This is a genomic window from Corynebacterium sp. zg254, assembly GCF_024701495.1.
Classification (GTDB): domain Bacteria; phylum Actinomycetota; class Actinomycetes; order Mycobacteriales; family Mycobacteriaceae; genus Corynebacterium; species Corynebacterium zhongnanshanii.
Window position 1 is genome coordinate 346,030 of sequence record NZ_WIAR01000001.1, and the last position, 57,671, is coordinate 403,700.

The following is a 57,671-nucleotide window of genomic DNA, read 5'->3' on the forward strand; positions in this document are numbered from 1 at the left end:
CAACAGGCCCGTGAGGTTCAGCACCGCGTGGAACGTCTGATCGTGCTCAGGCCCCTCCACGGTGATGGTGAAGGTGGGCTCGACCTGAATCCGGCGACCGGCCAGCTCTTCAGTCAAGGTGGTCTTCCAGTCCATGGTGCGGCCCTTCACCTCCGCCGCGTCGATGCGGCTGGCGAAAATCCGCAAGATTGTTGCGCGGGCGACCTCGAAGCCTTGCTCCAGGTAGATCGCTCCGAGGATGGCCTCCACGGTGTCCGCAAGGATGGAATCCTTATCGGCGCCGTCGGTGCGCTGCTCGCCGCGGCCGAGCAGGATGTACTGGCCCAGGCCCAGCTCGCGGGCCACGGAAGCCAGGGCGTACATGTTCACCACGGAGGCACGCATCTTGGAGATGTCGGACTCAGTGTTGTGTGGGTATTGCTTATACAGTTGCTCGGCCACGGACACGCCCAGCACCGCATCGCCCAAAAACTCCAGGCGCTCATTGTTGGGGAGGTTGTCATTCTCGTTGGCAAAGGAGCGGTGTGTAAGCGCCAGGCGCAAGATATCATCGCTCAAGCTCACGCCCCACGCCTCGAGCAATGGGGCGTGATCGGTCTTGTTATACGCTGCGTGCAGCGCGGGCTCCCCTGTTAAGCGCCGTTTGCGGGCCACAGATTGTATCCTTCCCTACTTGGATTCTTGGTCATCCACGGTGAACTTCTTCAGCGCGGCCCAGCGTGGATCAATGGGTTCCTCGTCGGCGTCCTCGCCGTCGAGGCCTTCCGGTCGGGCCGATTCGCCGCCCACGGCCAAGGCGCCGTCCACGGTGCCGGCCGGCGTGGGGGTTTCCTCAACGCAGTGCTGTCCGAAGTCTTCACACACGGGGCTAAACGGCGCGTTCAGACCGGCCTCGTCCAGGACGAGCTGCGTGATGTCGATCGTGCCGTCTTTGACCAGTAGCGGCTCGTCGTCTTCGTCCTCGGCATCGTCGCCACTGATGAAGTCTTCGGTGAAGCCAAAGACATCATTGATGGTGTAGTCGAAGGTGGTCTGGATGTCCTGAAGGCACAGGCTGCACGTTCCGGTGGCGGCCGCCTGGACCTGCGCGTTAATGAGCACGGCCTCACCCAGGTTGCTTACAGTTCCGTGAACCTCCACCGGGGTATTCTCCTCAACCGCCAACATGTTTCCGCCCCAGCGAACCGGCGAGAGACCGGTCGCCTCAACAGGTTCGCTCAGGCCGGTAGGAACGTCGGATACTTCGATCACGAATGGGTTGCTCATAGCTACATTTGTACCCTGAGTGGGCACTGGCGTGCGAATCTCCGCTGGGTTCACAGCGGGAGCAACCGGCAGGCCTAGTCGGCGTGCTCCTCGTAGCGGTGATCCCGTGGTTCCCGGGAGGTGCGCGATGGCGCGTGTCCGGACACTCCGGCTCCCTTGCGCAGCGCCGCGCGATCCCTAGTGACCGTGCGCAACGTGGCGTTGAGGGTGTTTTCAAACTCCGCCAGCGTGGAGTCCACGTAGCGGTCGCATTCGGTCCGCAGGCGATCGGAATCGGCGTGCGCGGACTCCACGATGCGCTGGGACTCCGCCTGGGCGATGCGTACAACCTCGGACTCGGATACCAGGCGAGCCTGCTCCGCCAAACCTTCATCCACCGAACGCTGGTAGGACTCGTTACCACTGGTGATCAGGCGGTTGGCTTCAGCCTCGGCGCGGGACGTAACGGTCTCGTATTCACGACGGGCGTTTTCCACCAGCGTTTCGGCGCGGTCTTCCGCTTGAGCGACGGTCTGGGTGGCGCGCGCTTCGGCGTCGTCAATAATTTTGGCAGCACGTGCCTCAGCTTCGGCGAGGATGTCGTCGCGTTCCCTCTCCGCGTCGGAGATCAAGGTGTCCGCGTGGTTTTGCGCATCGTCGATGATGCCGTCCCGGTGATCCAGAACGTCCTGCGCGTCATCCATCTCGACGGGGATGGCGTTGCGCATCTCGTCGAGGATGTCGAGGACGTCGCGTCGCGGAACCATGCAATTGGACGTCATCGGCACGCTGTAGGCTTGCTCCACCATGTGCTGGAGGTCATCCATACCCTGGAAAGTCTTGTACATGCATCCCATCATGCAACATCAGTCACACAAGTCACGATAGGACACACGGGTTCCTGAAAAATTGTGAGGAACGCTTCCCTAGGACGAAAACTTAGCGCGCATAGCCTCCACCACGGGCTCCGGCATCAGACCGGACACATCCCCGCCGTACTTCGCCACTTCCTTGCACAGCGTGGAAGACACATAGCCATAGTCTGGGTTCGTCAGCAGGAAGTACGTCTCCGCCCCGGACAGGCGCTGGTTCATCTGGGCCATGGGCAGCTCGTATTCATAATCCAGGGAGCTACGCAGCCCCTTCACCATCGCCTGAATATCGTGCTTCTTCAGGTAATCCACCAGCAGGGAATCCCACTTATCCACCGTGATGTTTGTCGGGCCATTGGGAAGCGCGTCAATGGAACGACGGATCAGGTCCATCCGCTCCTCGGCATCGAACAACCCGGACTTGTTGGGGTTGTAGGTCACCAGCACAGTCACCTCATCGAAGGTGGCCGCCGCGCGGGTAAAGATGTCCAGATGGCCATTGGTCACAGGATCGAAAGATCCGGGGCATACAACTCGCATTGAAATCCTCGCCAGTCTCTATTCGCTACTCGTTGCTCGTTACTCGTTCATCTCTGCATGGGCTACACGGCGCCACAGAGCCATATCAAAGCGGGCAATTCCAAAGGTACGCTTTTTCAGCTTCTGGCTGGTGGGTTCAAACCCGTCCGGCCACTGGGTCTGCGCCGAATCCCGGTGCCGCTCCACCACCACCATCGCACCGTCTGCCAGCAGTGGTTGCAGGGCGCACAGCATCTCGTGCACGGCATCGTCGCCCAGGTCGTACGGCGGGTCGGCCAGCACCATGGTGAAGTACCCCTGCTGCGCGCCCGCCACGAACGTAGAAGCCTTCGCTTCCACCACCCGCGCGGAGTCCTTCGGCAGTTCCTTGGCCACCACCTGAATGTTGTGCTTGATGGTCGCAACAGCCTGCGGACTGGAATCCACCAGGGTCACGCTCCGCGCGCCCCGGGACAGCGCCTCCAGCCCCAACGCGCCGGACCCAGCAAAGAGATCAAGCACCACCTGATCCTGGAAACCCACTCGCGCCTGCAGCGACGAAAACAGCCCCTCGCGCGCCCGGTCTGACGTGGGCCGGGTCCCTTCGCTAGGCACTTTAATCCTGCGGCTGCGTGCCGTTCCCGCGATAATGCGTGTCATCTACACAATCTCCACAATCTCGTCGCCACCCTGAACGTTCACGAAGTCCTCCCGCTGGGTGCGTTTCACGGTCCCTGGCGCCGGTGCCAACACGGGTGCCTCCAGCTTGATCGCCTCCACCGTGGCAAGCTCGGTCCCTGTGGTCACTTCTTCGCCATCGGCCACGCAATATCGGACCACTCCGGCGAAGGGCGCGTAAATCTTCATGGGGCTTAGTGTACCGCCTCTCCCTCACACACCCGGCCGTCCCGTGGGCTAAGCCCGTTCGATATATTCCTGATCCTCGATCTCGATATCGGCCACCAGCTCCCGCGCGCGCTCGGCGTCCCAGGCCACCAATTCTTGTGCGTAGTCGCGCGCCGCCTCGATAATCTCCCCGTCCTCGGAGAGGTCCAGCAGGTCCACGCGCCGCGCTGTGCTGCCCGATTGCCGTTGCCCGAGAACGTCCCCCTCCGTGCGCTGCTTGAGGTCCAACTCGGCCAAGTCAAAACCGTCGTGTGTGTCTGCCACCGCGATTAATCGTTGATACGACGCCGAAGTCTCCTCCATACCGGTCACCAACAAACACACGGCATCTGCGGCTCCACGGCCCACGCGCCCTCTCAACTGGTGCAGCTGGGATACGCCAAAGTTTTCGGCGTCGACCACCACCATCATGGTGGCGTTCGGGATGTCCACGCCCACTTCGATCACGGTGGTGGCGACGAGCACGTCATACTCCCCCGCTGCGAAGGCTTGCATGATCTCGTCTTTGTCCTCGGCGGGCATGCGGCCGTGCACCATCCCCACCTGAAGCTGCGGTGCGAAAGTGGTGCGGATGCGTTCTGCCCAGGCTTCCACCCCGTCCTCGCCTTCGATCTTCGGCACCACCACAAAGGCCTGGTGGCCCACTGCCGCCTCCTCCGCCATGCGGGTCCAGATGCGTCGGAACCAGGCAGGATTGCCCAGGGGAACCACCACCGTGGACACCTCTCCTCGGCCCTGCGGCAGGCCTTCGAGGCGTACGGGTTCCAGGTCACCGAACATGGTCATGGCCACGGTGCGTGGAATTGGGGTGGCGGTCATGACCAGCATGTGCGGCGTGGCATCCGCGGGGCTGCGTTCCCGCAGGAAGTCGCGCTGACGCACGCCGAAGCGGTGCTGCTCGTCCACTACCACCAGGCCTAGGTTAAAGAACTCCACGGTATCCTGAATCAGCGCATGGGTGCCGACCACAATATCGGCCTGGCCACTGACGATGTCCAGCAGCGCAGCCTTTCGTTCGGAGGTCTTCTGTGATCCCGTCAGCAATGTCACGCCCACGCGGGAACCTTCGGGGCTTAAGCCCAGAAGTTCTACGAGCGTGCGGGCGTGTTGAGCGGCCAGCACTTCTGTGGGAGCGATGAAGGCGCATTGATAGCCGGCGTCGACAGCTTGGAGCATCGCCAGGAGTGCGACGATGGTCTTGCCAGCACCCACATCGCCCTGCAGCATCAGGTTTGCCGGCGTCTCGGAATGCAGTGCCGCAGAGATGGTCTCCACGGCGTGTTCCTGGCCGGGGCTCAAGGTGTACGGCAGGTGGGCGAGCATGCTGGCGCGGGCGCTGTCCGAGTCCTCGGACACAGCCATGGCGAAGCCGGAGCGCACGGTAGCGTCGGCGCGCCGTAGGGCCATCACCAGCTGCAAGGACAGCGCCTCGTTGAATTTCAGGCGGAACAGCGCGGCGTGCGGCCCCTCCGCCGGGGGTTGGTGGATCTGGCGCAGAGCTGTATCCAGGGGGATCATCTGCTCTCCCTCTGGGTCCGCGGGCCATGCTGGTGCGTCCTCCCCTGTAGGGAGTACTTCGGGGATCGGGTCCAGCTGGCCCAGCACCTGGTTCACCACACCGGTGAGCTCAGCGGTGGTGGTGCCGCTGCGTCGACCGTAGAAGGGCAACCACGGACGGTTCAGGATCTTCTGCGCCTCGGCCTCGCTCCCGGTGATGTCCACGATGGTTTTTAAAGGACCATAGGCGCCAAAGCGCGCCCCGTCCGCGGGGAACATGGACACGTAGGAGGGGTTTTTGAGCTGCCACCGGTCGTTGAAAATATCCAATTTCCCGTAGAGCAGCACGATGGAGCCGGGAACCAACACGCTGCGGTGCATCGCGGGGTTGCCGAACAGTGCCGAGTCCAGCCGCACCACGCCATCGCTGAAGGAGAAGGTGATGTATCGTCGCGGTCCGCGGCCAGAGTAGTTCTCCCTCTCCTGGGCGTGGAGGATCTCCGCCACGCAGGTGTACATCTCCCCTGGTTCCATGGGCTCCATCGCTGTGGGGTCGCCCATCCGCGCATAATTACGCGGATAGTTGGTCAGGAGGTCGTAGACCGTTTTCAGGCCGGGCTTACCAGAGAGTGTGCGCGCCCGGTCGGGGCTCACCAACAATCCCAGTGGTCGACGATCTATCCAGCCCAGCATGTGTCCTCCCCCTTATTCCACGCCAATTTCCACAGGTAGGCCCAGCCCCGGGGTGTGGATGACTTGTAGTTCCAACCCCTCGTGGTGAGTCTTGATGTGGTCGATTGCTCGGGATACTCCGGCCTCCACGGCCTCGTCCCCATCCCACAGGAGGGTCATCAATTCGCCACCATCGCCCAGCAGCTCGTCCATGAACGCCGGCAGGGACGCGCAGACCACCTGGTATTCGGGGTGCACGGTGCGCTGCGTGGACACGGCAGTGATGATGTCATCTACGGTGTCTTCCCAGTCTGCCGTAGCGTCGAACACAGCCACGGCGGCCAATCCGCCCACGATGGAGAAGGTCTCGATGAACTCCAAGTGCCGGTCGCTGGCCCTCTCCCGCACCAGGGACGCATCCTGACCGTTCAGCAGGACCAGCGTGGGCTCGTGCGCAGAGGCCAGCACGCGGTCGATATCCGCCTCGCTGCTGACGGTCTGTGCGCCCAGCTGCTCGAAGAGTTCACGCACGCCGCCACGTGCGTCATCGCCGTCTGAGCCGCCAGGCCCCGGGCACAGAGCGATGATGGGCAGCGTGGCAGCAGGCGATGCGGTGGCGTCCTCCACCAGGGGAAGCACCTCGATGCGCAGACCCGAGACGCGCCCCAGCGCAAAGGCCTTTTCGATGATGGGCCCGGCGTGCCGCGTGTGCACGTGCATCATCACTTGGGTAGCACTGATCGGCCCCACCACCACGGAGTTACCCTGGTCCTCCAGGATCCCCCGCATCTCCTCCAAAACACCCGGGTCGTCCGATTCGAAGGCAAACATCACCTCCACTTCCTGCTGCACGACTGCGTGCGCTTGCACCTCACGTTCCAGCTCCGGCGCCCCCTCCACCAGGTCAGCAAGCGCCTGCATCATCACCACGAACCCTTTGCCTCCGGCGTCCACCACGCCGGCCTGTGCCAGCACGTCCAGGTGCTGTGGCGTCTGTTCCAGCGCCACCTCGGCGCTGTCCAAGCACTGCCGCACGATCTCGGAGAAGCTCAGAGATTCCTCCACCGCAGCCCGCGCCCCTTCGGCCGCCGCCGCCAGCACCGAGATCACGGTCCCCTCCACCGGCGTGGAAATAGCCTCGCGCGCGAAGTCGGACGCGTGAGCCAGCATGGTGGCCAGCGCATCACCGTCGATCGGCCCCCGGGTGGCGCTCTCCGCCAGAGCGCGCAGCACCTGACTCAGCACCAACCCGGAGTTGCCGCGCGCCCCCAGCACAGCACCTTTGGCCAGGGCGTTCGTCACCTCCACCAGGCTCGCGCTGCGATCCTCCCCCGCGGCCTCCAGCACCTCGTCCATCGCGCGCACGGCGCTGCCCATCGTCAGGGCCATGTTCGTGCCGGTATCGGAATCCGGGATCGGGAACACATTGAGGCTGTTGATGTCAGCCTGCTGATTCTGTAACCCGGTTGTTGCCCGGCGCGCCCACTGCTCGATCAGTGGGCCATCGAGGTGCTCGTCCATGTGTGTCAGCTTATCGTGTTCGTGTTACACGGTTGTGGTTACTGCCGTGCCTGTGAGGACTGCCACACGCCTCAGGCCGGTAGCCGCCAGTCGATCGCTTCTCCGCCTTGCTCTTGGAGCAGGGCGTTGGCGCGGCTGAAGGGCTTCGATCCGAAGAATCCGCGGTATGCGCTAAGCGGTGAGGGGTGGGGGCTGCAGATGCAGCGCTCCTCGCCGATGATGGGCGCCAGCGATTGTGCCGCCTTCCCCCAGAGGATCGCCACGAGGTGCGGGTTGCGGGCCACCTGCCGTACGGCGGCTTCGGTGATGGCTTCCCATCCGAGGTTGCGGTGGGCACCAGCCTGCCCCGCCTCCACCGTCAGCACGCGGTTCAGCAGCAACACGCCCCGGTCCGCCCATGCGGAGATGTCGCCGTGCTGGGGTGCGGGCAGGCCGAGGTCGTCCTCGTATTCCTTATAAATATTGCGCAGCGATTTCGGGATACTCGTGGCGTTGCTGGAAAAGGCCAGGCCCATGGCGTCGCCGGGGGTGGGATAGGGATCTTGTCCCACGATCACCACGCGGACGTCGCGTGGGTCGTTGCGGAATGCTCTCATTATTTTCTCCGACGCCGGAAGCGTGCGTTCCTCCGGCGTGCGTCGCCGAACGGCCTGCAGGACTGGGGTGGTGTCGGGCAGTTCCCATGCGGGGTGGATGGCGCTCATAACGACTCCCAACCGCCGTCGTTGGTGACGGGTGCGCCGTCCAGCAGGACGGGGGTGTCCGTCACGTCGTGTGCGCTGCGCACCCATCCTAAGTGGCGGTAGCCGCTGGGCATGCGGGTATCGGTGGTTCCCACGAGGCAGTGGTCTTCTCCCCCGTTCAAGACCCAGTCCCAGGGGTCTATGTCTATACCTTTGTCCGCCAGGAACTGCTGGGCGTGGCGCAGCTCGCGAGAGGGCACGAGGGCTTCCCTGTCCAGGTCGAATACCACGCCCGAACGCTCAGCCATGGCGGTGACATCGCGGATCAGCCCATCGGAGATGTCCGTGAGGCTGGCGGCTCCCGTGGCGCGTGCCACGAAGCCGCGTCCCACGGGAAACTCCGGGGCGCAGTGCCAGTCCACCAACGTGCGCAGGATGGGGTCGTCCGGAACGCCGTCTCGTCCTCCGCAGGCCTGGAGGATGTCCAGCCCGGCGGCCGACCATCCCAGGTTCCCGTGGGCGATGATTCTGTGTCCCACGCAGGCGGCGTCGAGGGTTAAGGGGGCATCGGGGCCCGTGAGTTCGCCGACGGCGGTGATGGTGATGACCAGGGTGTCGCTGCGCACTACGTCGCCACCAACCAGCTCGGCGGCCCAGGGGATGGCGGCGTCGTACATGCCGCGGGCAATGTCTTCGACATCCCGCAGCAGCATGTCCTGTGGTGCGGCCAGTGCGAACAGCAAGGAGGTGGGGCGTGCACCCATCGCCTGAATGTCGGCGAAGTTCTGGGCCACGGCCTTGCGGCCCACCTGGTGCGGGGTGGAATAGTCGAAACGGAAGTGGCGGCCCTCCACCAGCATGTCCGTGGAGCACACAATGCGGGAATTGGTGCCGGTGGTGGGGATCACGGCGGCGTCGTCCCCGTTAAGGTCGCTGGGGGCGGCCTGGCGGATCGCGCGAATCGTGCGTGCCTCACCCGCCTCGGACAGAGTGAGGGCAGAAGGATCTAACGCATCAATCGCATGGGGCATGGTGGCAACCTACAACTCGGCACAAAACACAATAATTTCCTATCTCACGGAGCCCGTTCCTACAATGTCCACTGTGGATACTGCAGCGGAGACACCCCAAGACCCTCACAACACTACCCCTCCGAAGCTTGCCGTCGTGTTATCGATCATCCTGGCGGTGGCTTTCATCGTGGCAGTGATCGCCGGGGCGCGGATCATGACGGACCGCACCACATACACTCCCGCTGCGGTGAGCCCCATTGACGCGCCGGAAGCAGGTTCGCGCGCCTGCGACGACGTCATCGCTAACCTGCCGGACTCCCTGGGGGCGTTTAAAAACGTCGATATTGTGGAGCCGGCGCCGGAGGGCACCAAGGCGTATAAGAATGCGAAGGGGGAACAGCTCACGCTGCGCTGTGGCGTGTACGCCCCTGACCAGTACACGGTACTGTCCAAGACGAACACCATCAAGGACGTGCACTGGCTGACCGTCACGGATGCCACACCGGGCTCCCACATGAGAACCTACTACCAGCTGGGTGGTGCTCCCACGGTCGCGATCACCACGGAGGCGCCCATCGGCACCGCGCTGGAGGACGCAAGCTCCGCGCTGGCTGTCCACATTGATACCTCCAAGGCACCGAAGCCGAAGCCCTTCCCCCTGTCCTCCACGCGGCTGGAAGGCGACGGCCACCCTCAGCAGTGCACACGCTTTTTAGACGCGCTGCCGAAGACCATCGGTGACTACACACTCCGGGACACGTCCGCCATCAAGGGCGCAACCAGCCAGTCCCGCACGTGGTTGGCCGACGGCCAGGAGCCCATCGTGGTGCGGTGTGGCGTGGAACTGCCCGACAGCTACACGCCAGGCGCGGTGCTCAGCCAGGTGGGCGAGGTTCCCTGGTTCGACGAACCGGGCCTGGCGCGCGGATCCACCTCTGGCCGGTGGTTCGCGCTAGGACGCGAGGCCATTGTGGCCCTGTCCATGCCCGGCTCCGAGGGCAACGAGGTGATCTCCACGATCACGGACACTGTAGCTGACACGCTCGCGCCGGAAAAGCCGGAAAAGCCGGAGAACAGCACCAACTAGCGCGCCACGCGAGCGCGCTGGATCAGCGTGTCCAGCAGCTGCTCGTACTCCATGCCTTGCGCCAGGAACATCTGCGGGTACATGGAGATTGGGGTGAATCCAGGCAGGGTGTTGATCTCATTGAGCACGGGGCCGTTTTTTGTCACGAAGAAGTCCACGCGGGCCAAGCCCTCACAGCCGAGTGCCCGGAAGGTTTCGATCGCCCACTGTTGAACCTGCCGCGTATCCTCCTCGGTCAACGGGGCCGGGATGGAGGCGGAGACTGTCGAGTCGACATACTTGGCGTCGAATCCATAAAATCCCTCCGCGCCATCTTCCGTACCTTCCAGCATCGCCGGAACGGACGCGACCAGGGAGCCATCCGGGTGCTGCAGCACGCCGCACTCCACCTCCCGGCCATGAATCATGGACTCGATCAGCACCTTCGAGTCGTGGGCGAAGGCCAGGTCAATGGCCGCATCGACGTCCTCCCAGCGATCGACCTTGCTGATGCCGATGGATGAGCCACCGCGGGCAGGCTTGACGAACACGGGCAGACCTAGCTGCTCCTGTTCCTCGGCGGTCAGCGGCCGCTGCTGCTCCAGCACGATCTCCTGGCCGACGGGAATCCCCGCCACGCGGGCCAGGCGTTTGGTGAACACCTTGTCCATGCCCGCGGCGGAGGCGAGAACCCCGTTGCCCACATAGGGAATGCCCGCCAGGTCCAGCAGTCCCTGCACGGTACCGTCCTCACCATTGACGCCGTGCAGCACGGGAAAGACCAGGTCAAAGGAAGCGAACGTCTCGCCGGCCTGCTGCCCGGTCACCACGCGCAGCTCTGCTGGCTCGCCGGCAGTCTGCCCCAGCACTGGCATCAGGTGCGTGCCCTGATCCTCCACCGTGGGCATTGTCCGACCCTCGGCGCGAAGCTGTGCGGTATCCGACTGCCCCGGCACCCACGCGCCATCCTGGGTGATGCCCACGGGGATGACGGTGTACCGCTCGGGATCCAGGTGGTCCATGATCGCGCCGGCGGAAATGCAGGACACGGAGTGCTCCGTGGATTGGCCGCCGTAGAGCACCACCACGCGCAAGGGGGTGCGGTCGTGCTGTGTAGCGGCGGTGGCGCCGGCAGTTGCGCTGGGCGTTGCGGTGGTTGTTGCGGTCGGGTTGGTCACAGAATCACTGGAGGTAGTAGTCACGCTCAACGATTCTACAGGCCTACAGTTCGGACTTCCGGGAGCGACCAAGCAGGGACATGACCATGTCCTCCACATCCATGCCGTGATGGCACACCGCGGCTACTGCCTCGGCGATCGGCACTTCCACGTCGTGCTGGGCCGCCAGCGCAACGATGGATTCCGACGCAATCACGCCCTCCGCAACCTGACCTTTCGTGGCTTCCGCTGCCTGCTGTGGGGTGTCCCCCTTGCCCATCCGGACGCCGAAACTGCGGTTGCGCGACAGCGGGGAGGTGCACGTTGCCACCAGGTCCCCCATCCCGGCGAGACCCGCCAACGTCCGAGGATCCGCGCCCAGCTGCAGCGCCAGACGCGTGGTCTCCGCCAGGCCACGGGTAATGACGGTGGCTGCGGTGTTATCGCCAAAGCCCATGCCTGCGGCCATTCCACAGCCCAACGCGATCACATTCTTCGAGGTTCCGGCGATCTCGCAGCCGATCACATCCGTGTTGGTGTACGGGCGGAAGTACGGGGCCGCCGCGGCCGATTGAATGACCTTGGCGCGATCCTCATCCACGCAGGCCACCACGGTTGCCGCGGGCTGGCCCTGGGCCACTTCCTTCGCCAGGTTCGGGCCCGTCAACACGGCCACGCGTTCTGGCTCCACGTCGGCCACGTCCGAGATGACTTGGCTCATGCGCAGCCCTGTGCTGTGCTCGATCCCCTTGGCCAGGGAAACGACCGACGCCGCCCCGCCGATGTGACCCCTCCACTGCTGGAGGTTATCGCGCAGCGTCTGCGAGGGCACCCCCAGCACAACGATGTCCGCCTGCTCTAGGCACTCCTCCGCGTCAGACGAGGCCTGGAGATTCTCGGGTAGCGTGATGTCGCCGAGGTAGCGGGAGTTGGTGTGCTGGGCGTTGACTTCGTCGGATACTTCCTGCCGGCGAGCCCACAGGCGAACCTGGTTACCAGCGTCGGCGAACACCTTGGCCATGGTCGTTCCCCACGACCCTGCACCCATTACCGCTACCTGCATTGCTGTTGTCGCTTTCCTCTGTGTGTTCTTCTGTGACTGGCCCCCTGACTTGGGGGCCGTAACGTGTTCACCGTGGCGGTTACGCCATGAGACTGTGGTGTGCACGGTTATGCACGTACCCAAGAGCTCGTTATACGATATTGGGCAATAGTTTCATACAAACATACCGCAAGGCTGTGAAAGGATTCACACGTGATTTCCCACAACGGGACCGGCGACCTATCCACCTCCATTGCTTTGGCACACCACGAAGTTGGCCATGTGTCCCGCATTGGATCGAAACCAGCACAGGAGTTCGCGAAGCCCACCTTCGCAGCCGGTGCACTCCTCTGGCGCATTGCCGACCGCACAGCCGACGGAGGTAAAGACGAGGAGCTCGAGGTAGCAGTTGTCCACCGTCCTCATTACGACGACTGGTCACTGCCGAAGGGAAAGGTGGACGCGGGCGAAAACCTCACGGGTACCGCGGTCCGTGAGATCTTCGAGGAAACAGGATTGCGCCCGCGCTTGGGCTGGCTGCTGGGCTTCGTGAAGTATCCCGTGAAGGACCGTACGAAGGTGGTCTACTACTGGACCGCGCAGGTACTCAGTGGTGAATTCGTGGCCAATGATGAGGTAGACGAACTGCGGTGGCTTCCCGCCGCCCAGGCTGCCGAGTTGGTGAGCTACGACCTAGACCGCGAAGTCATCCTGTCGGGTGTGGATCATGTCACCCGCCAGTGTGATCGCCGCGTGATCCTCATTCGCCACGCCAAGGCTCATGATCGCAAGGGCTGGGGCGGGGACGATAACCTCCGCCCGCTGGCGAAAAAGGGACGCCGCCAGGCGGAATTGCTAGTTCCACAACTCACGGGCTACCAGCCTGATGCCATCGTCTCGGCCGAGCCCGACAGGTGCCAGCACACCGCGCAACCGCTGGCCGACGCCCTGGGGTTGGATGTCCAGGTGGATCCTCGCTTTGGCGATGCGGCTTTCGAGGAGAACCCGGAGGCGGTTGTCGAGGCACTGATTGACACGGTCACCTCCGCGCCGCTGAAGTCTGTGACTGCCATCGTGTCTCAAGGCACTGCCATCCCAGGCATCCTGGAGCGACTGTTGGATCCTGAGGTGCTGGTAGTAGACGATATTCGCGTGAAAAAGGCCTCCGCGTGGGTGCTCCATTTCTCTGGAGACAAGCTGGTGGGCGCGGACTATTTGGCCTCCCCGTTTCCGGTGAAGTAGCTGCGCAGTATTCTCCTCCCCCCCCCCTTGTCCGGGTCTCCTCACCCCAGCCCGGGCTCCGCGCGAGAGTTTTATGTAAAGTGACCCTCACAGGTTAGTTTTTGAGTAGTATTCTATTGCGTGAGGAAAGAACGTAAAGATACTCTCGGAGCGACCGGACTAGCAGGGATCCTTGGAGCAATTCTCGCCATCCCTTTTGTCCTCATTCTCTGGGGTACGGTGTGTTTCTTTCCAGGGGCAGAATGGCATCCACACATGCAGTCTCCGATATCCATCGCGCTTCTCGTGATACTTTTCTTCCCCTGTAGCCTCGCGGCGGAATTCCTGGCAGCGCGTATTTCAATAAAGTTGCTCCCGACCCACAATAAAGCAGGTCAGGAGCTTATTGAGGCGCTGTTCGCCTTCGGAGTGATATGTTTTCTGATCACGCCCGTGGCTGCCGCAGCCATAGCAACGATCATCTATGGCTGCGTGACTGCGCTTTTGGAGAGACTGATTCTCTCGTCTTAAGGCCTACGTGTTAACGGCCTAAACCCTAGAATAATTTACAGGGTCTTTGGCTTGAAAGACGCACGCTCAGCTTCAAAACGAGAGATAGCCTCTTCATCCCTCAAGGTCAGCCCGATGTCATCCAGGCCTTCCATTAGTCGCCAGCGGGTGTAGTCATCAACCTCGAAGGGGAACACGTTCTCTCCCACGGTGACAATGCGGTCCTCCAGGTTCACCGTGACCTCCATGCCGGGAGTTTGCTCCAGCAGCTTCCAGATCAGCTCGATGTCCTCCTGCTCCAGCTTCGCTGCCAGCAGGCCTGCTTTGCCGGAGTTACCGCGGAAAATATCCGCGAAGCGGGAGGAGAGCACCACGCGGAAGCCGTAGTCCATCAACGCCCACACAGCGTGTTCGCGTGAGGAGCCGGTACCGAAGTCCGGGCCCGCCACCAACACGGATGCGTTCTTGTATGGCTCTTGGTTCAGTACGAAGTCTTCGTTTTTGCGCCAGGCCGCAAACAGGCCGTCTTCAAATCCGGTGCGGGTGACGCGCTTCAGATAGACAGCTGGGATGATCTGGTCGGTATCGACGTTGCTGCGCTGCAACGGCGCTGCAACGCCAGTGTGAGTAGTGAATTTTTCCATCGTCGTAACTTCTTGTCTCTCGTCTTTAGTTGGATGCCGACGCGACCGGTTCCAGGTCTGCAGGTGATGCAAGGTGGCCAAGCACTGCCGTGGCAGCAGCCACTGGTGGGGACACCAGGTGAGTGCGGGAGCCCTTGCCCTGTCGGCCTTCGAAGTTTCGGTTGGACGTGGATGCGGAACGCTCCCCTGGCTGGAGCTGATCTGGGTTCATACCCAGGCACATCGAGCATCCGGCGGTACGCCATTGTGCACCGGCAGCTTCGAAGATCTTGTCCAGACCTTCCTCTTCTGCCTGAGCCTTCACGCGGGCGGTGGACGGAACAACCAGCATGGTCACGTCGTTGGACACCGTGCGTCCCTTCAGAACCTCCGCGGCGATGCGCAAGTCTTCGATCCGCGCGTTGGTGCAGGACCCCAAGAACACTGTGTCAATGGCAATGTCGCGCAGTGGCGTTCCTGGCGTGAGCCCCATGTATTCCATGGCGGACTCTGCGGCTGCACGGTCGGAATCGTTCGTGAAGTCTTCCAGCTGTGGGATGGATTCGCTCAGTGGCAGGCCCTGGCCTGGGTTGGTTCCCCAGGTCACAAAGGGGGTCAGTGCCGAACCGTCGATCTCCACCACCGTGTCAAACGTGGCGTCCTCGTCGGTGCGCAGGGACTTCCAGTACTCCACGGCCTTGTCCCACTCTTCGCCCTTCGGCGCGTGCGGGCGGCCTTCCAGGTAGTCAAAGGTGGTCTGGTCCGGTGCGATCATGCCGGCGCGTGCGCCTGCCTCGATGGACATGTTACAGATGGTCATGCGGGCTTCCATGGAGAGCTTTTCGATAGCTTCGCCGCGGTACTCAATGATGTAGCCCTGGCCGCCACCGGTTCCGATCTTGGCGATGATGGACAGGATCAGGTCCTTGGAGGTTACGCCTGGCTGCAATTCACCGCTGACCTCGATAGCCATGGTCTTGAAGGGCTTCAGGGGCAGGGTCTGGGTAGCCAGGACGTGCTCAACCTCGGAGGTTCCGATGCCCATAGCGATGGAGCCGAAGGCGCCGTGGGTGGAGGTGTGGGAGTCACCGCACACCACCGTCATGCCGGGCTGCGTCAGGCCCAGCTGTGGTCCCACCTGGTGGACAATGCCTTGCTCGATGTCGCCCATGGGGTGCAGGCGAATGCCGAACTCTTTCGCGTTATCGCGCAGAGTAGAGACCTGAAGCCGGGAGGTAGGCTCCTGGATTTCCAGCAGGTTGCCGGTCGTCACTCCGACAGTGGGAACATTGTGGTCTTCAGTGGCGATGGTGAGGTCCGGGCGGCGTACGGGGCGGCCTGCCTGGCGCAGTCCGTCGAAGGCCTGGGGAGAGGTCACCTCGTGAACGAGGTGCAGGTCGATGTAGAGAAGGTCTGGCCCGCCGTTGTCACCGGGGGATACGACGTGGTCTCGCCACACTTTTTCGGCGAGGGTTAAGGGTTCGTTGGTCACGTTCTCTCCTCTGTGAAGTACTTTTACTTTCCTGTTCCACGGAATGGAATGTATAATATCAGATTATGGGACAGAATAGCGAAGTGCCTGCAACGAGTGGCATCCAGGTTCTCGACCGCGCGGTGTTCATCCTCACGGTCATTTCCGCAGAACCGAGAACCCTGACCGATCTGTGCGACATCACCGGTCTTCCACGCGCCACGGCACACCGCATCGCCGTTGCTTTAGAAAAGCATAGACTGATCGAACGCGACCACGATGGCGCCTGGACCACTGGCCCCGCACTCACCGAGATGGCCCCCACCTCCAACTCGCGCCTGGAGGAGGCCGCCGAGCACATCCTGCCGAAGCTTCTGGCGGAAACCGGCGAATCCGTCCAGCTCTACCGTATTTCCGGACTGGATCGCGTGTGCATCGCCAATGCCAACCCTTCCACGGGCTTGCACGACATCGTCCCCGTGGGCCACCGCATGTCCCTCGCCGCGGGCTCCGCGGCCAAAATCCTTATGGCCTATGCCTCGGATACCTTACTGTCTCAGGTGTTGCCGCACGCCGCGTTCACCGCCGCCGATCTTGCGGAGATCCGCGCCACCGAAATTGCCGAATCCTCCGCCGAACGCGATCCATCGCTGGGTTCCGCATCCGTCCCTATATTCGACGCCAGCGGTACCATGATCGCAGCCCTCTCCCTGTCCGGGCCTGTCGATCGTATGGGCCCGCACCCCGCCACAAAGTTCGGCCCTATCCTTCGCCGCGCGGCTCGGGAGTTCGACATCGCTCTGCGAGGCTAGTCCAATACAGCCCTCCGGGCCAACCACTACAGCCCTGCGAGGCTAGTGGTCATCAGCCAGTCTCATCAGCTCACTCATGATCCCCTTTCCGTCGTGTGCAATGCCGTTGTGCTGGAACGCGTTCGTGATCATCGGCCGGAGATCCCGGTAGGCCGCTGCCGTCTCCAGAGATTCCTCGAACGGCACAAAAATGTCATCGACGTAGATCGCCGCCGACGCCACAGCCTGCGCCTCCCCCAGCGCCGCCACATCATAGGGCGAGCGTTCCCACGATCGCTGCGCTAACTCTTCAGCCGCGTCGGCGAAGGCATGCAATGCCGGGTCCTCCTGGAACTGCCACGGGTAGATGTGCTCGCCGGTGAGGAAGATCCTGCCCGAGGGTTCCTCCGCGAACTCCTCGAACTCCTCGCGCACGCGGTGCGCAGCCCACCTGGTCTGGGGGTCTCCCGCCACGCCACCGTAGATGGACTCGTGGATCGCGGCGTACAGCGGGCCGTCCTCGAAGCTCACTCGCGCGCCCACGTCCGCCAGGAAATCCGTCTTCAGGGACTTCTCCCCTCGTACGACTCGGAAGGGGTCCTCCAGCAGGTAGGCCAGGGTATCGAAGCCGTGCCCGCGCCCCAGCTCAATGCCAATAGTGCGGAAACGCCGAGACGATAAACGCTCGCCCGTGGGAAGCCGCTCATCAGAGTTATCCAGATGATCCACAATCTCCGCAATGCGGCTCTCCGCCCACGGACATTCTCGGAAGAAGCGCTCATGCCGGACAGCGAGCTTGCCGTAGGTGGAGCGATACACGTCGTCCACTCCCCTGGTCACCGAAGGTAACCCGCCGGTGAGAAACGCGCGATCCACGCTGTCAGGGCACATAGAGAGGTAGGTGGTGATGCAGAACCCTCCGAAGCTCTGACCAAACAGGGACCATTTTTTGAGTCCGAGGTGTTCGCGAAGAGATTCGGCGTCGGAGACAATATATTCCTGGCGCAGCAACGCCAAACGGTCCGCACGACGGTCGATGGCGGGGCTACGTCGGTCAATGCGGTGCGACCGCCCCGTGCCCCGCTGGTCCATCAGCACCACGCGGTAGCGCTCCAAGGCCTTCGCGATCACGCCCGCAGGTTCAGCCGGGCGCGGCGCGGGAAAGCCCGGCCCGCCCTGCAGATACAGCAAGACGGGCAGGTCCTCGCCGCCGGGAGGGATGATTTCGCGGGCGAAAAGCTCGAAGGTGTCCGCGTGGGCAGCGGGGTCGAACGGGTCCCACGGCACCTCAATCACGTGCTCGCGGAGGGTGTGTCCGAATCGGCGGCTTTCACGTATCGCAGTCATGCGGACAGTCTATTCCCTACGTCCTACATCAAGGATCGGTAGGCTCGAAGGCATGAGCACAGCACTATTCATCATGTCCGCCGCCCGCGAACTCACCCTGAAGGAGGGCAAGACGCAGCCCACGGGCTTCTGGGCCGAGGAATTCGTGGTCCCTTATGACCTATTCGACGCCGCCGGTTTCGACATCACCGTTGCCTCCCCCGAAGGAAAAACCCCGGTGGTGGACGAGGCGTCCCTGGGGCTCGCCGGTGGATTGCCGCCGAAGACGAATGGATTCCGTAAGCGGCTCGACGCCCTGCAGGATGTTCTAGAAAACACCATTTCTTTGAAGGACGCTGCCGCCACGCACGAGGAATACGACGTGGTGTTCTACCCCGGCGGCCACGCGCCGATGGAAGACCTGGTCACGGATGAGGATTCAGCCACAATCTTGAGCGAACGCCTGGCCAACAATCAGATTCTGGGGCTGGTGTGCCACGCACCTGCCGCCATTTTGGCCACCGTGGATTCGGACGGCCACACCCCCTTTGCCGGAAAGAACATCACGGCGCTGTCCAATGTGGAGGAAATGCTGAACCCGAATGTTCGGAATACCAAATGGCTGCTGGAGGACCGCCTTGTGGAGGCCGGGCTTAAGTTCCACAAGGCCACACTACCCTACCGTCCGTACACGAAGGTGGACGGGGCGCTGTTCACGGGGCAGAATCCGCAGTCCTCGGCGCAGCTGGCGGAGAAGATGATCGACGCTGTTCGTTAAGGGGTTGCGTCCATGAGTGGGGAAAATCAGTGACCCACGGTAATCCTCGTGGGTTACCCGCACATAGTGGACACGACCCAACCCCAGGGCACAGTGCTGTACTTATTGATACTCAATGGAAGCCGCTAGGTTTCACCGCAAGAAAGATGCATCTCTCCTGCTTCATCGAGTAGGAGATCTCTGGCTATCTGAAGGGACAGCAAGACGCTACATAAAACAAATTGGACGTATTAAGCATTAACAGGAACCTATTTATCTGTTCCAATATTCTTTCGCGTCTTTACTATTGCAAAAAATAGAAGCAAATATACTGGAGTCAAAAGCAGGTACCCGCCCCAGTCATCTCCGATAATCAGAATCATCAGCAATGAAAACATAAACCCTATGGCTACAATAAATATAATAGTCCAAGGATTGTAAAAAGAGTTCCAAAATTTCGAATATTTCTCTTTCATGGCAACCTTTCAGCCCCTCGCTGAAGCAAGCTGTCGACGCTCCTATAAGCGCTCCCGCCGCTGCTCGACCTCTGCACCCTACAGTAAACAAAACTGTCACTACCCTTGACACTACGCGCGGAGATGATTGATGTCGAGAGTCTTGACTGAATTACCCCTAGTTTTATTCCGTTTGAATAGACGTTGACATCTAGACAGGAACTGCGGCGCGTTCAATAAAGCTCTGTGAGATTCGCCCATGCGACAACATCATCAAGCTGTGCACGTACTGCATCCCACGGCGCCATGAGATCAAGGGTTTTCGCCGCGATGCGATGGCCGTGGATCGAGGTATCGAGCGCAGGTGTCACAGCTTCGTTGGTCTTGGCGTACAAAAGCAGGCCCATCACCTCTCTTGAGGTCTTCGCTGCACGATTGCTCACATAGCTTAAGATTTGATACAAGTGCCCTGAGTCCACCTTCGGCTGACCGAAGCGTGCTCTCATTGAGCGGCCATAATACTTGGCATCAATAATCAGCGCCTTTCCATTGCCAGAGAGTATGACATCCGAACGCATCGTGGGGAGCTGTTCAGCGCCAGAAAAAACCTCATCAACGTCCCACTCGATATGGGAAGCAGACGGGGCGAGGTGTCGATGATGGCGTTGAAAGTAACGAAGAAGGAAACGCTCATACAACGCGCTTTCCTGTTCTGGGCTAAACCAGGACGCTAAGTGCTGTTCGCCGAGCCCCTCTCTTTGTAATAATCCTTCAACGACGAGCCTGCACACGCCATGCATGAGACGGTAGTCCGCAGTCATTCGGGTGTAATGAACATCGCGCCACCGAATGCTCCGTGGCGCAACGATGGTGACACCACGAAAAAGACGCAGAGCATCGTGTACGCGTCTACGTCGAGCGGTCGATAGATCACCTGCAACGAAAAGCAGTTGAAGTACGCTGGCAAGAATTCGATTGTGAGGTGTGTCCAGCACGTACTCATCGTGATCGCAGACAACAGCCCCTCTCCCACGCGCGCCAGTAGACAGAGTGGTGGAGAAATCAATTCGGCCACGGACTGTGTGCAGTTCCTCGCTCAAGTTCAGGTAATCACGGTGAAGCCCGCGCTGGGTTTGGTTCGTAATTCCCTGCAACAAGATTTCCGCGCACAGTTCATGCAGATTGTCGCAGTTCTCCGCGTGAAAACTGGATGTCCCAGCGCGTTCAATCGCATTGAAGGCATAGGCCAACATCACGTACATGTTGCGCAAAACCCGAGGTTCCACGCTCTCGCCCGTGGTCACTCGACCACCGAACGCAAGCGCTGAGCCCATGTCTCCACTAGTCCCGGATCATCAAACCAATACTCCTCAATGAGTGGAATGAGGTCATCTTCCACCACTGAATACAGCCACTCTTCATCGCCGTCTTGTGCAGCGCTCTTAGACAGATAGCTATGCCCGATCATGAATCCGCGACCCAGGCGCGGATCCTCTTCAATCTCGGAATTAAGCTGCTGGATGAGAGCGACCAATCTGTCGAATGCTGGGCTTTTGACTTCCTCCATCCATGCCTGGAAGCCCTCAGTTTCAAATGCCGGAGAGATGGCGAAGAACCCAAAGCGGCGGCGCAGCGCATAATCCATCACAGCAAGGCTGCGGTCAGCAGAATTCATCGTGCCGATAATGAACACGTTCGTTGGTACGGAAAACAGTTCATCATTGTAGACCAGCCGTAGTGTGTGCCCCCGCTTGTCGGCTTCCACAAGCATGAGGAGCTCACCAAAAATCTTCGAGACGTTGCCACGATTGATCTCGTCGATTATGAAGAAGAAGTCCCGATTCGGCTCTTCCCGTGCTTTTTCGCAGAACGTATAGAAGGAACCATCGACGAGATCAAAACCACCATCCTTGTTCGGACGGAATCCCATCATGAAGTCTTCGTAGGAATAACTCTGATGGAACTGGATCTGCTCAATGCGGGCACTGTCCTTCTCCCCCATGCGTACAAAGGCAGCGCGCTTGGCGACAAATGTCTTGCCCACTCCAGGAGGACCGGTGAGGATGACGTTCTTCTTGCGGCTCATCAGCGATTGCAGGCGCGCCAACTGCTCAGAGGTAAAGAAGACGTCAGAGAGAAAGTCTTCTTCGGTGTAACCCTTGACGTGGCGAATCGGTACGACAATATCAACGTCTTCTGCGGCGAAAAGATCCTCAACGGCTTCGATTGCACGGCGCTTCTGGGTGATATTCGTGAGTGTTTTATTGACCAGAGCAATAGGCGCCTCCCACTCACCACGAGCTTCCCATTGTACCGACCGAACGTATCTGTATTCTGTTCGCGATTCATCAAAATAGGGTTCTGAGGTGATTACTCCTCGTCCAAGGATCTGGCTCCGTCCGCGCTTGGCAAAGACTACATCGCCGATCTTCATGACTCGGTGAAACTCCCACACCGCACGAGCCGCATTCGTGGGTCGTTTGTCCGATGCCTCGTCTTGAAGCGCTTCACACACTGCTTCCTGACTCGGGTACATAGAAAAATCACCCAGGTGATCCCACCCGAGAGCCATCATTCCCAGCTCATAAAACTCGTCCCAGAAGCACGCCTTCGGGCCTGGGGCATATACCCAATACTGCGGCGTAGAACTCTCATTGATCGCCTCATCATTGTGATCTTCTGACCACATCGGCCTCAACTCATCATCCCAGTAGTGGAATGTGCCGTGACGATCCTGTGCCACAGCGGTACGGATGTTATACAAGTCGCGGTCAAGAACGTCCGGCGAATCACCACCATCGGTGTCAATGAGATCAATAAATCCATTGCGGATCTGCTTTTTCATAGGGGCCGATGAGATCGGCTCGAAATACTCGGGCACCAGAAGGAACTGGAGGATGGAACGAATGTCAGCACAGTCGTCACCAGTCCCAAGAAAAAACGTCTGGAGGCGTGGCGGATCATCGACCAACTCACGTCGTTCCTCCTCAGGAAGCTGTCGAAATGCGATGACGAAGCGTGCCATCCAGGTGAGGTGAACACTGAGCCTAAGGTTGAACCCCGCGCCCGCTTTCAGACCGCCATGCTTCGTGGGACGCCCCAGCCATTCGAGCATCTGTTCCGGCAAGTCAAACACGTCATCACAATGTTTCAAAACGCCGGTGACATGTTTCTTCCGTGTCTGAGGAGCTGCGTTGCTCAAGGCATGTTCACGCAAGAACACCAACTCGGCCACAAGCAATAAGGTCGCTGTGGACGCTCCTTGAAGCTGAAGGTCCAGCATGTCCCACTGGTTCATGCTGGTGCCATTCGTGTGTGGCTTGCTACTCAAGCGTTCGACAATGTCCTTTGCCGGCTCCGAGGCCCAGATGGTGCAGGTCGGATCAATGAAAGAGCGACCGTCCCCCACCAGGTGTTCAAACAGCGGAGCGATAGCCTGTGCAAGAGCCATGTCCTTCTCCGGACGGGATGCACAGTTGACTTCCACTGGAGAAAACGTCGATGCCTGGGTCATGGTGAAACACTATCAGCAGCATTGGAGCCAAGGGAGACTAATCAATAGTTTTCCTAACATTTCTTCCCCATAGATCAAGCCGCCGATCACCAGCGGTGATCGGCGGCTGTCGTTGAGCGTGCGCAACTTTAGCGCAGTCAGGCTCTACAGGTGGGAGATGATCTCCTCCACGGTCTTCTTTGCATCGCCGAGCAGCATGTCCGTGTTCTCGTTGAAGAACAGTGGGTTCTGCACGCCAGCGTAACCGGAGCCCATGGAACGCTTAAAGACGATGACCTTGTCTGCTTCCCACACCTTCAGCACAGGCATGCCGGCAATTGGCGAGCCAGGCTCTTCGGCGATCGGGTTCACCGTGTCGTTTGCACCGATGACCAGCACAACGTCGATGTCGGCGAAGTCGTCGTTGACCTCATCCAGCTCCAGCACGATGTCGTACGGCACCTTAGCCTCGGCCAGCAGCACGTTCATGTGGCCAGGCAGGCGGCCAGCAACAGGGTGAATACCGAACGTAACATCCACGCCCTGAGCCTTGAGCTTCTCTACCAGGGTGGCCACTGGGTACTGAGCCTGCGCCACAGCCATGCCGTAGCCCGGGGTGATCATGACGGTCTTCGCACCCTTCAGCAGCTCCGCGGTCTCAGCCGCGTTAACCTCGGTGTGCTCACCGTACTCGCGGTCGTCAGAAGCAGCAGCCTCGCCACCGAAGCCACCCAGGATCACGGACACGAAGCTACGGTTCATGGCCTGGCACATGACGTAGGACAGGTATGCACCGGAGGAACCAACCAGCGCACCAACGATGATGAGCAGAGGGTTACCCAGCATGAATCCAGCGGCAGCAGCTGCCCAACCGGAGTAGGAGTTCAGCATGGACACAACCACTGGCATGTCGCCACCACCGATGGCGGCAACCAGGTGGAATCCCAGGAACAGAGCCAGGGCCAGCATCACGACCAGCGCGATCCAGGACAGGACCTGATTGTCGTGACCGGACGCGATGAACACAACCATGCCCACCAGGGACACGATGATTACCAGCAGGTTCAGCAAGTGACGAGCAGGAAGCACCAGTGGCTTACCGTTCATCTTTCCGCTCAGCTTCAGGTACGCCACGATGGAACCGGTCAGGGTCACAGCACCGATGAACACGCCCAGGTAGACCTCACCCAGGTGGAAGGCCTCGATGGCCTTGGTCTTCTCATCGGGCTGGATGAAGGAGTTCACACCAATCAGCACTGCCGCAAGACCCACGAAGCTGTGCAGCATCGCAATGAGTTCCGGCATTTCGGTCATTTCGACCTTCTTCGCCCGTGGGATACCAATCGCGGCACCCAGCAGCATCGCCACAGCGATCAGCAAAACGGTGACAATTGGGCCGTTGGTGGCGTCGCCCCCATCCTTCGCGTTAATGACAGCCTTGGCGATCGTCGCGATGAGCGCGATGGTCATACCCGCCATGCCGAAGCGATTACCGCGGGATGCGGTCTGCTGCTTGGCCAAACCAGCCAGGGCCAGGATGAACAGCAGCGCTGCAACGATATACGCGAGGTTCGTAATCTTATCCGTCCATTCCAGGACGGTGGGGCTCACCTTAGAGGTGGCCTCAGCCTGTGCGAAATAAAAAGCGTTCATGGGTTAGTTACCTCCGTCGAACATGGTGAGCATGCGGCGGGTGACGAAGAAGCCACCGAAAATGTTGATAGAGGCCACAACAATCGCCACGAAACTTAGGGCAGCAACCGCGATATTCGAGCTACCGACCTGCAGGATTGCGCCAACAAGGATGATGCCGGAGATGGCGTTGGTCTCACTCATCAGCGGGGTGTGCAGCTTATGCGTCACCGCAGTGATCACGTAGAAGCCCACCACGATCGCGAGCATCAGCAGCATGTACTCTGCAGCAACCTGCATCGGGCTGGCCAAGATCAGAGCGATACCCAGCAGTGCGGCGATGACCTTCCACGCGCCGGACTTCTTGGCAGGGGCCTCCTCGGCCTGGTCGCCAGCGGCAGCAGCAGCTGCGGGTGCTGGCTGCGCAGGCGCAGCGGAGACCTTCACTGGTGGTGGCGGCCACAGGATGTCGGCCGATCCGGCTGCCTCCCCGGTGGAGTGCGTGACGGTGATACCGCGAACGATCTCGTCCTCCAGGTCGAAGACCAGCTGGCCGTCCTTGCCTGGGGTCATGAGCTTCAGCAAGTTCACGATGTTCTGACCGTACAGCTGGGATGCCTGTGCAGGCAGACGTCCGGCAAGGTCCGTGTAGCCGATGATGCTCACACCGTTATCGGTGACGGTGATCTCTCCCGGCACGGTCAGCTCACAGTTACCGCCGTTGGCCGCGGCCATATCGACGATGACGGAGCCGGGCTTCATGGCGGCAACGTCGGCTGCGGTCAGCAGCACGGGGGACTTGCGGCCGGGGATGTTCGCGGTGGTGATGACGATGTCTGCGGCGGCGGACTGCTCAGCGTAGAGCTTGGCGGCAGCCTGGGCTTGGTCCGCGGTCATCTCCTTGGCGTAGCCGTCCTCAGACTTTTCGGTCTCGGCCTGGATGGCAACGAACTCCGCACCCATGGATTCCACCTGCTCGGCGGTCTCCGGACGCAAGTCCGTCGCCTTGACGATCGCACCCATGGAGTTGGCGGTACCGATGGCGGCCAGTCCGGCCACACCCGCACCAATCACGTAGACGATCGCTGGCGGCACCTTACCGGCTGCGGTCACCTGACCGGTGAACAGGCGGCCGAAGGTGTTGGCAGCCTCAATCACGGCGCGGTAGCCGGCGATGTTCGCCTGGGAGCTCAGCACGTCCATCGACTGCGCACGGCTGATACGCGGCACGGTGTCCATGGCGATGGAGGTGACGTTCTTGTCTGCGAACTCCTGGATCAGCTGCTCGTTGCGCGCAGGGGCAAGACGGGCGATGAGGGCCGCGCCTGGCTTCAGGTCTGCTCGCTGCTCTGCGGTGGGCTCGTCGAGAGCGGTGATGATGTCCGACTGCCACACTTCATCGCCGACGATACGCGCGCCGGCTTCTTCGTACTGAGAGTCGGGGTAGTTGGAATCGTCGCCCGCTCCAGATTGAACGGCAACGTCGTAACCAAGCTTAATGAGCTTGCCTACGGTGTCTGGGGTGGCCGAAACCAGGGAGGCTGGTTCTCTCGGAATACCAATAAGCAAGGGAAGGCTCCTCTAGTTCACACAACACCCGTACTCCCCGTGCGGCGCGCCTCTATGTGATGGCGCGCGACAGCAAAGGCAGCAAGGGCACGTTGTGCGTGAGTGTTCTGTCCCCGCAAGCACGCCACCCTGTGCCCGTTCGGGGCCTGGCTCTGGCGTGACTGCGAGCACAATTAGGTCAGAATGTAGGTAGTTCTAAAACTATAGGAGAGGCGCGAGAATGTGTACCGCGATTTGAGAAAACTACCCCCGTTTATCCCATTATTCGAGAATGTCCAGCGTATGGCCCCTATCCTATGGGGTAGCGATCGGGGGTGGTTTCCCACACCCCCTGCGCGGAAATGCCACACCCGCTGATACACCACAACCGCCGGCACATGGTCGGCGGTTGCTGATCGATTGGTACCCCGTACGGGATTTGAACCCGTGTTACCGGCGTGAGAGGCCGGCGTCCTAGGCCGCTAGACGAACGGGGCGTTCACACTGTCCGAGCACTTCTTCTCAAAGCGCCCCACTGTGCACTGTTCTCTAGGAACTGTTCTCTAGGAACTGTTCGCGTGGAACTCCAGAAACCTTACACACCCTCCCCACATTTACCTAATCCCCACGTCACAGGCCGTATCCTGTCACCGCTCCCCACCGGCATTCAACCACTCGCCCACAATTGGCTAAGATGGTCTGCTATGAATAAACAGGTCCGAATGCTGATCGCTGCCTTGTTCGCCATCATCGTACTCATCAGTCTCGTCGTGGTGTTCAAGTTCACGGGCGACAGTGCTGACGATACTGCGTCAAGCTCTGCGTCCCAGTCCTCCCCTTCCTCCGACGCCAGCGCGCCACCCACCGCCTCAGATACCCCCGAGGATCCCGCGCATCCGGCCGACCCCAACGCCGAGGACGCACCCCGTCCCGAGGATAACCCTGAGGAGGGACAGCCCCCAGCCGCTCCCGCGACTGCACCGTTTGCAGGCCAACTGGATAACCAACCCTTCGACGTGGTGAACCCACGCATCGAATGCCACTCGGAAGCACAGTTCACGCAAATCACCGCCACCGGCCAGGGCGACCAGCCGGGCCGCTTCGCCGCGGCACAGTTCGACGGCAATGACCGCCTCATGTCCGTCTCCCTCGGCGACGGCGCCACCTCCCGGGGCTACGTGGTGGAAACCGCCTCCAACCAGGGCCACGCCACCTTGGAGCGGATCGGCGACAAGACCTACCGAATCGCCGGCGATGCCCTCGAAGTGGACTACAAGACCATGAACGAAGCCGGCACCAAGCCCTTCAGCTTCGACATCACCTGCCCTTAAAGTCTTTCCCACTGCCCTTCCCACGACAGGAGCCATCCACCCCATGACCACACACATCTCCCCCACGTTTGCGAAGCGGCTCTACGGCGCGCTGGGGGCGTCGGTCCTCCTCATCTCCCTCGGCGCCTGCGGACGGGAGGAAGCCAGGGCGGTGATGTACACGGCCACCCTGGACGGCGAGCAATTCCAGACCGACGACCCGACCGTCACCTGCACGGACAACGGCGGCCTGAAGGAGATCACCGTGGGCCACACCCGACAGGACGGAGGCGAAGACGCGACCCCTACCAACTACATCACCGCGCTCATCAACCCCGATGGCACGTTCGTGGAGGACATCACCATCAGTGACAACTCCACCTTCAACTTCACCTATAGCCCCTACAGAAAAATCGGATCCGCCAGCGCCGGCGAATCCGATGGAACTTACAGCATCAAGGGCGAAGGGCAGATGACCCGCCTGGACAACCAGGACCAGGACACGCAGAACCAGGACGACCCAGAAAAGCTAGTGCCCTTCGAGCTGGAGCTCACCTGCCCAAGCGAACGCTAAAACGAACGCTCAGGCAGATCAACTCGGGCAGCTCTGAAGGGCTCCGAGCAACAACTAGATGGGACTAGTTGTGGTCGTGGTGGTCATGGTCGTGACCATCGTGGTCGTGGTGGTCGTGATCGTGACCAGCGTGGTCGTGGTCATCCGAGCCGTAGGACTCGTTACCTGCACCAATCTCGCGGCCCTCAACCTCGGTCTTAAAAGTCTCGCCGTCCTTGGTCTCGAAGACGATGGTCAGGTCGTCACCTGGCTCCACGTCATCACGGAGGTTCAGCACCATCAGGTGCTCGCCACCTGGCTTCAGCTCCTTGGACTCGCCGGCCTTGATCTCAAAGCCGCCTTCCTTCTTCTGCATCTTGCCGTCAACCACCTCGTGAAGCTCGAAGGTAGCACCTTCGTCCTTCATGTCCTCGATGGAGAAGCCCGTGATGGTGATGTCCTTATCAGTGTTGTTCACCAGGGTTCCGAAGCAGGCGGTCATGTCGGCCATCTCGCCGTCCTTGGCCTTATCTGCGGATGGCTTCGCCTTGCAGAATCCGTTCTCGAAGGTCAGGCCGGTGCTGGACTTCGCGGACTCCGATGCGGAGGACATCGCGGAGGATGCCGCGGACGTTGCCGACGATGCGGCGGAGGATGCAGAGTTCTTTGCCTCCTCAGCGTCGTCGGAGCTGCAGGCGGCGAGGCTGCCACCCAGGGCTAGAACGGATACAACGGCAAACGCAGATTTCTTCATGCGCATATAATCTCTCCTTATATGTTGTCGCACAGCGACCCTCGGTGAGCCGCGTGCAGCACAGTCGTGGCAACCGGGGTAGCACAACCGGGCTGTGACACCTTCAGTCTAACCAGGTCTGTGCCGGCGCGGCTGGCCCGTTGCCCGCCTTTGGGGTTAGAGCAACACGCTGTGCGAGCCTAGAGATATCTAGGGACACAGACCCCTGCGGGCATGGAGCTAGTCGACGGTCGTATCCTTCGCGGCGGCCAGACCACACAGCAAGCACAGCACCGAGACAGCCACCATGATCCACAGTCCCGAAGTCCACTGGCCGGTGGCGTCGTGCACAGCACCCAACAGGATCGGTCCACTGGCCGCGATGACATAGCCCATGCCCTGCCCCATGCCGGACAGCGCCGCGGCGGTTTCGGGTTTGCGCGAACGCAGGGCAAACAGGGAGAGGCTTAAGGCGAAGGCAAGGCCGCAGGCGATACCTTCCACGAAGATCAGCAGTCCGGCAATCTGTGGCGCGTGCATGAGGATGATCAGCGGCACACCCATCATGACGGCGATGGCGACCACGATCGCTCGTTGTCCACGCAGGCGGCTGAGCAACACGGAGCAGCTGAAGCTACCCACCAGACTGCCGATGTTCATGAACGCCTGGTGCACGCCGGCGGCGCCCGCGCTGATGCCCATGGATTGTTCGATGGAGCTCATCCACGCCACGATGACGTAGAACATGGCGGACTGGAACCCCATGAATCCCGTGATCGCCCACGCCAGGGGGTGCTTCCACGGGTTAAAACTGCTGCTGGGAACCGTACCGACGCCGGCCTCACGCCCCGCACGGCGCCCTTGAATAATCAGATGCGCGAATGCTGCCAGCGCCATGACACACCACACGGAGGTGGCCAGTCGCCATCCGGCCTCTCCCCAGCCAGAGGCATGGGAGATGGGCACCGCAAGTCCCGCGGCGATGGCGGCGAATCCCGCCTGCACGGCCGCGTAGGCGCCCGTCACGAAACCGATACGGTCGGGAAAGTCCCTCTTGACCAGCGCAGGAAGGGTCACATTCAAGGTGGCGATAGCCAGGCCGATGAAGCCGGTACCCACCCACAGCAACGCGGCAGCCGGGAGCGAGCGCACGATCAAGCCCACGGCCAGCAGTCCTGTGCCGGCGATCAGCGTGCGCTCGATCCCCCAGCGCACGAGCAAACGAGGCACCAGGGGCGAAACAATCGCGAAGACCAGCAACGGCAGCGACGTCACGATGGACACCTGCGCTCCCGTGAGACCAAGGTCAGCTTGGATGTCACTCACCACAGGCGCCACGGAGGTCAGCGCCATGCGAAGGTTTGCAGCAAGTAAGAATAATCCCAAGAGAGCTAAACCGAAGGAGCGTTGAGTAGACATATCTACCATTTGTACTCCCCTACTTTCGGTTACTTTCACCCGGGTTCGATGTGTTCTGCCCACTGAGATCGCCGCACTGTGGTAAGCAGTGGTCACATGAGCGATTCACAATCTTCTACAGCACACAACTCCGATCACACTGAGGATGGACGCTACGATGCGGGCATCCGTGTCCGCCGAGAGGTCATGGGTGACGATTTTGTAGACGCGGCCCTGGAGCGCGCGGCCGGTTCCGATGGCGAGGAATTGCAAAAGCACGTCACGGCGACTGTGTGGGGGTCCGTGTGGACGCGTGATGGTTTGTCGAAGCGGGATCGCTCCCTGCTCAACATTGGGATGCTGGTGGCGCTGCGCGCCACTCAGGAGCTGCGCGGCCACATCAAGGGCGGGCTGGCTAATGGGCTGACCCGGGAGGAGATCACGGAAGCGATCATCCACTCCTCGGGATACTGTGGCGCCCCGGCGGCACTGTCCGCGATGAAGGTCGCGCAAGAGGTGCTGGAAGCGGAGATTGGCCCGAAGGACCCATCAGCATAGGGACTTGTTCTGTTCATCCCCTAGGGCGGACAACCAGCGGGACGGGGCTTCCGCACGCGCCCAAGAACCACCTGCCACACAGCCAGAGTCCACAAACTGATGGCCCCGAACGGATGCGCTATGTGGTGCGTCATGCTTAAAGTTTGACCAGGTACGTCCGCCCGAGGATCCAAAATCCCACTCCCCACCCTCGTGGGGATACACCGTCTGCGCTCCTTGCTCAGAACCCCCCAGGACAAGATAGCCCCCTCCACCGAGCAGCAATGCTGCCCCGGCGAGCCCGGCCCACAGAGTCTTCTTTTTCTTCATGAGTTTTCTCCTAGTTCTATCGTTCGGTCCATCTGCGCAATGACCCAGGGATCGTGGCTCACTACGATGACCGCCGCACCGTGGTCAGACAGTGTTCTTAAGTGCGCGAGCACAGAGGATGCATTGTTTCTATCCAGAGACGCTGTAGGCTCATCAGCCAGGATAACCTCGGGCTTGCGCACCAAAAGCCTCGCAATAGCAACACGCTGTTGCTCACCGCCACTGAGCTGATACACACGATGGCTCTCGTAGCCCTCCAGCCCCACCTCGGCCAACGCTTGGGCAATGTCTTCGGTGAGCTGTCGTCCTCGCGCACGACTGCCCAAGGCGATATTTTGGCGGACGGTATCGTTATCAATCAGTGCATAATCCTGAAAAAGATAGCCCACAGATTCTCGACGCATACGCATCCGCTGCCGTGCCGAAGCGGATGCTAGCGGGATACCTTTGATGTCAATCTCGCCGTTGTCAGGCCGGTCAAGCAATCCCAGGCAATTGAGTAGCGTGGATTTGCCACACCCAGAAGGTCCGGTGATGCTCACTAATTCGCCGGAGGACACGTCGAAGCTCAGCTTTTCCCACAGCCTTCGGCGTGGCTTCTTCTCTCCGACAGCCTTCGAGACATTTTTTACCGAAATCATGACAGTCATTGCGGAAGTCATCTCCTTGTTACCACGAGTGAGCGTAGCGTCCTCCGCCCCAGGACAAGGCCGCTTGCAGGAATGCTTGTAATAGCGAACAGCGCCAGCGTTATCCACCACGCGCTACTGGGGACGTGGAACAGCGCAATCAATGCCGGATCCGCGGCACCTTCGGCGGAGCCACCAGCCTCCCACGCTCGCGCGGTTGCCGCACGAGTGAATAAGAAATACAGCACGCAGGCACACACTATGAGCTCTGCACATAGGGCAGTCAGAAGAGGCCGAATTGGCCATCGCGCATGCAGGTACGCGGCTCGAAGCCGCTGGTGGAACACTTTCATGAAGCTCAACCACACAGCCAACGAGGCGATGCAGCACAGCAGTACGGTGGCAACAAATCCACCAACATAGACCCACAGAATCCTTCCCATGGCCTGGTGATGCTGGGACCACGTCTGGCTCATCGGCACCGCTGCGCGCACGAAGCTTCCGACTTCTCGGTCATCGTGCAAGCGTTGAAAATCATCATAAGAACTCAGGAGAACGTCATTTTGCGTGACGCTCGCGACGAGGTTGCGATCGGACAGGCCAATCAGGTCATTAGGCATCACAACCACAATAGGATCATGGGTTTCAGCACGGTTCATCCACTCATCCAGCCCCACTTCCCAGGTCCGTGCGCGGGAATCACCGGCACGATAAACAGCCGTGTGCACCCTGGCCTCTCCCACAATCGGCGCCAGCAGCTCATGACTATCCACTGCAGCTGGCAGGGAATCCGGCAATAGCACCAACGGTTGGTTGTCCCTAGGCTGCTCACCGAAGCTACGGTTCACTTCACCTGAAAGTGAGTTTTCGGCAGCTGTGGTGTTATACACCATGATGTCTCTATCAAGATGGCTACCTGGGGTCATGCCGGAATCTCGAAATTGAGCGTACAGCAGCCGATTCTCTGAGGAGATGTCCCTCATATGACTCGCAAGACGGCCACTTGCTTCGTGAAGATCTTCCAATTTCCTAGCACCGCTTAGAGTAAGGCCATACGCCGAAGGGCTATTCCGCCAACCGTCTACCTCGTCTTTTTGCCTATTCCACTCAGTTGTATAGTTCAGTGCTCCAATAGACAGCGACGCAACAGCAATGCAGGCACCTATGCGTACGGCAAACATACTCACCAATACAGACTTTGCGGGAAGTTTTCCTTTTAATAGCTGCACCACAGGGGCGATCTTTAAGAGGAAAAGACCCACAAACAGTGCAAAGATGCACGCCACAAGCGCGATGCCAATAAATGCTGCTTGGAAAAGAACAAGTTGGTATGCAGAAGCAGTATTGGAATACCACCACAGGAGTGCGTCAACCAGAACAACAGCGGCACTAGTGGCGGTAAGTAAGGTTCCTCTCGCAGCAGAGAGTTCCGCTTTCGCACGACTCAACAATCCGATTCCATGCAGCCTTCGCACCGCATCGGTGTGGGAATTAAGAACGATCCCGACAAAGACGAGGACAAAGCCAATGCCTATCATCAGGGCTGCCATTTTCCCTAATGCGGTGCCTCCCAATAGGTACATCCACTGTTGGTTCTCCGGAATGTGATAGGTCACTCCGCGGGCGTCCAAGTAAGATACCAGCTCTTGGAGAACGTCGTCTCCACCGATGACCTCGAACATCTGCCGATAATCACCGTGAGGCAAGTCCTCCAGTGGCCGCACATCTAATGGAGGTGTCCCAGGCAGTCCTTGATAACCCTTATGTATCCAGCTTTCAGCCCTATCACCTGCAACGTAAGCCACTCGCCCCTCGAGCGTTGGGATTTCAACGAGGATTGTCGCGTCATGCTCGGTAGCGATTCTGCCGAGATCACGTACAAGAGAATCCGCTGAGGAATCCCCTCCCTGATCGTGTGGCGCGAATGTTTGAATCTGCACAACAGACCTCACACCAGCCATCTCGGAGTGCTCGATAGTTGAGCTGGCCCAGAATCCCAGAACTGCGCCGAGGGTGATAACAAGCACCAGGGCGCACCGAATTAATTGTGTACCAGACAGCGCCGAGACACGCCGGCGCTGCTGTACATCATGCGACTTCGAGAAATCCAATGTCAGAACCCATTCTCGGAGATCCGCCCACAGCTGCGAGTGCTTTTTCGTGGCGCCATGTCATCTCCTCGAAGAACCCACAAGTTTTTAACCAAACTTAGCCTAAACTAATGCGCAGCATTTAACAAGGGTTACAGGACTAAGGGTTAAACCCTCGCATAACTCGGAAATGCGAAAACGAAGAACTCCCGATCCTGATGTGGATCGGGAGTTCTTATCTGTACCCCGTACGGGATTTGAACCCGTGTTACCGGCGTGAGAGGCCGGCGTCCTAGGCCGCTAGACGAACGGGGCGCTGGCCTACCAGGACTCGAACCTAGAATGACGGTACCAGAAACCGTAGTGTTGCCAATTACACCATAGGCCATTGTTCGTGCTGCTCAGCGAGCGAAATGTCTGAGGCAATTTCTTACCTGTGGACTCTGTTCGCTGTCCGTGCAACGAGAGTAAATATAACCAGAGAAATTACATGAATGCAAATCCCCTGGTCATAAGCACTTTTTACTCACATGAAACGCTGCTCAAAACGCACGTCTTATGGCGGGCTACTGCTCCGCTACATACGGAGTCTGAGCCTGAGCCGCCTTCAGGCGTGCGAGCGTGGACTCCTTCCCCAACAGCTCCATGGACTCAAACAGCGGAGGGGACACAGCGGCACCAGAGATGGCCACACGCAGCGCACCATAGGCCTTGCGAGGCTTGAGCTCCATCTCCTCAATAAGTTTCGACTGCAGAGCGTGCTCAATGTTGTCCGTACGGAACTCCTCCTCGGACAATCCCTCCAGCTGAGCAATCGCCACCTGCAAAACCTCGACAGCATCTTCCTTCAGGTTCTTCTTCGCGGACTTCTCATCCAGAACCAGATCCTCATCTGCGGTCACCAGGAAATTCAGCAGGCCGTGGGCGTCGCCCAACACCTTGATGCGGGTCTGCACCAGCTCTGCGGCGAAGGCGAATTTGTCCGCTGGGTAGTCCGCCGGGAAGTCCTTGTAGGTCTCCAAGTACTCGCGCAGGCGCGTGGTGAAGTCCTCCAGATCCAGCAGGCGGATGTGGTCGGCGTTAATGGCCTCCAGCTTCTTCTGATCGAAGCGGGCCGGGTTAGGCTTCACGTCAGCAACATCAAAGTTATCGATGAGCTGCTGCATGGTGAAGATATCCTCGTCGGCAGAGAGGGACCAGCCCAGCAGCGATAGGTAATTCAGCATGCCCTCGGGGATGATGCCGTTGTCCCGGTGGTTGAACAGGTTAGACTCGGGATCGCGCTTGGACAGTTTCTTGTTGCCCTCACCCATCACGAAGGGAAGGTGTCCAAACGTCGGTACCTGCTGGGCCACGCCGATGCGCACCAGCGCTTCGTAGAGGGCGATCTGGCGAGGAGTGGACGGAAGCAGGTCCTCGCCGCGCAGCACATGGGTGATCCCCATGAGCGCGTCATCCACCGGGTTGACCAGCGTGTACAGCGGCTGGCCATTGGATCGTGCGACCACGAAGTCAGGGACGGTCTTACCGTCCACGTTCATCTCACCGCGCACCAGATCCGTCCACGTGTACGTGCGGTTATCCGGCATGCGCAGGCGCCAAACAGGCTCGCGGCCTTCCGCTTCAAACGCCGCGATCTGTTCCTCGGTCAAGTCACGATCGAAGTTGTCATAGCCCAGCTTCGGGTCGCGACCGGCGGCCTTGTGGCGCTCTTCTACCTCTGCCGCGGTGGAGTATGCGGGGTAGACATCGCCGGAGGCCTTGAGCTTGTTCAGTACCTCGGCGTAGATGTCCATGCGACGGGACTGGCGGTACGGCTCGTGTGGGCCGCCCACCTCGATGCCTTCGTCCCATCCCAGGTTCAACCACTTCAACGAGTCGATGATGGCCTGGTAGGACTCTTCGGAGTCTCGGGCGGCATCCGTATCCTCGATGCGGAAAATCAGTTTTCCGCCGGTGTGGCGAGCGTAGGCCCAGTTGAACAGGGCCGTGCGGACCATGCCGACGTGAGGGGTTCCGGTGGGAGAAGGGCAAAATCGTACGCGTACATCACTCATGGGTACTCACTTTACCCGCCCTACGCCGCCGGGCCTGGGTGCAGCTTGCTCTGCCGCGCCAGGAAATCCCAAGCTACGTTAGCAGTATCGGGAGCCCACCACCACGTGTGGTCCTGACCACGCAGTTTCCAATGAACAGCCTCGTCCGCACAACCGGTTCCGCGCATCACTTCCACGTTGTTGACCAGCTCGCTGACCTGAGGGGCTCCACTGCAGCCATTGCGCTGTTGGATGGACTGATACAGCGTCGGCACAGGCAGGTATGGAGCGTCGTGCAGAGTGCCACCGTCATAGTGAGTGAGCCGGTCGGCGTCGCCATGCATAATGAGGGTAGGTACGGATTCGGGCGCGCAACCCTCGTTGACGGGGTTATAGAAGGCGCCGGAGACGGTGACGATGCCCGCGAGCATATCCGGGGCCTGGCAGGCGAAGTTCGCTGCGAATCCGCCGCCGTTGGACATGCCGATGGCGTAGACGCGGTTGGCGTCCACGTTGAAGTGGCCTTGCAGCTCGGCCAGGATTTGACGCATGAACGCCACGTCCTGCCCCCGTTGCGACACCGCGTATGGGGCACCTTCCCACGCATTCTCAATGGCGCGGGGGTAAACCACGATGGCCTCGTTCGCCGCGCCGGTCGTGTTGAGCCGCGCGTAGTTGCGGAAGTTCTCCGGAGAATCCTTCCAACCGCCAAAGGCGAACAAGACGGGCACGGGACGGGCGGGGTCGTAATTCTGTGTGACGGAGATCAGGGCGTTGCGGGTGGTGCCGTCACCCTGAGCGAAATCGACCGACGCCGCCTTTCCCGGCGTTGCATCCTTCATATTCGACGCCGAGCGGAAGTCTGCCGGGGGCACCCATGGAGCTGGAGGCTCCGGCGCAGGCGGCTCTTCGGCTGGTGCTTCTGGCGCTGCATCGTCGGGAGCGGGCGCTGGCGCTTCCGGAGCGGGTGCTTCTGGAGCAGGTGCAGGCTGCTCAGGCATAGGCACGGGCGCCGGCTCGGGTGGCACCACATTCTGAGGAGCGGGAGCGGGGGCTTCTATGGGAGCGGGATTATCCTGAGCTGCTGCGGGCGCTGCAAACAGGCCGGTTCCGGCGGTCAGAGCCGACGCGCAGACAATCACATCTTTAACATTTTTCACATACTTAACATACTTCACATACGTAACATTAACGTTCCTTTTAGCTTCTGGCCACAACGACACAATAGGAACGTGATTTTTCTCTCCCAGTCCTGAGATGGCGCCGCGGGCACCGTACTCATGGAAGGCTTGCAAAGGCAAGCCTTGATGGCTGAGATCTCGTGACCAGACTCTAGTGGGTACCCCCGAGCGGCTGAACCCCAGTGGCTGATGACCTGCAGGTTTAAACGTGTATAAGTGTGAAAACATAACATAGTGCACAAAAACTATACATGCCAGTCTTCAGTGGGTTATTATCTGCGGCGTGTATAGTTTTCCTCAACAATTAACTGGAGGATGTGCATGGACTCGCTGGTTGATGGCCCTGGTGGCGACACTTGTGTCGGCGTGTTTGGCCGCCTCGGTTGCGGGCGCGACGGTGGTGTTTGGGCATCCTATTTTAGGCAGGATTGAAGAGGCGTTTCATCGTCTGGGTGGGGTGCATCATTTTGGGTTTGCCACTACCCCTGAGTCTATTGCTGCTAATAATGGGCGTTTTCAGCATTTCCGTAATAGTGCGTCGATTTATTGGCATCCGGGTGTGGATCGGGGTGTTGCTCACGCGGTGGAAGGTCGTATCCGGGATGCGTGGGCGCGTGGTGGCTGGGAGCGCTCTGTGTTGGGGTATCCGATCACGGATGAGCTGCCGACTCCCGATGGGGTTGGTCGCTTTAATCATTTCCAGGGTGGTTCTGTCTACTGGTCGCCTGCCAGTGATGCTCATCAGATCGGTGGAGCGATCCGGGATAAGTGGGCTTCGCAAGGATGGGAAACAGGTCCTCTTGGCTATCCCCGCACGGATGAGCTCATCACTCCGGATGGTCGTGGCAGGTTTAATCGTTTCGATCATGGCTTTATTTACTGGTCTGCAGCCACCGGGGCACATATTGTCACGAAAGATATTTTTGATGTGTGGGCGGCCACCGGCTGGGAAGCAGGAAGACTGGGCTATCCCATTTCTGACAAATATGAAGTCAATGGCTGCGTGAGGCAGGATTTTCAGCGAGGAGCTATTCAGATCTTCGCCCCGACGGGCATGGTGTTGCCGCGGTTTGATAACGCTGCCTATTCCAGTTATCGGCAGATTTACCCCCTGTTGACGACGAGTCAGGCCCCGGAGGTGCATCCGGCTGGTGTTCATCGTGAAGTGACTCAGCATATGGGAAAGTATTTTCCTGTTCCGGGTTGCCCTGATGTTGTGACAGTGGGAACCACCTGTGCTCTTCCCACGGCCGGTGGAGGTACAGGCCAGGTGCGTGTTACCCGGATGTCGGATACAGGCTTTTCTGTGACCACGCAGGCAGGTCACCCGGAGGGACAGGGAAGAATCCTCAATATTCGATTCGATACGGTCACTGCCCCGGATACCGCAGAATCAGAGGTGGTGTTCGCCGATGATGGTCTCCGGAAGGCCTATATAGGATCCGATAAAACCTGGATCCGCATGATCGTGGAAGCCTTCGGTGAGACCTCTACCTCGCGGGTTGCAGGCCCGTTCATTTCTGATCACGTGGGCACACACGTGTTTTCCACCATGGCCAACACCCTGCGGTCCGCCTTGCCGAGAGCCACCACGGTCTATGGGCCGGTGACAGCACACCGCTGATCGGCGCCCTACCGTCAGCCACCCTCATCTTTTTAAGTTGTTGTCCTAAGAAAGAGTTACCCCAACCATTATGTCTGTGTCATCGCTGCTGCGCCGTGGCATTATTGCCGCTGTTGCTGTTGTTGCCAGTAGTGCAGCCCTACCTGCTGCCACCGCCGAGGAGGCAGTCTCTATCCTTGCCGGGGATGGTGGCATCATCACCGAGCATTGCGGTGCCCGGGCAGAACAAGTCCGTGTGGATTCATCCTCCCTGGGGTCATTGAGTGCCTGCTTTGCGCTGGTTCGGCCTACTGGTTGGGCAGCGATGCACCTCACCGGGTCCTACGGTCTGGTCAATAACCTCACTGTCCCAGTCAGCGTCGCATTCAAGCTGCCTGACGGAGCTGTCTACTGGCAAGCCACAGTCCAGCCTGGACAGGTCAGCAGCGTTGATGTCAATAACGCCGGGTCCACCATCGTTGAACTCCACGTATCCCCGGTAGCCACCAGCACGGGAGCATCCACCGCATCGCTGACACCAGGGACACCAGGTGCACCGAACTACGTGTCGTTACGCTCGGCCTCCCCTGCCACGTTCGGACGCGTTGCCCGCGTGAGCTGGCTTGGTGCAACCACATCAGACCTGACACGTAACAGTTCCTTTCCTGACCGGCTTGACGGATCGTTCCTGGTGACCACTGGGTTGTCTGATCCCGCGTGCATCTCGTTGGAATCAGCCGCCTACCCGGGGACGTACCTGCAGGCCACCAGCCGGGCATCCGTGTCCTTGTCAGCCCATCCCACGCCAGCTCATGCGACATGGTGCGCCATCCCCGATTCGTCGGTGGTGACATCAACCCGCCTGGTATGGGCTGCTGATCGCAGCACAGCCCTGGCTGTCACCCCTGGAGGTGGACTGGGCCTGGCTGCGGTGAATTCTGCTGACAGTCGATGGTTCAGCGATCAAGCCCTGGCACGCCCCTAACCACCGTACGACGGGGACTGACTTGTCCGAGTCGTTGACACAAGCCCGTGGAGTAAAGAAAACGAGATCGTCGAGATGAATCATCGCCACCCACCACAGCAGCCCTGCATGCCGCACACACGCACAACTGAGTCCCGCGCGCATCGTGTTGCCCCGGCGCTCTGCCGGTTCATGCGTGCGTGTCGTGTGTGGTGCGTGGTGTGTGTCAGTGTGGTGGTGTCTGTGGTGGTGGGGGTGCAGGTGTCGTGGGCCGGGGAGGTTGCGGCGGTTGAGGGGTTGGTTGTTGTGGGTCGGGTGGGTGATCGGCAGCAGGCGCGGGAGTTTGCAGTGTCGATGTTGGGTAGTGGTTTTGTGGCTTCGCGTGCGGCGGCGGAGGTGGTGTTGGGTGGTGGGGATGAGCAGTGGGATGCCTATGTTGGTGGTGGGTTGGTTGAGGCGCGTGTGCAGGATCTTCGTGAGATTGTGGTGACTGTTGCGGCGGTGGGTGGCCCGGCGGTGCAGGCTGCAGCGAAGGATGCTGTGGATGCTGGTGGTGAGCAGGCGTTGGTGGATTTTATCACCAGCCGGTGGGATCAGGCTCAGGTGGTTGATGATCGGGCGGTGGCGTGGCAGGCGGCGGCTGCGCGGGAGGGTTCGAGTGTGAAGCAGGCTGCGGATGCTGCGTTGAGGGTCAATTCTGCTGAGGCGTTGGGTGAGTTTGCGGCCTCAGGGTTGGAGGTGGCTAGGCGGCATGATCGGCGTCGTGAGGTGTATGCATTAACACGCTCGGCTCAACCGACGGTGGCTTCGGGTGCTGCTGAGGCGATTCGGGTGGGCTCGGATACGGCGATTGAGACGTTTTTGAGGTATGGGCAGTTTGTGGCCGCAGCGCAGGATGCGGAGACGGTCAGTGTGTCCGAGTTGGTGGATTCGGCGGTGGGTGAGGCTGAGCGGGCGCGGCAGCAGGCAGATGCGGCTGCGCAGAATGCGGATCAGGCTCGTCGTGCTACTGAGGCTGCGAAAGCGGCGTTAGCTCGGGCGCGTGATGAGGCGGTGGCGGCGGATCGGGCGCAGGATCGTGGTCGTCGGGCGGCGGAGTCTGCGGGCCGGTTGGCTGAGCGTTCGGCGGTGGCGGCGGATCAGGCGGTGGTGGCTGCGGGTCAGGCGCGTGAGGCGTTGCGGTTTACTGCGGATGCGGTGGCGCGGGCGGCGCATGCGGCCTCTCGTGCGCGTGTGGCGGCTCAGGTGGCGTTGTCGCGGGCTTCGGCGGCGGGGGTGGATGCCTCGGTGGCTTCTCAGGCGCGTGTGGCTGCGGAGCAGGCTCGGGATGCCGCGTCGGCGGCGCGGCGGGCGGCGGAGGCGTTTGTGCATGCGGATGCGGCCGCGGGGTCTGCTCGGTCTGCATCTCGGGCGGCGTCGTCGGCGGCGGTGAATGCTGATGCGGCGGCTGCTGCGGCGGGTGAGGCTGCCGCTGCTGCTGGTGTTGGTGGTGTGGCGGCGGCTCAGGCGCGTGAGGGTGCCGCACGGGCGCGGGCGGCGGCGTCTCGGGCGCGGGCGGCGGCTGGTGAGGTTGATGGGTTGGTGGGTCGTATTGGTGGGTTGGTTGCTCAGGCGCGGGCGGCGGCGGGTGAGGCGGCTGTGCATGCTGAGCGTAGTGGTGTGGCGGCCGAGGATGCGGCTGTGTTTGCGGGTCAGGCTGGCCTGGCTGCGCAGCGGGCTGGGGATAATGCGCGGGATGCGCAGGAGGCTGCGGTTAAGGCGGTGGAGGCTGTGGAGCTTGCGGTGGAGATGAGTGCGGTGGCGCGTGAGGCGGCGGATCAGCGTTTGGCGCAGGAGGCTGAGTTTTTAAAGGATCAAGCCAGACAAGCCCGAGCAGTGCAGGATGCCCAGGATGAGCTAGAGGAACATCAGCGGGCTGAGCAGGACAGGCTCGCGGCGGATATGAAGCAGTTGGCTGCGTTAGCGTCCGGCTCGGATGGTGCTGGGATGGATGTAGCTCGGGTAAGGCAGTTGGCAGTCAGTGCGGTTGAGGTGGGCACTCCCGCGGTGGCGGGTAGTGCTGCTGTGGCGTTAGTTTCTGGGCGGGATGAGGATGTCCGGGCTTTTGTTGAGGATTTTAAGCAGGCTGTGGTCATTGATGCGCACGCTCAGGTGGAGTTTGTGGCTCTCAATGATCCTGATCCTGGAGTACGGGAGGCTGCTGATCGTGTCAGTTATGACAGTGGGGAGGCTTTAAGAGAGTTTGTTGATCATCAGTTGCCGCAGTTGCGCAAACCGGGGTTGCTGGAACGTGCGTGGCAGTTGCGTGGTTCGGGTGGGGATGCCGTTACTGCGGCGGCTGATGAGGCGTTGCGGGCTAATACGCCGGAGGCGTTGGAGGGGTTTGTTCGCGGTGGTGGTTTTGAGCGTGCTGAATTTGAGGATCAGCTGCGGCAGGCCTATGAGCTCGCTCGGACGGGTGGCCCGGAGGTCAAAGCTGCGGCGGAGGCTGCGGTGTTAGGTGACCGGGAGGGTCTGAATGAGTTTATTGCTGTGGAGGCAGCGCGTCGTGCGGCGGCGGATGCGCAGCGTGTGAGTCATGATGAGCACATTCAGAGTGTGTTGGAGAGGGGTTTTGCAGCGGCTCAGCAGGCCAGTCAGGATGCCGCGGAAGCTCAGCGTTCGTTTGTGATGGCCCAGGGCCAGGCTGATCAGGCTGGTCGGTATGCTGCTGAGGCGGCCCGGTGGGCTGGTCAGGCGCAACGCTCGGCGGTAGCGGCGGCGGATCATGCGCGAAAGGCGAGTGAGTCGTTGCAGTTTGCGGTGCATCAGCAGCAGCGGGCACATGCGGCGGCGGATCAAGCTAGTCGTGATGCGCGTGAAGCTGCGGGGAATGCGGATCAGGCTGCGAGCTTTGCTGCTCAAGGGTACGAGTCGGCTGCACTGGCGGCGGGGGCTGCTGGACAGGCGCGTCGTTCGGCTGATGCGGCGGGCGTGGATGCTCATCGGGCTGGGCTGGCGGCGCAGCAGGCCTATGGGTTTGCGTGGGAGAAGCAGCTGTCTGAGCAGGAGCAGTACCGGGCGGCGGCTGCTGAAGGCGAGGTGCAGGCCCGGCCGACGAGTCTGTTGGAGGCGATTAAGCAACAGGTAGGGCCGGAGGCGTTGGATGTGTTGTTGGATGTAGTGGGGATTAAGGATGTGTTGGATTGTTTTAAGGGCGATGTTTCCGGGTGTTTGTGGGCGGCGGTGGGTGCGTTGCCTGTAGGCAAAATTGCGAAGTTGGGTAAGGCGTTGCCAGTGATGAAGAAGCTGGTGGGCAAGATTGGGGATATTAAGGCCACGCTTGCTACGTCTCGTTTCCGGGCGGTGCTGGATGATGCGTTGGTGCCGGCTGGGTGTGTGCTGCAGCGCGGCGCAGGATGGGTGAGATCGACGCCGCACGGGCAGCAAGAGTGGTTGGCGGGCAGGCCAGGGCGTGCGCCGCCGTGGTCGCCGGTTGTTAAGAAGTGTCCGATACCCCCGGGTGTTAAGAAAGTTCCTGGAACAAACAGATACCCGATCAATGCGCGGTATGCTGGTGGTAAGTGGCGCAACGGTGATGTCTCGAGGATGCCGAAAGGATTCCACGAGAAATACGGAGATATTTACTTCAGCGAAAGGGGCTACCCTATCTTCGATAACAACTTAGCAAAACCGGAAGAATACGGCATTCCATCCGGAAAGGTACCGGATATTACTATCAAGCCCCAGGGTTCTCGGTATAAAGATGTTAAGGCAGCTGATGAAGCAATAGGGATTGATGAAGATTTTCGCGAAGCAAATGATCTTGTATGGCATCATCATGAAGAAACTGGTCGAATGCAGCTCATACCTCGGGAGTTGCATCAGGTGGTCCGCCATACCGGCGGCTGGGCTATCTGGGGTAAGCAAGCTGTGTAACCCGACCTCATCAACGAAATATAAGGAGTTTTCATGAATTTTTCAGATATTGAGTTTATCCGCCAAGGTAAGCCGTGTGGCATTTTTCGTATTCGTGCGATAGAGAAGAAGATTGGGCGTAAGCTCCCCAAGGATTACCGCAAGTTCATTATGCAAACCGGAGGAGGCCAGCTGAGCAGGAAAAACGCCGTACTTCCAGGAATCCAGCTTGCTCATGGCGAAGAGTTAGAGTCTGAGGTGGAGTTGATTCTCGGCAATGGCTATCCAGATTATTATAATCGCGACCTAGCCGAGATGGGAACTTTCCTGACGGAAGAATGGGAGATACCTTTTGAGGTGCTTCTGATTGGGAATTTTAATTCGGGCATGCATGAGTGCTTTGTGATTAATTATGATCTCAAGGAGTTTCCCGTGCACTCTATTTTATACTTAGACAACGACTTCCCCGAAGAATTTACGCTCATCGCGGAGTCATTTACTGAGTTTTTGGAGATGCTGGAGCCATCCTCTGAATACGATGGAAAAGTTTCAAAATATAGTGATCAAGGAGGAGTGTATTTGGCACGTTATGGATCTTTAGGGGAAACCTTACGTAAGGCAATTGCGGTTAGCCCTTATGAGGATATGGAGATAATCCTTCGGCGCGCCGCGGAGGGGATTGCCATCGAAAATAGGTTAGAAATGTTTTGCCAGGAAGAATCCTGTCGTTTTCAGGATCTTCTTTTCTTTCTTTCGCAGCCGTTCGGCGGTCATTATAGTTTGGAGTCTTGGCTTGCTCCTCGTGGCAAAAGTGAAAATGGCGCGGTCAATGAGGCTGATCTTTTGCATGGAATTTTTTTGAGTGAGCACGGTTGGTCTGGATTAGTCTCCTTTCGGAAGGCTAATGATGTATGGTGGGAACGCCGCACAAGCTCGGGTGTTCTTGTTGAAACTCCGGATGGATACAGGTTTAAAGATGACTACATTGAGTGGTTAGTGGAAACCTTCCGCTAACGGCAGGCGATAGGATCGCATCGCGGCGGAAACCTTATCGATGCAGGCAACATGCCAGGCGGTAGCTTCAAAACTCGGGGTTTCATGGCACACAGTTCGCCAGTGGACGCAGGCCGCTCGTCGTGAAGGCTGCCTCGGCTTTTTCGCGTCGGAACTCGGCCCACAACGTCGGAAATGATCCAGTTTATCGTTGAGAACCGGGATCGTTTTTCAGTCGAGTTCAAGTGCTTGACGTTGAAGAAGCCCTGCCAGCACACGGGCAGCGAAGCGTAAGGATCTGCACTCTGATTTTCTCATCGGATTGCCGGGTGGGCGCTGTCTGATTCGATGCGTACCGAGGCGTTGCCGCTGCAGACTCTGAACCATTCCATTGTTTGCGGTAGAAATAACTACACTGCTTCACCACTGAAGATCACAGATCACAGTACGGGAGCATCATCTCATCCATAGCAGGAAGTGGAGCGAGTTGACGGACGTATCGATCGTGACATGCGAATGGGTGAATTGGTGGAACGAGGCTCGGCGATAACCTCAGCACTCTTCGATTCTCCACGGGCATCCTCGCGCATCAGCTTGCACATACCGACGGGAACGTGATTTTTCTCTCACAGCCTCCCAAAAGAGCAGGACAGCGGTCGGGCTGCACAGTTGAGTTATCCTAGGCATCCCTAAATATGGCTATCCTTTCAGAGATTCATGCACCACTCGGGGCATGTCATCCACCTCAGCGCATGAGTTCGCAGACTCTCCCTACCTCGCTACAACGCTGAAGAGAATCCTTATTCACTGCCCGAAAGGACACCATGGCCCTCTCCCCTCGCGCCGCACTGCTCTCCTGCGGCCTCGCCGCTACCTTGCTCCTCACAGCCTGTGGCGAATCTGAACCCGTCAGCTCCCACGAATCCTCCCGCTCCGTGACCACCGCGAAAGCAGAGGGCACAACCCAATTCCCACTCACCGTAGACAACTGCGGACAACAGTTCACATTCACGAAGGTTCCCGAGCGCGTGGTCTCCCTGGACCAAGGCATGACCGAAATCATGCTCTCCTTAGGCCTCCAGGAGCACATGGTCGGCACCGCATCGTGGACAGATCCTGTCCTGCCCGAACTGGAAGAAGCTAACAACACCGTTGAGCGCCTGTCCGACAACGCCCCCACCTACGAAGCCGTCATGGACAAGGACCCCGATCTGGTGGTCAGCTCCTTCGGCCGCCACTACAAGAAGGAGGGCGGAGTGGCCACCCGGGACCGCTTCGGAGAAACCGACACCCCAGCGCTTCTGTCCTACGCGGACTGCGAAGGCCCTCTCATGATTAACGGCGGCGGCACCCGCACCACCCCTTTGACCGCAGACAAGATCTACAAGGATATCGAAGTCATTGCGGAAATCTTCGATGTCAGCAAACGCGGCCAGGAGCTCATCGACAACCTGAAGCATCGCGTGGCTCTGGCCCAAGAAAAGATCAACTCCCACGGTGAAACCGTGGGCTTCTGGTTCGCGGACACCAAAACCCCCTACTTTTCCGGTGGCTACGGGTTCGGCAACATCCTGTCTCAGGAGTCCGGCCTGACCAACATCTTCGCAAGCGAAAAGGATGACTGGATCGCCGCAACGTGGGAAGACGTTGTGGACAAAAACCCGGACATCCTGGTCCTCGGGGACCTGGAGCGCAACCGCTTTCCCGGCGACAAGCTAGCCGATAAGAAGGAGTTCCTGGCCACCGACCCCGTCACCAAAACCATGGATGCGGTCAAGAATGAACACTTCATCGCACTCCACGGAGCCGAGCTGAACCCCTCCATCCGCTTTGCCGACGCCCTGGAGAAGATCGCCGCCTACCTGGAAGCCCATGACAAGTAACGCGCCCACTGCTGACCCGCGTGCGACCTCCGGCGATACACGTCCACCGTCCTCCCGCGCGGAGCAACCTCGCGCCCGAGTGCTGAAAGCATTGCTCATCACGGCTGTGGCATTCGTGGCGCTGTTGGCGTCGATCGGCATGGTCATCACCCTGGGCACGGCGGATATTTCCCTGGTCAACGTGCGTGACATCCTCACCAACCATCTGTTCTCCACGGACATTCCCGTCCGAAGGTCTGAAGATGCCATCGTGTGGGAGGACCGCCTGCCCCGCTCGCTCGTGGCCGCGTGCTGCGGCGCAGGCCTGGCCCTGTGCGGTGTGATCATGCAATCTCTGCTGAAAAACCCACTCGCTGACCCCTATGTGCTGGGGATCTCCTCCGGCGCCTCCACCGGCGCGGTGGTCGTGGGTGTGCTGGGCATCGGCGGGCTGTCGGTAGGCCTATCCCTGGGCGCCTTCGTGGGAGCGATGATCAGCTTCGCCACCGTACTGTGGATCGCCCGCATGGCTGGCGGCACCGGATCCATCATCCTGCTCGCCGGTGTTGCTGCCACCCAGCTCTTCTCCGCCGTGACCTCCCTCATCATCTTTGCCTTCGCCGATTCCGATGAGACCCGCGGCGTGATGTTTTGGCTCCTCGGCTCGCTGGAGGGTGTGAGGTGGAAGGATGTGTGGCTGTGCCTCACCGTGGTCACCGTGGCCGTAGCGCTATGCTGCATCTTCGCCCATGTGCTGGACGCTTTCACCTTCGGCGACGACGTAGCAGGGTCACTGGGCATCAACGTGCCACTGGCGCGCCTGGCCCTGCTGTCACTGACCGCACTGCTGACTGCCACGCTAGTCTCCGTTGCCGGTGCCATCGGGTTTATCGGGCTGGTCCTCCCCCACGCCGGCCGTCTGCTGGTGGGCCCCACACACTCCAGCCTCATCCCCGTAACCGTCATCGCTGGTGCCCTGTTCATGGTGTGGGTGGACGCCCTCAGCCGCGTCATCTTCAGCCCCACCCCATTGCCCGCGGGCGTGGGAACAGCCCTGGTGGGCGTGCCCGTATTTGTTGCACTATTGGTGAAAAGGAAGGGCATCCGATGAGCTTCAGCACGAACAACGTCTCCTGGAACCGTGGCGGGAACCTGGTGGTCGACGGCGTAACTGTGGAGGTCCGAGACGGCGAAACCCTGGGCCTGCTGGGTCCCAACGGCTCGGGAAAGTCCTCGCTGATCCGCCTGCTCGCCGGCTTCGACCGCCCCACCACGGGCGTGGTCACTCTGGATGAGCGCGCCGTGTCACGTATCCCGCACAAGCACCTCGCCCAATCCGTCGCCGTGGTCACCCAGCATGCGGATAGTGCCGTGGATGTCACCGTGGGCGACGTGGTGCGGCTGGGCCGGATCCCTCACCGTAGCCGATGGGGAGGACAGACCGACGCCGACCATCTCGCCATCCACCACGCCCTCACATGCACGGGCCTTTCGGGCATGGAGAATCGGCTGTGGAATGAATTATCGGGTGGCGAGCGACAGCGAGCGCACATCGCCCGTGCGCTGGCTCAACAGCCCAAGGAGCTGATCCTGGATGAGCCCACCAACCATCTCGACATTAAGCACCAGCTGGAGCTGCTAAAGCTGGTCTCCTCCCTGGAGGCCACAGCGATCGTGGCACTCCACGACCTGAACCTCGCGGCCATGTTCTGCGATCGCGTGCTGGTCCTCGCGCAGGGGCGTGTGGTCACTCTGGGCACCCCGGGCGAGGCACTCACCAGCGAGCTCATCCGCGAGGTCTACGGCGTGGACGCGGTGATCTCCACGCACCCGGTTCACGGTTGCCCGCTCATCACCTACAGTGCCTAAATAGTGTGCGCTGGTCGTGAGCACCCGCTACAGGTGCTCCAGCACAATGTCACCCGAGTAGCCCCACGCGCGCAGATCCTCCACGATGGACTGCCAGTCCAGGTCCCCGGTTCCCGGCGCGCCGCGGCCAGGAACATCGGCGAACTGCACGTGCGCCACGCGGTCCAGGAGGTGTGTGCTTGGCTCGCTTGTGTTCGCCTCTGTGCTGTCTCCTGCGGCTCCGTCCGTACCAAGCAGAGCCTGGGTGATGTCCTCCCAGGACTGTCCCTGAGCAGCAAGGTGGTAGACGTCCAGCAAAAGGCCGGCATGATCGCCGAGCAGCGGCTGCGCCTCGGCAAGGGATGTCACGGGATAATCCTCCAGCCCGCTTAATGGTTCCACCATCACCACCCCAGAAAATCGGCGGCCCACGGCGTTGGCGAGGGCTGTGAAGGAATCGCGCTGGGCGTCGGATAATCGATGGCCACCGCGACCCAGCAACAGGTTGAAGCGGCGCACCCCGGTGGCCCGGTGGATCGTCTCCAGGACATCCACCCAGCCCTGCGTGTCCGGCTGTGTATGCAGGACGCCCCGATCCCCCGCGGCGAGGTTGCCCCCGTAGATGTTCAAGGCCACGAGCTGCTTAGTGTTGTCGCTGAGCGTGCTGATGAGCTGCTCCACCTGGTCTTGCTGCGGCACCGGGGTGGTGAACGGCCACCACAACTCCACGCGCTGAAAGGGGGTCTCGGCGACGGCGGTTGCCCAGTCCTCCTGGCCGATGCTGCAGTTCACTGCAGTAAACGCCCTCATCACGGCCAGGGAATAGCGTTGCTGGCCCTGGTGGAAGTTGCGGGGATCCAGCCAGCGCTCGAAGCCCGCCCGGACCCCGTCGAAGCCCCTGCGACCGGTCCACTGCTGATCCGTCATGGAGAAGTACGTAGTATCCCGCGAACGGCCCTTGTACACTACGGCGTTGCGCAGCGTCCCCTCCTCGATGAATCCCAGGCGACGGGCCGCTGCCTTGGAGGGGGCGTTCAGGGAATCGCACTTCCACTCGTAACGGCGATAGCCCAGCTGGTCGAACACATAGCGCATCAACAGGTACTGGGCCTCGGTGGCGGCACGGGTGCGCACCAACTGAGGGGAATACATGACCCAGCCCATCTCCATGCTGCCGTGCTCCGGCTTCTGGCTCATCAGCGCCACGGTGCCCACTGCGGCGCCGGTGTCCAGGGAGATGATCGCGAAGTGAAGGGGATCGGATTGGCCGACGTTAAAGGCGAACACATCGCGCAGGTCCTCTCCCTCCGTGATGGGTAGGTAGGTTCGCCAGCGGGAATCGGGATACGCCTCGAAGGCGCGGGCCAGATCCAGCACGTGGTGCATGCCGAGGGGCTCCACGCGGCAATAGCGCCCGTGGAGCACAACGCCCTGCGGGTACGGCCGTGGAGACCAGTTGTCCACGGCGGGCCCTATGGGCTGGGAAAAGGAGTTCACGGGAATGTCTGTGGGGCGAGGGCCTAAGTGCATAACTCCATTTTAGGGTGTTCGGGCTACACAGGCGGCTACACTGTTCGATTATGAAAGTTGCTGTGATTACGGGTGCCGGCGGCGGACTAGGCCGCGTGTTTTCTACTGCATTGGCTGCCGATGGCTGGGCCATCGCCGCGGTGGGGCGGACGGAAAAGACCTTGCAGGACACGCTCGGTGAATGCCAGGACGGAGACCACCGCGCATTTATCTGCGACATCACGGATGCCTCTAGCGTGCACTCCATCTTCGAGCAGATCGTGGCCCACTACGGACACATCAACGTGCTGATCAACAATGCCGGAGTTCCGGGACCTACCGGGCGGATCGACAGCATCGACGTCGAAGAGTTCGACGCCGCCGTGGCCACCAACCTCCGCGGAACATTCCTGTGCTCCCAGGCCGCTTTTGCCCACATGGCGGACACGGGTGGAGGCAGGATCATTAACAACGGATCTATCGCGGCCCACTCCCCACGCCCGGCTGCGGCAACGTACGCCGCTACGAAGGCCGCCATCGCCAGCCTCACCACCTCGCTGAGCCTCGACGGACGTGGGCTGGGCATCGTCGCCACCGAGCTCGACATCGGTAATGCCAAGACTGATCTTCTGGGGGCGTTCACCGGTGAGGAGCCGATGTTCCATGCCATCGAAGCTGGGCGCATGATCGTGGCCCTCGCGAACCTGCCGCTCACGGTCAGTGCAGATCAAGTGACCCTCACGGCCGCTGGCATGCCGTACCTCGGACGCGGCTAAGCCCGTTGTGTGAGCGTTCGGTAGACTCAGGCGCATGAGTTTTAAGCAGAACAAGCCGGGGACCGCCCCGGACTTTCTGCTATCCAGACCAGATCGCTCCCTGCGCACCCAAGGCGCGAAAAGCTCCTTCACGGACCCCTTCGAGGCGGCCACGGCACTGCGCGACCGCGACGTAGACCTGGTGGTGGGAGCGGTTCCCTTCAACACCTCGGAGCGCAGCGCCCTGGTGGAGCCCGAACGCGTGATCCGTGCCGAGGGGCCTCTGGAGCCACCGGCGTTCTTCCGAGGAAAGGAAGCGGCTGAGAGCCTCACCGTCACCTCCGTGGAGGCAGCAACCAGCCCCGACGAACACCGCGCCACGGTGGCAGCAGCCGTGGCGACGATCGCTCAAACACGTCTAGAGAAGGTGGTGCTGGCGCGGGCCGTGGACGTCACCTACGAGCACGCTCCGGACCCGCTGCTCATTGCGGCGCGATTCCTGGACCTCTCGGCCAACCGCGACGGCTTTGCCGTGGATCTGTCCAGTACCGGGCGCGACGAGCATGTCAATGCCATGTTCGTGGGAAGCTCCCCGGAAGTCCTGATCCGTCGAAGCGGCAGGAACATCTCCGCCTTCCCCTTGGCTGGGTCCGCCCCTCGCACCGGTACCCTGTCCGTGGACGAGGCCACCGCGCGCAATCTGATGCATTCCTCCAAGGACTTCGACGAGCATCGCTACGTGGTGGATCACTACCGCAAGGTGTTGGAATCGGTCTGCGAATCCCTCACGATCCCCGCCACCCCGTCCATTCACGAAACCTCAGAGATGATCCACCTGGGCACGCCCATCAGCGGGCGGCTGAAGGACGACGACTATTCCGCGTTGGACTTGGCCCTGATGCTGCACCCCACCCCCGCGATCGGTGGCACGCCGACCGACGACGCGCTGGGCATCATCACGGAGGTAGAAGAGCCACGGGAGTTCTATGCCGGGTTTGTGGGCTGGTGCGACTCCACCGGTGATGGCGAGTACATGGTGTCCATCCGCTGCGCGATGGTGGAGGACAACAATGCCCGAGCCTGGGCTGGAGGCGGCATTGTGGTGGACTCCTCCCCCAACGCCGAGACCGACGAAACCAGCGCTAAATTGCAAACAGCGCTGCGGGCACTGAATGTGCCGGCAGCGCTGCGCATTGTCTAATTAATGTGGTCTAATTACTACCGCTCTTAGTACCGCTCGACGGGGTTCGCCAGGGTACCCAGGCCAGGGATCTCCACCTCAATGCGATCGCCTGGAACCATCTCCGCCGTACCTGCAGGGGAACCCGTGCAAATCACGTCGCCCGGCAGCAGGGTGAAGGCCTCGGACACCCACTCGACGATCTCTGGAATCGTCTTAATCATCTGCTCAGAGTTAGAATCCTGCTTGGTTTCGCGGGTGCCGTCGTGGGTCAGGTGAGCCTTGATAGGCAGGTTATCGATCTCGATGCCATCCACGTTCGTCTCGATCCACGGACCCAGCGGGCAGAAGGAATCCAAGCCCTTGGCGCGGGACCACTGACCATCGGCGAACTGCAGGTCACGGGAGGAGACGTCGTTGACGATGGTGAAGCCCAGCACAACGTCCTTCCAGTTGTTCCGGTTCACGTCCTTGCAGGGCTTGCCAATTACGATGGCCAGCTCGCCTTCGAACTCCACCTTGGTCGCCCACTCAGGGATGCGAATCGGAGCCTCAGGGCCCACCACCGCTGTGGGTGGCTTCAGGAAGATCGTTGGAGGCAAGTGCTCAGCGCCCTGCTTGAACACTTCCTTGACGTGATCGGCGTAGTTGCGGCCAACTGCAACAACCTTGGAGGGAAGAATGGGGGCTAACAGTCGAACATCTTCGATAGGCCAAGATTTTCCGGTGAACTCCGGCTGGGCAAATGGGTGGCCTTCGATCTCTCTACAAGTGGCACCAGTTCCGTCTGGCTGACCACCTTCGATGATGGCAAAAGCCATTCCCTCTGGGTGAGCAATTCGGGCAATACGCATGGTTTATCACTCTAGCGCACAGCTCCACGCTCGCGCGCTTGGGGTTACTTAGAGCTATCTATAGAAGCATCATCCGAGGCTCACACCAGCATCCCTCCCAGGGTTGTTGCCCGCGACCTGGCAGCCAATGCCAGATACAGCTCCGCACACGCCAACGCATCAGTCAGGGCATTGTGGGAGGAATAGCGCGGCAAGCCATAGCGTTCGCGCACCCGAGGTAGCCGCAGATCCTCACCCCGCGGAAACGTCCCCATACGTTCCATGTGCCGTCTCTCCAGCTCAAACGTATCCACCACTGGCACCGACAGTCCTGAGCCGAAATGCTCTCGGCACAGCGCACTCACGAAGTCCCTCTCAATAGAACTGAAATGCGCCACAAGTGCCCGGCCCTCCAGCGCCTCCAGCAGTTGCTCCATCGCCGCCACCGGGCTCACACCCAACGCCAACGCCTCATCCGTCAGGCCGTGAATCGTGGCGGACTCCCCCACTGACTCAGCACCCACCGTGTTAATCAGGCAGTAGCCGGCCCCCTGCAGGGCAATGCCTCGCCCATTGATCGGAACCCATCCGATCGACAACATCCGATGCTTCCGCGGATCCAAGCCCGTGGTCTCCACGTCCACTGCCAACAACGGGGCCTGCTCCAGTGCCGTCCCCTTCGACGGGCCGGGGATGCTATAGAAACGCTCCAAGGCACCGTACGCCCGGCGTCGAGATCGAAAAAATCTGGGCATCCTACATACTCCGCACCGGGTACTTCAGGCACAACGCATTCTGCAGCCCCTTGATGATCTGGAACGCATCCCGCAGGTGCTCACGATCCAACTTGGACAAGTGCTGAGGATTGATGTGATAGTCCGGCTGCTCGCCCCGGCGCACCTGCTCCGCATGATGGCGCAGCACCAGGGTGTTCAGAAACTCCAACGCAGCCTGCAGATCCTCCGCACTGCGCGGGGACACCGGAGGATGATCCAACGCCGACGCCGCCTCGATGCGCGCCACGCTCCCCAGCACATCCTGGCCGCCCACGATCGCAAACAGGCGAGCCATCTGCACAATCGCCGCCGTACCGCCCTTCTTCACATCAAGGGTGTTGCGGTACTCGCCACGACGATCCACCACCAGGCCCCGGAAAATGCCCACCGGAGGCTCCCGCCGCGCCGCCAACGCCGCCAACTGGGCATGCAAGCGGGGGCTGCCCTGGGCAGACTCCATCGCCTGCGCATGAACCGCCTCGGCAAGCTCCACGTCACCGCACACCGCGCGCATGTCGAAGAAGGTCTGCGCGTACAGCAGCGCGTCCCCTCCGGGAGCCGTGATCCAGCCATGGAACGCGGTACGCCACTGCCCCACGGTCATCCGCCACTGCGGGTTGGTGGCCATCATGTCGCCGGGACACAGGGCCTGGCCCGCGGTCGCCAGGCCCTGGCACACGTACTCGGCTAACTGCTCGAAGTAGGCGCCGTGCTGCTCCTCGTCAAAGGAATCGTCCAGGATCAGGGCGTTGTCCTGGTCGCTGGCCAGGCCCATCTCCCGGCGCCCCTGGCTTCCCAACACCACAAACGCCCACGGAATCGGCGCAGGCCCCAGACTGCGTTGCGCAAGCTCCACGAGGCGACGCAGCATCGCGTCGGCCACCACCGTCAGCAGGCCCGTGACCTCTGCTGGATTGGCGCCGCGCTCGATGAAGCGCACCGCCATCTGATGGGCCTGGGTGTACACCTCGGCCATCTCCTCGGGCGACTCTCGCCGGGAGAGGTCCCCGGTCAGGTACAGCGGGTTGGCCTGCATCAGGCGCATGATGTCCGCCGCGGTGACAATGCCCGTGATCTTTCCACCGTCCACGACGGGAAGGTGGTGGATGCGCAGCTCTGTGAGGATCAGCAGAGCCTCAAACACCAATTGATCGCTGGTGACCGTACGCAGAGAGGTGGACATGATCTCAGAGACGCTGGCCTCGTTCGACAAGCTATCGGCCACCACGCGGCGCAGATCGCGATCCGTGACAATACCCAACAGATCGCCGTCCAGCGTGCCCCCATCCACAACCAGCAGGGAGGATACGTTCATCTCCTCCATGGTCTGGGCCGCCCTCTGAACCGTAACCTCGGGGCCGATGTGTGCGGGGTTTTTGATGGAGAAGCTTCCGATCTGCGTGCGCAGGGCATCCGAATGAGACTCCTGGTGCAGGCTCTGGGCAGCTGCTTTGATGCGCACGGATAGGCCCGCATAATAGCGGGCTACTTCCGGATAGTGCTGCGCGATGGGCGCAAAGTGGCTGCGATGCCACATGAGAATCAAGCTATCTTCCACGCACACCATGGTGTATAGGGAGGAGTTCTCCCCCACCAGCGTGGAATAGCCGCAGGAACGCCCGGCCTCGCGGCGGTCCAGCAGCACGCCCTCGCTATCCATCACATCTACGGCGCCGGAGCGTATGACGTGGACGTAATCGTTGGGTTGGCCGGCCGTGACGAGGGTGTCGCCGCGGCTGGCATAGCGGATCTCCATGGAGCGGCTGACGGTGGCTAAGGCCTGCTCATCGAGGGAGCTAAAGGGCGGGAACTGCGCGAGGAAGCCACGGACCTCTTCTATTTCGACCGACATAGGTGAAGTGTAGCGGGTACCGTGGCTGGAGCGGGTCGGTTTGGGAAAGTGTTTTGACGCAGAAAGGGCGTAGTGCTAGCCCTTCACTGCCGCAGCGATACGGTCGCCCACCTCGGAGGTCTTGATCGGGGAGCCATCGCGGCTCAAGACCTCATCCAGGACGGCCTTCTCGATCGCCTCAGCGTTCTCGTCATCACCGAGGTGGCGCAGCATCAGCGCCGCGGAGAGGATGGTGGCGCACGGGTCAGCGATGCCCTGTCCCGCAATGTCCGGGGCGGATCCGTGAACCGGCTCGAACATGGAGGGGTTGCGGCGGGACGGGTCGATGTTGCCGGAGGCCGCCAAGCCAATTCCTCCCGTCACGGCACCAGCCAGGTCGGTGAGAATGTCACCGAAGAGGTTGTCCGTGACGATCACATCGTATTCGTGTGGTTTGGTGACCATGTAGATCGTTGCGGCGTCGATATGGTTGTAATCCACGGTGACCTCGGGGAACTCGGCACCAATGGTTTCGATGGCGCGCTGCCACACGCCACCGGCGTTGACCAGCACGTTGGTCTTGTGGACCCAGGTCAGCTTCTTGCGGCGGGACTGGGCGCGCTCGAATGCGTCGCGGACCACGCGCTCCACGCCGTAGTAGGTGTTTTGGGAGACTTCGGTGGCCACTTCCTGGTCGGTCCCTTCGCGCAGCGTGCCGCCGTTGCCGCAGTACAGGCCTTCGGTGCCTTCGCGCACCACAACGAAGTCGATGTCGCCGGGGTTGGCCAATGGGCTGGTAGAGTCCGGGTACAGCTTGGACGGGCGCAGGTTCACCGCGTGGTCTAGCTTGAAACGCAGCGGCAGGAGCAGGCCGCGCTCCAGCACACCGGCGGGCACGGTGCGGGGGTCGCCGATGGCGCCGAGCAGGATGGCGTCGTGTTCTTTCAGGGAATCCAGATCTGCGTCCGTGAGTGTCTCGCCGTTGCGGAGGTAGCGGCGGGCTCCGAGGTCGTAGTCGGTTGTGTCGATGTCATCGCGGAGGGCACGGAGGACTTTGAGGGCTTCTGGGACCACTTCGGTGCCGATGCCATCGCCGGCAATCACAGCGAGTTTCATTCTATGGACTCCTTAGTCTCACATATTGGATCACAGTCACTGTAGCAGAAAGCCCAACGCAACACCCTATAGCGCATTAGACTCCACACTATGGAACCCAGCCCGAACGCCCACTCGCCCGCACTGTCCCTCATCGGCGTGTCCAAACGCTTCGGTATGCACTACGCCCTCAACAATTTCACCCTGGATATCCCCCGCGGCAGCTTCTACGGCGTGGTCGGGCCCAACGGGGCCGGTAAAACTACAGCGATCCTGATTGCCACCGGACTCTTAGAACCCGACGCCGGGCGCGTGTCCATCTGCGGCCACGATATATGGTCAACCAACCCTGATGACGTGATTTCTGCGAAGCAACACTTCGGGCTGCTCGCCGATTCCCTGGATGTGTTCGACCGGCTGAGCGGGCGCGAGTACCTCAGCTACCTGGGCAACCTCCGCGGCTTGTCGCCGGAGGATATCACCCAGCGCACCAACGACCTGTTGAGCGCCCTGGATTTGGAGGGCGCCCAGCGCAAGTACATCGCGGACTACTCGGCGGGTATGACCAAGAAGATTCTGTTGGCGGGTGCCCTGCTCCACAACCCGAGAGTGTTGATCCTGGATGAACCTTTTGAGGCGGTCGACCCTGTCTCCGGGCAGGTCATTCGCCAGATCCTGCGCCGCTATGTGACCGCAGGAGGCACCGTAGTGATGAGTTCCCACGTGATGGAGCTAGTGGAGAACCTGTGCGATCACGTGGCCATCGTTAACGAGGGCACCGTGCGCGCTGCAGGACCACTAGAGGAACTGGCGCAGGGCAAGCCCCTGGTGGACCGCTTCGTAGAGCTGGTGGGTGCCCGTCACGTGACGGAGGGCAGCCTGACCTGGCTGGATGATCAGCATGACTAGCATCGTCTGGAATCACACCACCCGCACCCTGCTCTCCCTCCAGTGGGTGCTGTGGAAACGCACGGTGAGCACATCCATTCCCACCCTGATCGGCACGATCCTGGTAGGCGTGCTCGTTGTCGGCCAGTGCGTGAGCCTGGGCATCTTTTCCGCCGTGCTGTACCAGGACAACGGGGACCCCAGCGGCTTCATCTTCACCATGGCGCTGGGCTGTACTGTCTACCTGCTGGGAGCCCTTCTTTATCCCTCGTCTGAAACCCAGGTGGAGCCCCGGCACCTCGCTACCCTTCCGCTGTCCAGCCGCGAAGTGCTCGTGGGTTTGATGCTCGGCACGTTCGTCCACTCCACGGCCTTCATCAGCGTGGTCAATACGCTCATCATGGCGGCCATAGGATCCGTGGTCTTCGGTGGCGTGCAGGCCGTGTGGTGGACGCTAGCGTGCGTGGCACAGTTACTCATCACCGTGGCCTTGGGTGAGGCCGTCTCCCAAGCTCTCACCAGCATTGAGGGCACGAAGCTGCAGGAGCGCCTGGCGGTGCTGACCACCGTGGTGCTCATGGGCGGACTGGTTGGTTTCATGGTGTATTTGCAGACCACGACGGACGCCAGCCCCGTGGACGCCGTGTCCTCCCTTCTGCCGATCATAGGGTGGACGCCGTTCGCCGCCGCCGCTGCTGCAGGGGCCCCAGCGACCGTCGCGGACGGCACTTCAGCGGGAGCAATCCTGGGGCATGGTCTCGTGGCATTGCTCAGCGTGACGGTAGCGGTGTGGTTGTGGCATCGGGCTGTGCGCTCCATG

At 60.7% G+C, this 57,671-nt stretch carries 51 protein-coding genes and 3 tRNA genes (2 of these 54 only partly in view); 20 read left to right on the top strand and 34 right to left on the bottom strand.

Translation table 11 applies throughout. The features are described from left to right. From rnc to GC425_RS01670, 10 genes are all read right to left on the bottom strand, one after another. Nucleotides 1-654 carry the 5' portion of a ribonuclease III gene (gene rnc, locus GC425_RS01625; protein WP_151844051.1) on the bottom strand. 93 nt of this gene lie to the left of the window's left edge, so 654 of the gene's 747 nt are visible here — the first part of the coding sequence; the start codon lies at nucleotides 652-654; its stop codon lies off the left edge, out of view. A 15-nt stretch (nucleotides 655-669) separates the two neighbouring features. Further along, nucleotides 670-1,266 carry a DUF177 domain-containing protein gene (locus GC425_RS01630; protein ID WP_151844050.1) on the bottom strand — a complete coding sequence of 199 codons (597 nt, stop codon included), beginning with the start codon at nucleotides 1,264-1,266 and terminating at the stop codon, nucleotides 670-672. A 74-nt stretch (nucleotides 1,267-1,340) separates the two neighbouring features. After that, nucleotides 1,341-2,093: a DivIVA domain-containing protein gene (locus GC425_RS01635; RefSeq protein WP_151841712.1), complete on the bottom strand. Its 753-nt coding sequence runs from the start codon at nucleotides 2,091-2,093 to the stop codon at nucleotides 1,341-1,343. Nucleotides 2,094-2,171: 78 nt separating this feature from the next. Beyond that, nucleotides 2,172-2,657 carry a pantetheine-phosphate adenylyltransferase gene (gene coaD / locus GC425_RS01640; RefSeq protein WP_151841713.1) on the bottom strand — a complete coding sequence of 162 codons (486 nt, stop codon included), beginning with the start codon at nucleotides 2,655-2,657 and terminating at the stop codon, nucleotides 2,172-2,174. 39 nt (nucleotides 2,658-2,696) lie between these two features. Continuing rightward, nucleotides 2,697-3,296: a 16S rRNA (guanine(966)-N(2))-methyltransferase RsmD gene (gene rsmD, locus GC425_RS01645; RefSeq protein ID WP_151844049.1), complete on the bottom strand. Its 600-nt coding sequence runs from the start codon at nucleotides 3,294-3,296 to the stop codon at nucleotides 2,697-2,699. Beyond that, the gene (locus GC425_RS01650; protein ID WP_151841715.1) at nucleotides 3,297-3,503 is read right to left on the bottom strand and encodes a biotin/lipoyl-containing protein; all 207 of its coding nucleotides are present in this window, start codon (nucleotides 3,501-3,503) and stop codon (nucleotides 3,297-3,299) included. A 48-nt stretch (nucleotides 3,504-3,551) separates the two neighbouring features. Beyond that, the gene (locus GC425_RS01655) at nucleotides 3,552-5,732 is read right to left on the bottom strand and encodes an ATP-dependent DNA helicase RecG (protein WP_151844048.1); all 2,181 of its coding nucleotides are present in this window, start codon (nucleotides 5,730-5,732) and stop codon (nucleotides 3,552-3,554) included. Between the two features lie 12 nt (nucleotides 5,733-5,744). Beyond that, the gene (locus GC425_RS01660) at nucleotides 5,745-7,232 is read right to left on the bottom strand and encodes a DAK2 domain-containing protein (RefSeq protein ID WP_151844047.1); all 1,488 of its coding nucleotides are present in this window, start codon (nucleotides 7,230-7,232) and stop codon (nucleotides 5,745-5,747) included. Between the two features lie 71 nt (nucleotides 7,233-7,303). Next, nucleotides 7,304-7,936: a uracil-DNA glycosylase gene (locus GC425_RS01665; RefSeq protein WP_151844046.1), complete on the bottom strand. Its 633-nt coding sequence runs from the start codon at nucleotides 7,934-7,936 to the stop codon at nucleotides 7,304-7,306. Further along, nucleotides 7,933-8,946 carry a thiamine-phosphate kinase gene (locus tag GC425_RS01670; RefSeq protein ID WP_151844045.1) on the bottom strand — a complete coding sequence of 338 codons (1,014 nt, stop codon included), beginning with the start codon at nucleotides 8,944-8,946 and terminating at the stop codon, nucleotides 7,933-7,935. Before GC425_RS01670 ends, GC425_RS01665 begins: the two co-directional genes overlap by 4 nt. Nucleotides 8,947-9,019: 73 nt before the next feature. Between GC425_RS01670 and GC425_RS01675 the strand changes: the two genes are divergently transcribed. Further along, nucleotides 9,020-10,015: a DUF3515 domain-containing protein gene (locus GC425_RS01675; protein WP_192930369.1), complete on the top strand. Its 996-nt coding sequence runs from the start codon at nucleotides 9,020-9,022 to the stop codon at nucleotides 10,013-10,015. Here the strand turns inward: GC425_RS01675 and GC425_RS01680 are convergent. Then, nucleotides 10,012-11,088, bottom strand: coding sequence for a D-alanine--D-alanine ligase family protein (locus tag GC425_RS01680; protein WP_231699730.1), 1,077 nt, complete (start codon nucleotides 11,086-11,088; stop codon nucleotides 10,012-10,014). The two genes, GC425_RS01675 and GC425_RS01680, sit on opposite strands and share 4 nt — an antisense overlap. A 127-nt stretch (nucleotides 11,089-11,215) precedes the next feature. Next, entirely contained in the window at nucleotides 11,216-12,214 is a 999-nt protein-coding gene (locus GC425_RS01685) for an NAD(P)H-dependent glycerol-3-phosphate dehydrogenase (RefSeq protein ID WP_151843452.1), read from the bottom strand. A 192-nt stretch (nucleotides 12,215-12,406) separates the two neighbouring features. On the opposite strand from GC425_RS01685, the gene GC425_RS01690 reads away from it, so the two are divergent. Both GC425_RS01690 and GC425_RS01695 read left to right on the top strand, forming a co-directional pair. Continuing rightward, on the top strand, nucleotides 12,407-13,435 hold the full coding sequence (locus GC425_RS01690; RefSeq protein ID WP_151841724.1) for an NUDIX hydrolase: 1,029 nt from the start codon (nucleotides 12,407-12,409) through the stop codon (nucleotides 13,433-13,435). Nucleotides 13,436-13,555: 120 nt separating this feature from the next. Then, nucleotides 13,556-13,945: a hypothetical protein gene (locus GC425_RS01695; protein WP_151844042.1), complete on the top strand. Its 390-nt coding sequence runs from the start codon at nucleotides 13,556-13,558 to the stop codon at nucleotides 13,943-13,945. A gap of 35 nt (nucleotides 13,946-13,980) precedes the next feature. On the opposite strand, the gene leuD is transcribed toward GC425_RS01695, so the two are convergent. Next, complete coding sequence (gene leuD, locus GC425_RS01700) at nucleotides 13,981-14,568, bottom strand: 3-isopropylmalate dehydratase small subunit (protein WP_151844041.1); 588 nt, start codon at nucleotides 14,566-14,568, stop codon at nucleotides 13,981-13,983. Between the two features lie 25 nt (nucleotides 14,569-14,593). After that, a complete protein-coding gene (gene leuC, locus GC425_RS01705; RefSeq protein WP_151841727.1) occupies nucleotides 14,594-16,039 on the bottom strand; it encodes a 3-isopropylmalate dehydratase large subunit in 1,446 nt (481 codons plus the stop codon). Between the two features lie 65 nt (nucleotides 16,040-16,104). Between leuC and GC425_RS01710 the strand changes: the two genes are divergently transcribed. Beyond that, entirely contained in the window at nucleotides 16,105-16,830 is a 726-nt protein-coding gene (locus tag GC425_RS01710; protein WP_151841728.1) for an IclR family transcriptional regulator, read from the top strand. 42 nt (nucleotides 16,831-16,872) lie between these two features. Here the strand turns inward: GC425_RS01710 and GC425_RS01715 are convergent, their stop codons facing one another. Next, the gene (locus GC425_RS01715; protein ID WP_151844040.1) at nucleotides 16,873-18,156 is read right to left on the bottom strand and encodes an alpha/beta fold hydrolase; all 1,284 of its coding nucleotides are present in this window, start codon (nucleotides 18,154-18,156) and stop codon (nucleotides 16,873-16,875) included. A 52-nt stretch (nucleotides 18,157-18,208) separates the two neighbouring features. Here GC425_RS01715 and GC425_RS01720 point away from each other — a divergent pair, with 52 nt between their 5' ends. Then, a complete protein-coding gene (locus GC425_RS01720) occupies nucleotides 18,209-18,913 on the top strand; it encodes a type 1 glutamine amidotransferase domain-containing protein (RefSeq protein WP_151844039.1) in 705 nt (234 codons plus the stop codon). A gap of 667 nt (nucleotides 18,914-19,580) precedes the next feature. On the opposite strand, the gene GC425_RS01725 is transcribed toward GC425_RS01720, so the two are convergent. The 5 genes from GC425_RS01725 to GC425_RS01745 form a co-directional block, all read right to left on the bottom strand. Continuing rightward, entirely contained in the window at nucleotides 19,581-20,681 is a 1,101-nt protein-coding gene (locus GC425_RS01725; RefSeq protein ID WP_151844038.1) for a 5-methylcytosine-specific restriction system specificity protein McrC, read from the bottom strand. Continuing rightward, entirely contained in the window at nucleotides 20,648-22,861 is a 2,214-nt protein-coding gene (locus tag GC425_RS01730; RefSeq protein WP_151844037.1) for an AAA family ATPase, read from the bottom strand. The genes GC425_RS01725 and GC425_RS01730 overlap by 34 nt, the downstream gene beginning before the upstream one ends. Before the next feature lie 144 nt (nucleotides 22,862-23,005). Next, nucleotides 23,006-24,493 (bottom strand): Re/Si-specific NAD(P)(+) transhydrogenase subunit beta, encoded by a 1,488-nt coding sequence (pntB, locus tag GC425_RS01735; RefSeq protein ID WP_151844036.1) that lies wholly within the window; start codon nucleotides 24,491-24,493, stop codon nucleotides 23,006-23,008. 3 nt (nucleotides 24,494-24,496) lie between these two features. Then, the gene (locus GC425_RS01740) at nucleotides 24,497-26,041 is read right to left on the bottom strand and encodes a Re/Si-specific NAD(P)(+) transhydrogenase subunit alpha (RefSeq protein WP_151844035.1); all 1,545 of its coding nucleotides are present in this window, start codon (nucleotides 26,039-26,041) and stop codon (nucleotides 24,497-24,499) included. A 400-nt stretch (nucleotides 26,042-26,441) separates the two neighbouring features. Then, nucleotides 26,442-26,517: transfer RNA gene (locus GC425_RS01745), tRNA-Glu, on the bottom strand. A 207-nt stretch (nucleotides 26,518-26,724) separates the two neighbouring features. Here GC425_RS01745 and GC425_RS01750 point away from each other — a divergent pair. Together GC425_RS01750 and GC425_RS01755 are read left to right on the top strand one after the other, a co-directional pair. Next, entirely contained in the window at nucleotides 26,725-27,351 is a 627-nt protein-coding gene (locus GC425_RS01750; protein ID WP_151844034.1) for a lipoprotein LpqH, read from the top strand. A 43-nt stretch (nucleotides 27,352-27,394) separates the two neighbouring features. Further along, entirely contained in the window at nucleotides 27,395-27,904 is a 510-nt protein-coding gene (locus tag GC425_RS01755) for a lipoprotein LpqH (RefSeq protein ID WP_151844033.1), read from the top strand. A 64-nt stretch (nucleotides 27,905-27,968) separates the two neighbouring features. Here the strand turns inward: GC425_RS01755 and GC425_RS01760 are convergent, their stop codons facing one another. After that, the gene (locus GC425_RS01760; protein ID WP_257821715.1) at nucleotides 27,969-28,637 is read right to left on the bottom strand and encodes a copper chaperone PCu(A)C; all 669 of its coding nucleotides are present in this window, start codon (nucleotides 28,635-28,637) and stop codon (nucleotides 27,969-27,971) included. Nucleotides 28,638-28,856: 219 nt separating this feature from the next. After that, a complete protein-coding gene (locus GC425_RS01765; protein WP_192930366.1) occupies nucleotides 28,857-30,035 on the bottom strand; it encodes an MFS transporter in 1,179 nt (392 codons plus the stop codon). A gap of 96 nt (nucleotides 30,036-30,131) precedes the next feature. Here GC425_RS01765 and GC425_RS01770 point away from each other — a divergent pair, with 96 nt between their 5' ends. Next, complete coding sequence (locus tag GC425_RS01770; RefSeq protein WP_151844031.1) at nucleotides 30,132-30,572, top strand: carboxymuconolactone decarboxylase family protein; 441 nt, start codon at nucleotides 30,132-30,134, stop codon at nucleotides 30,570-30,572. Here GC425_RS01770 and GC425_RS09915 read toward each other — a convergent pair. The 7 genes from GC425_RS09915 to GC425_RS01800 all read right to left on the bottom strand — a co-directional run bounded on the left by GC425_RS09915 (nucleotide 30,564) and on the right by GC425_RS01800 (nucleotide 36,796). Beyond that, nucleotides 30,564-30,881, bottom strand: coding sequence for a lactococcin 972 family bacteriocin (locus GC425_RS09915; protein ID WP_151844030.1), 318 nt, complete (start codon nucleotides 30,879-30,881; stop codon nucleotides 30,564-30,566). The genes GC425_RS01770 and GC425_RS09915 overlap by 9 nt on opposite strands. Continuing rightward, nucleotides 30,878-31,531: an ABC transporter ATP-binding protein gene (locus GC425_RS01775; protein ID WP_231699697.1), complete on the bottom strand. Its 654-nt coding sequence runs from the start codon at nucleotides 31,529-31,531 to the stop codon at nucleotides 30,878-30,880. The genes GC425_RS09915 and GC425_RS01775 overlap by 4 nt, the downstream gene beginning before the upstream one ends. A gap of 8 nt (nucleotides 31,532-31,539) precedes the next feature. Further along, nucleotides 31,540-33,621, bottom strand: coding sequence for a hypothetical protein (locus tag GC425_RS01780; RefSeq protein ID WP_151844028.1), 2,082 nt, complete (start codon nucleotides 33,619-33,621; stop codon nucleotides 31,540-31,542). Between the two features lie 221 nt (nucleotides 33,622-33,842). Further along, nucleotides 33,843-33,915, bottom strand: a tRNA-Glu gene (locus tag GC425_RS01785). Between the two features lies 1 nt (nucleotide 33,916). Further along, nucleotides 33,917-33,988 (bottom strand) — tRNA-Gln (locus GC425_RS01790). A 178-nt stretch (nucleotides 33,989-34,166) separates the two neighbouring features. After that, nucleotides 34,167-35,657, bottom strand: a complete 1,491-nt coding sequence (gltX, locus tag GC425_RS01795) for a glutamate--tRNA ligase (RefSeq protein WP_151844027.1) — start codon at nucleotides 35,655-35,657, stop codon at nucleotides 34,167-34,169. Between the two features lie 20 nt (nucleotides 35,658-35,677). After that, a complete protein-coding gene (locus tag GC425_RS01800) occupies nucleotides 35,678-36,796 on the bottom strand; it encodes a PHB depolymerase family esterase (RefSeq protein ID WP_231699696.1) in 1,119 nt (372 codons plus the stop codon). A 358-nt stretch (nucleotides 36,797-37,154) separates the two neighbouring features. Here GC425_RS01800 and GC425_RS01805 point away from each other — a divergent pair, with 358 nt between their 5' ends. From GC425_RS01805 to GC425_RS01840, 8 genes are all read left to right on the top strand, one after another. Continuing rightward, nucleotides 37,155-38,441 carry an LGFP repeat-containing protein gene (locus tag GC425_RS01805; protein WP_151844284.1) on the top strand — a complete coding sequence of 429 codons (1,287 nt, stop codon included), beginning with the start codon at nucleotides 37,155-37,157 and terminating at the stop codon, nucleotides 38,439-38,441. A 70-nt stretch (nucleotides 38,442-38,511) separates the two neighbouring features. Beyond that, nucleotides 38,512-39,405 carry an AbfB domain-containing protein gene (locus tag GC425_RS01810; RefSeq protein ID WP_151844026.1) on the top strand — a complete coding sequence of 298 codons (894 nt, stop codon included), beginning with the start codon at nucleotides 38,512-38,514 and terminating at the stop codon, nucleotides 39,403-39,405. 195 nt (nucleotides 39,406-39,600) lie between these two features. Beyond that, the gene (locus GC425_RS01815) at nucleotides 39,601-43,302 is read left to right on the top strand and encodes an HNH endonuclease (protein ID WP_231699694.1); all 3,702 of its coding nucleotides are present in this window, start codon (nucleotides 39,601-39,603) and stop codon (nucleotides 43,300-43,302) included. A gap of 33 nt (nucleotides 43,303-43,335) precedes the next feature. After that, nucleotides 43,336-44,295 (top strand): SMI1/KNR4 family protein, encoded by a 960-nt coding sequence (locus tag GC425_RS01820; protein WP_151844025.1) that lies wholly within the window; start codon nucleotides 43,336-43,338, stop codon nucleotides 44,293-44,295. A gap of 19 nt (nucleotides 44,296-44,314) precedes the next feature. After that, entirely contained in the window at nucleotides 44,315-44,473 is a 159-nt protein-coding gene (locus GC425_RS01825) for a helix-turn-helix domain-containing protein (RefSeq protein WP_151844282.1), read from the top strand. 625 nt (nucleotides 44,474-45,098) lie between these two features. Further along, entirely contained in the window at nucleotides 45,099-46,157 is a 1,059-nt protein-coding gene (locus tag GC425_RS01830; protein WP_151844024.1) for an ABC transporter substrate-binding protein, read from the top strand. 124 nt (nucleotides 46,158-46,281) lie between these two features. Further along, on the top strand, nucleotides 46,282-47,247 hold the full coding sequence (locus GC425_RS01835) for an iron ABC transporter permease (protein ID WP_151842402.1): 966 nt from the start codon (nucleotides 46,282-46,284) through the stop codon (nucleotides 47,245-47,247). After that, a complete protein-coding gene (locus GC425_RS01840) occupies nucleotides 47,244-48,005 on the top strand; it encodes an ABC transporter ATP-binding protein (RefSeq protein ID WP_151844023.1) in 762 nt (253 codons plus the stop codon). Before GC425_RS01835 ends, GC425_RS01840 begins: the two co-directional genes overlap by 4 nt. Nucleotides 48,006-48,032: 27 nt before the next feature. Here the strand turns inward: GC425_RS01840 and GC425_RS01845 are convergent, their stop codons facing one another. Beyond that, complete coding sequence (locus GC425_RS01845) at nucleotides 48,033-49,514, bottom strand: GNAT family N-acetyltransferase (RefSeq protein ID WP_151844022.1); 1,482 nt, start codon at nucleotides 49,512-49,514, stop codon at nucleotides 48,033-48,035. Between the two features lie 50 nt (nucleotides 49,515-49,564). Between GC425_RS01845 and GC425_RS01850 the strand changes: the two genes are divergently transcribed. After that, entirely contained in the window at nucleotides 49,565-50,269 is a 705-nt protein-coding gene (locus GC425_RS01850) for an SDR family oxidoreductase (protein WP_151844021.1), read from the top strand. A 34-nt stretch (nucleotides 50,270-50,303) separates the two neighbouring features. Next, a complete protein-coding gene (locus tag GC425_RS01855; protein WP_151844020.1) occupies nucleotides 50,304-51,449 on the top strand; it encodes an isochorismate synthase MenF in 1,146 nt (381 codons plus the stop codon). 26 nt (nucleotides 51,450-51,475) lie between these two features. On the opposite strand, the gene GC425_RS01860 is transcribed toward GC425_RS01855, so the two are convergent. From GC425_RS01860 to GC425_RS01875, 4 genes are all read right to left on the bottom strand, one after another. Then, complete coding sequence (locus tag GC425_RS01860) at nucleotides 51,476-52,282, bottom strand: fumarylacetoacetate hydrolase family protein (protein ID WP_151841753.1); 807 nt, start codon at nucleotides 52,280-52,282, stop codon at nucleotides 51,476-51,478. Between the two features lie 80 nt (nucleotides 52,283-52,362). Next, nucleotides 52,363-53,016 carry an exonuclease domain-containing protein gene (locus tag GC425_RS01865; RefSeq protein WP_151844019.1) on the bottom strand — a complete coding sequence of 218 codons (654 nt, stop codon included), beginning with the start codon at nucleotides 53,014-53,016 and terminating at the stop codon, nucleotides 52,363-52,365. Nucleotide 53,017: 1 nt separating this feature from the next. Further along, complete coding sequence (locus GC425_RS01870) at nucleotides 53,018-54,889, bottom strand: DUF294 nucleotidyltransferase-like domain-containing protein (protein WP_151844018.1); 1,872 nt, start codon at nucleotides 54,887-54,889, stop codon at nucleotides 53,018-53,020. A gap of 75 nt (nucleotides 54,890-54,964) precedes the next feature. Next, nucleotides 54,965-55,984: a 3-isopropylmalate dehydrogenase gene (locus GC425_RS01875; protein ID WP_257821731.1), complete on the bottom strand. Its 1,020-nt coding sequence runs from the start codon at nucleotides 55,982-55,984 to the stop codon at nucleotides 54,965-54,967. A gap of 90 nt (nucleotides 55,985-56,074) precedes the next feature. On the opposite strand from GC425_RS01875, the gene GC425_RS01880 reads away from it, so the two are divergent. Next, complete coding sequence (locus GC425_RS01880) at nucleotides 56,075-56,872, top strand: ABC transporter ATP-binding protein (RefSeq protein WP_257821733.1); 798 nt, start codon at nucleotides 56,075-56,077, stop codon at nucleotides 56,870-56,872. Next, on the top strand, nucleotides 56,865-57,671 hold the 5' portion of the coding sequence (locus tag GC425_RS01885) for a hypothetical protein (RefSeq protein WP_257821735.1). Its footprint extends 795 nt past the window's final position; only the first 807 of its 1,602 coding nucleotides appear in the window; its start codon is at nucleotides 56,865-56,867; its stop codon lies beyond the right edge, outside the window. Before GC425_RS01880 ends, GC425_RS01885 begins: the two co-directional genes overlap by 8 nt.

Excerpts from the sequence above, each read along its gene's own strand:
- GC425_RS01630 (WP_151844050.1), bottom strand. The coding sequence starts at position 1,266 with ATGAGCAACCCATTCGTGATCGAAGTATCCGACGTTCCTACCGGCCTG.
- GC425_RS01635 (WP_151841712.1), bottom strand. The coding sequence starts at position 2,093 with ATGTACAAGACTTTCCAGGGTATGGATGACCTCCAGCACATGGTGGAG.
- coaD (WP_151841713.1), bottom strand. The coding sequence starts at position 2,657 with ATGCGAGTTGTATGCCCCGGATCTTTCGATCCTGTGACCAATGGCCAT.
- rsmD (WP_151844049.1), bottom strand. The coding sequence starts at position 3,296 with ATGACACGCATTATCGCGGGAACGGCACGCAGCCGCAGGATTAAAGTG.
- GC425_RS01650 (WP_151841715.1), bottom strand. The coding sequence starts at position 3,503 with ATGAAGATTTACGCGCCCTTCGCCGGAGTGGTCCGATATTGCGTGGCC.
- GC425_RS01655 (WP_151844048.1), bottom strand. The coding sequence starts at position 5,732 with ATGCTGGGCTGGATAGATCGTCGACCACTGGGATTGTTGGTGAGCCCC.
- GC425_RS01660 (WP_151844047.1), bottom strand. The coding sequence starts at position 7,232 with ATGGACGAGCACCTCGATGGCCCACTGATCGAGCAGTGGGCGCGCCGG.
- GC425_RS01665 (WP_151844046.1), bottom strand. The coding sequence starts at position 7,936 with ATGAGCGCCATCCACCCCGCATGGGAACTGCCCGACACCACCCCAGTC.
- GC425_RS01670 (WP_151844045.1), bottom strand. The coding sequence starts at position 8,946 with ATGCCCCATGCGATTGATGCGTTAGATCCTTCTGCCCTCACTCTGTCC.
- GC425_RS01685 (WP_151843452.1), bottom strand. The coding sequence starts at position 12,214 with ATGCAGGTAGCGGTAATGGGTGCAGGGTCGTGGGGAACGACCATGGCC.
- leuD (WP_151844041.1), bottom strand. The coding sequence starts at position 14,568 with ATGGAAAAATTCACTACTCACACTGGCGTTGCAGCGCCGTTGCAGCGC.
- GC425_RS01710 (WP_151841728.1), top strand. The coding sequence starts at position 16,105 with ATGGGACAGAATAGCGAAGTGCCTGCAACGAGTGGCATCCAGGTTCTC.
- GC425_RS01715 (WP_151844040.1), bottom strand. The coding sequence starts at position 18,156 with ATGACTGCGATACGTGAAAGCCGCCGATTCGGACACACCCTCCGCGAG.
- GC425_RS01720 (WP_151844039.1), top strand. The coding sequence starts at position 18,209 with ATGAGCACAGCACTATTCATCATGTCCGCCGCCCGCGAACTCACCCTG.
- GC425_RS01725 (WP_151844038.1), bottom strand. The coding sequence starts at position 20,681 with ATGGGCTCAGCGCTTGCGTTCGGTGGTCGAGTGACCACGGGCGAGAGC.
- GC425_RS01730 (WP_151844037.1), bottom strand. The coding sequence starts at position 22,861 with ATGACCCAGGCATCGACGTTTTCTCCAGTGGAAGTCAACTGTGCATCC.
- pntB (WP_151844036.1), bottom strand. The coding sequence starts at position 24,493 with ATGAACGCTTTTTATTTCGCACAGGCTGAGGCCACCTCTAAGGTGAGC.
- GC425_RS01750 (WP_151844034.1), top strand. The coding sequence starts at position 26,725 with ATGAATAAACAGGTCCGAATGCTGATCGCTGCCTTGTTCGCCATCATC.
- GC425_RS01755 (WP_151844033.1), top strand. The coding sequence starts at position 27,395 with ATGACCACACACATCTCCCCCACGTTTGCGAAGCGGCTCTACGGCGCG.
- GC425_RS01760 (WP_257821715.1), bottom strand. The coding sequence starts at position 28,637 with ATGAAGAAATCTGCGTTTGCCGTTGTATCCGTTCTAGCCCTGGGTGGC.
- GC425_RS01765 (WP_192930366.1), bottom strand. The coding sequence starts at position 30,035 with ATGTCTACTCAACGCTCCTTCGGTTTAGCTCTCTTGGGATTATTCTTA.
- GC425_RS01770 (WP_151844031.1), top strand. The coding sequence starts at position 30,132 with ATGAGCGATTCACAATCTTCTACAGCACACAACTCCGATCACACTGAG.
- GC425_RS09915 (WP_151844030.1), bottom strand. The coding sequence starts at position 30,881 with ATGAAGAAAAAGAAGACTCTGTGGGCCGGGCTCGCCGGGGCAGCATTG.
- GC425_RS01775 (WP_231699697.1), bottom strand. The coding sequence starts at position 31,531 with ATGACTGTCATGATTTCGGTAAAAAATGTCTCGAAGGCTGTCGGAGAG.
- gltX (WP_151844027.1), bottom strand. The coding sequence starts at position 35,657 with ATGAGTGATGTACGCGTACGATTTTGCCCTTCTCCCACCGGAACCCCT.
- GC425_RS01805 (WP_151844284.1), top strand. The coding sequence starts at position 37,155 with ATGGCCCTGGTGGCGACACTTGTGTCGGCGTGTTTGGCCGCCTCGGTT.
- GC425_RS01810 (WP_151844026.1), top strand. The coding sequence starts at position 38,512 with ATGTCTGTGTCATCGCTGCTGCGCCGTGGCATTATTGCCGCTGTTGCT.
- GC425_RS01820 (WP_151844025.1), top strand. The coding sequence starts at position 43,336 with ATGAATTTTTCAGATATTGAGTTTATCCGCCAAGGTAAGCCGTGTGGC.
- GC425_RS01830 (WP_151844024.1), top strand. The coding sequence starts at position 45,099 with ATGGCCCTCTCCCCTCGCGCCGCACTGCTCTCCTGCGGCCTCGCCGCT.
- GC425_RS01840 (WP_151844023.1), top strand. The coding sequence starts at position 47,244 with ATGAGCTTCAGCACGAACAACGTCTCCTGGAACCGTGGCGGGAACCTG.
- GC425_RS01845 (WP_151844022.1), bottom strand. The coding sequence starts at position 49,514 with ATGCACTTAGGCCCTCGCCCCACAGACATTCCCGTGAACTCCTTTTCC.
- GC425_RS01850 (WP_151844021.1), top strand. The coding sequence starts at position 49,565 with ATGAAAGTTGCTGTGATTACGGGTGCCGGCGGCGGACTAGGCCGCGTG.
- GC425_RS01855 (WP_151844020.1), top strand. The coding sequence starts at position 50,304 with ATGAGTTTTAAGCAGAACAAGCCGGGGACCGCCCCGGACTTTCTGCTA.
- GC425_RS01860 (WP_151841753.1), bottom strand. The coding sequence starts at position 52,282 with ATGCGTATTGCCCGAATTGCTCACCCAGAGGGAATGGCTTTTGCCATC.
- GC425_RS01865 (WP_151844019.1), bottom strand. The coding sequence starts at position 53,016 with ATGCCCAGATTTTTTCGATCTCGACGCCGGGCGTACGGTGCCTTGGAG.
- GC425_RS01870 (WP_151844018.1), bottom strand. The coding sequence starts at position 54,889 with ATGTCGGTCGAAATAGAAGAGGTCCGTGGCTTCCTCGCGCAGTTCCCG.
- GC425_RS01875 (WP_257821731.1), bottom strand. The coding sequence starts at position 55,984 with ATGAAACTCGCTGTGATTGCCGGCGATGGCATCGGCACCGAAGTGGTC.
- GC425_RS01880 (WP_257821733.1), top strand. The coding sequence starts at position 56,075 with ATGGAACCCAGCCCGAACGCCCACTCGCCCGCACTGTCCCTCATCGGC.